At 56.7% G+C, this 57,348-nt stretch carries 54 protein-coding genes and 1 pseudogene (1 of these 55 cut by a window edge); 31 read left to right on the plus strand and 24 right to left on the minus strand.

Annotated elements, in window-relative coordinates:
• Nucleotides 1–169 precede the first annotated feature (169 nt).
• Complete coding sequence (locus AC2FEE_RS13060) at nt 170–877, minus strand: response regulator transcription factor (protein WP_496865762.1); 708 nt, start codon at nt 875–877, stop codon at nt 170–172.
• A 321-nt stretch (nt 878–1,198) separates the two neighbouring features.
• Here AC2FEE_RS13060 and AC2FEE_RS13065 point away from each other — a divergent pair, with 321 nt between their 5' ends.
• Complete coding sequence (locus AC2FEE_RS13065) at nt 1,199–1,825, plus strand: adenylate/guanylate cyclase domain-containing protein (protein ID WP_496865763.1); 627 nt, start codon at nt 1,199–1,201, stop codon at nt 1,823–1,825.
• 133 nt (nt 1,826–1,958) lie between these two features.
• Here the strand turns inward: AC2FEE_RS13065 and AC2FEE_RS13070 are convergent, their stop codons facing one another.
• Entirely contained in the window at nt 1,959–2,726 is a 768-nt protein-coding gene (locus tag AC2FEE_RS13070) for a DUF5765 domain-containing protein (protein WP_496865764.1), read from the minus strand.
• 73 nt (nt 2,727–2,799) lie between these two features.
• On the opposite strand from AC2FEE_RS13070, the gene AC2FEE_RS13075 reads away from it, so the two are divergent.
• Complete coding sequence (locus tag AC2FEE_RS13075; protein WP_496865765.1) at nt 2,800–3,621, plus strand: class I SAM-dependent methyltransferase; 822 nt, start codon at nt 2,800–2,802, stop codon at nt 3,619–3,621.
• 113 nt (nt 3,622–3,734) lie between these two features.
• Nucleotides 3,735–4,772: a fatty acid desaturase gene (locus AC2FEE_RS13080; protein WP_496865766.1), complete on the plus strand. Its 1,038-nt coding sequence runs from the start codon at nt 3,735–3,737 to the stop codon at nt 4,770–4,772.
• A 280-nt stretch (nt 4,773–5,052) separates the two neighbouring features.
• Here AC2FEE_RS13080 and AC2FEE_RS13085 read toward each other — a convergent pair whose 3' ends face one another.
• The 5 genes from AC2FEE_RS13085 to AC2FEE_RS13105 all read right to left on the minus strand — a co-directional run bounded on the left by AC2FEE_RS13085 (nt 5,053) and on the right by AC2FEE_RS13105 (nt 9,607).
• A complete protein-coding gene (locus tag AC2FEE_RS13085) occupies nt 5,053–5,313 on the minus strand; it encodes a DUF6525 family protein (protein WP_496865767.1) in 261 nt (86 codons plus the stop codon).
• Nucleotides 5,310–5,945, minus strand: a complete 636-nt coding sequence (locus AC2FEE_RS13090) for a DUF1826 domain-containing protein (protein ID WP_496865768.1) — start codon at nt 5,943–5,945, stop codon at nt 5,310–5,312. Before AC2FEE_RS13090 ends, AC2FEE_RS13085 begins: the two co-directional genes overlap by 4 nt.
• Nucleotides 5,942–7,156, minus strand: a complete 1,215-nt coding sequence (locus tag AC2FEE_RS13095) for a GTP-binding protein (protein WP_496865769.1) — start codon at nt 7,154–7,156, stop codon at nt 5,942–5,944. Before AC2FEE_RS13095 ends, AC2FEE_RS13090 begins: the two co-directional genes overlap by 4 nt.
• Complete coding sequence (locus AC2FEE_RS13100; protein ID WP_496865770.1) at nt 7,149–8,270, minus strand: CobW family GTP-binding protein; 1,122 nt, start codon at nt 8,268–8,270, stop codon at nt 7,149–7,151. Before AC2FEE_RS13100 ends, AC2FEE_RS13095 begins: the two co-directional genes overlap by 8 nt.
• A gap of 230 nt (nt 8,271–8,500) precedes the next feature.
• On the minus strand, nt 8,501–9,607 hold the full coding sequence (locus tag AC2FEE_RS13105) for a zinc ABC transporter substrate-binding protein (RefSeq protein WP_496865771.1): 1,107 nt from the start codon (nt 9,605–9,607) through the stop codon (nt 8,501–8,503).
• A gap of 56 nt (nt 9,608–9,663) precedes the next feature.
• On the opposite strand from AC2FEE_RS13105, the gene AC2FEE_RS13110 reads away from it, so the two are divergent.
• Genes AC2FEE_RS13110 through AC2FEE_RS13120 form a run of 3 tightly spaced genes read left to right on the plus strand, consistent with a single transcriptional unit; the run spans nt 9,664 to nt 11,716 of the window.
• Nucleotides 9,664–10,176 carry a transcriptional repressor gene (locus AC2FEE_RS13110; RefSeq protein WP_496865841.1) on the plus strand — a complete coding sequence of 171 codons (513 nt, stop codon included), beginning with the start codon at nt 9,664–9,666 and terminating at the stop codon, nt 10,174–10,176.
• A gap of 2 nt (nt 10,177–10,178) precedes the next feature.
• Nucleotides 10,179–10,919, plus strand: a complete 741-nt coding sequence (locus AC2FEE_RS13115; protein ID WP_496865772.1) for a metal ABC transporter ATP-binding protein — start codon at nt 10,179–10,181, stop codon at nt 10,917–10,919.
• On the plus strand, nt 10,919–11,716 hold the full coding sequence (locus AC2FEE_RS13120; RefSeq protein ID WP_496865773.1) for an iron chelate uptake ABC transporter family permease subunit: 798 nt from the start codon (nt 10,919–10,921) through the stop codon (nt 11,714–11,716). The genes AC2FEE_RS13115 and AC2FEE_RS13120 overlap by 1 nt, the downstream gene beginning before the upstream one ends.
• A 350-nt stretch (nt 11,717–12,066) precedes the next feature.
• Here AC2FEE_RS13120 and AC2FEE_RS13125 read toward each other — a convergent pair whose 3' ends face one another.
• A complete protein-coding gene (locus tag AC2FEE_RS13125) occupies nt 12,067–13,143 on the minus strand; it encodes a hypothetical protein (RefSeq protein ID WP_496865774.1) in 1,077 nt (358 codons plus the stop codon).
• A 361-nt stretch (nt 13,144–13,504) separates the two neighbouring features.
• Between AC2FEE_RS13125 and AC2FEE_RS13130 the strand changes: the two genes are divergently transcribed.
• The 6 genes from AC2FEE_RS13130 to AC2FEE_RS13155 all read left to right on the plus strand — a co-directional run bounded on the left by AC2FEE_RS13130 (nt 13,505) and on the right by AC2FEE_RS13155 (nt 20,799).
• The gene (locus AC2FEE_RS13130; protein WP_496865775.1) at nt 13,505–14,734 is read left to right on the plus strand and encodes an alpha/beta hydrolase family protein; all 1,230 of its coding nucleotides are present in this window, start codon (nt 13,505–13,507) and stop codon (nt 14,732–14,734) included.
• Between the two features lie 599 nt (nt 14,735–15,333).
• Complete coding sequence (locus AC2FEE_RS13135; RefSeq protein WP_496865776.1) at nt 15,334–16,005, plus strand: Crp/Fnr family transcriptional regulator; 672 nt, start codon at nt 15,334–15,336, stop codon at nt 16,003–16,005.
• A gap of 103 nt (nt 16,006–16,108) precedes the next feature.
• Nucleotides 16,109–16,321 carry a YgaP family membrane protein gene (locus AC2FEE_RS13140; protein ID WP_496865777.1) on the plus strand — a complete coding sequence of 71 codons (213 nt, stop codon included), beginning with the start codon at nt 16,109–16,111 and terminating at the stop codon, nt 16,319–16,321.
• Between the two features lie 46 nt (nt 16,322–16,367).
• The gene (locus AC2FEE_RS13145; protein WP_496865778.1) at nt 16,368–17,252 is read left to right on the plus strand and encodes an MBL fold metallo-hydrolase; all 885 of its coding nucleotides are present in this window, start codon (nt 16,368–16,370) and stop codon (nt 17,250–17,252) included.
• Nucleotides 17,253–17,273: 21 nt separating this feature from the next.
• A complete protein-coding gene (locus AC2FEE_RS13150) occupies nt 17,274–18,953 on the plus strand; it encodes a bifunctional protein tyrosine phosphatase family protein/NAD(P)/FAD-dependent oxidoreductase (RefSeq protein WP_496865779.1) in 1,680 nt (559 codons plus the stop codon).
• Between the two features lie 85 nt (nt 18,954–19,038).
• Nucleotides 19,039–20,799 (plus strand): SulP family inorganic anion transporter, encoded by a 1,761-nt coding sequence (locus tag AC2FEE_RS13155; RefSeq protein WP_496865780.1) that lies wholly within the window; start codon nt 19,039–19,041, stop codon nt 20,797–20,799.
• Nucleotides 20,800–20,820: 21 nt separating this feature from the next.
• On the opposite strand, the gene AC2FEE_RS13160 is transcribed toward AC2FEE_RS13155, so the two are convergent.
• Nucleotides 20,821–21,435 (minus strand): TetR family transcriptional regulator C-terminal domain-containing protein, encoded by a 615-nt coding sequence (locus tag AC2FEE_RS13160; RefSeq protein ID WP_496865781.1) that lies wholly within the window; start codon nt 21,433–21,435, stop codon nt 20,821–20,823.
• A 144-nt stretch (nt 21,436–21,579) separates the two neighbouring features.
• Here AC2FEE_RS13160 and AC2FEE_RS13165 point away from each other — a divergent pair, with 144 nt between their 5' ends.
• Nucleotides 21,580–21,939 carry a cupin domain-containing protein gene (locus AC2FEE_RS13165; protein WP_496865782.1) on the plus strand — a complete coding sequence of 120 codons (360 nt, stop codon included), beginning with the start codon at nt 21,580–21,582 and terminating at the stop codon, nt 21,937–21,939.
• A gap of 5 nt (nt 21,940–21,944) precedes the next feature.
• On the plus strand, nt 21,945–23,681 hold the full coding sequence (betA, locus tag AC2FEE_RS13170; RefSeq protein WP_496865783.1) for a choline dehydrogenase: 1,737 nt from the start codon (nt 21,945–21,947) through the stop codon (nt 23,679–23,681).
• Nucleotides 23,682–23,770: 89 nt separating this feature from the next.
• Here the strand turns inward: betA and AC2FEE_RS13175 are convergent, their stop codons facing one another.
• From AC2FEE_RS13175 to AC2FEE_RS13185, 3 genes are read right to left on the minus strand one after another with little or no spacing between them, the layout of a single operon-like run.
• Nucleotides 23,771–24,112 (minus strand): hypothetical protein, encoded by a 342-nt coding sequence (locus tag AC2FEE_RS13175; protein WP_496865784.1) that lies wholly within the window; start codon nt 24,110–24,112, stop codon nt 23,771–23,773.
• A 3-nt stretch (nt 24,113–24,115) separates the two neighbouring features.
• Entirely contained in the window at nt 24,116–24,685 is a 570-nt protein-coding gene (locus AC2FEE_RS13180) for a CoA transferase (RefSeq protein WP_496865785.1), read from the minus strand.
• Nucleotides 24,636–25,826, minus strand: a complete 1,191-nt coding sequence (locus tag AC2FEE_RS13185; protein WP_496865786.1) for a CoA transferase — start codon at nt 25,824–25,826, stop codon at nt 24,636–24,638. Before AC2FEE_RS13185 ends, AC2FEE_RS13180 begins: the two co-directional genes overlap by 50 nt.
• Before the next feature lie 110 nt (nt 25,827–25,936).
• Here AC2FEE_RS13185 and AC2FEE_RS13190 point away from each other — a divergent pair, with 110 nt between their 5' ends.
• From AC2FEE_RS13190 to AC2FEE_RS13200, 3 genes are read left to right on the plus strand one after another with little or no spacing between them, the layout of a single operon-like run.
• Nucleotides 25,937–26,539 carry a LysR family transcriptional regulator gene (locus AC2FEE_RS13190; RefSeq protein WP_496865787.1) on the plus strand — a complete coding sequence of 201 codons (603 nt, stop codon included), beginning with the start codon at nt 25,937–25,939 and terminating at the stop codon, nt 26,537–26,539.
• 41 nt (nt 26,540–26,580) lie between these two features.
• Nucleotides 26,581–26,763 (plus strand): hypothetical protein, encoded by a 183-nt coding sequence (locus AC2FEE_RS13195; protein ID WP_496865788.1) that lies wholly within the window; start codon nt 26,581–26,583, stop codon nt 26,761–26,763.
• 33 nt (nt 26,764–26,796) lie between these two features.
• The gene (locus tag AC2FEE_RS13200; RefSeq protein WP_496865842.1) at nt 26,797–27,087 is read left to right on the plus strand and encodes a hypothetical protein; all 291 of its coding nucleotides are present in this window, start codon (nt 26,797–26,799) and stop codon (nt 27,085–27,087) included.
• Nucleotides 27,088–27,436: 349 nt separating this feature from the next.
• Here the strand turns inward: AC2FEE_RS13200 and AC2FEE_RS13205 are convergent, their stop codons facing one another.
• Complete coding sequence (locus AC2FEE_RS13205) at nt 27,437–28,354, minus strand: helix-turn-helix transcriptional regulator (protein ID WP_496865789.1); 918 nt, start codon at nt 28,352–28,354, stop codon at nt 27,437–27,439.
• Between AC2FEE_RS13205 and AC2FEE_RS13210 the strand changes: the two genes are divergently transcribed.
• The 9 genes from AC2FEE_RS13210 to AC2FEE_RS13250 all read left to right on the plus strand — a co-directional run bounded on the left by AC2FEE_RS13210 (nt 28,327) and on the right by AC2FEE_RS13250 (nt 39,604).
• A complete protein-coding gene (locus tag AC2FEE_RS13210) occupies nt 28,327–30,303 on the plus strand; it encodes a CocE/NonD family hydrolase (protein ID WP_496865790.1) in 1,977 nt (658 codons plus the stop codon). The two genes, AC2FEE_RS13205 and AC2FEE_RS13210, sit on opposite strands and share 28 nt — an antisense overlap.
• Nucleotides 30,304–30,324: 21 nt before the next feature.
• Entirely contained in the window at nt 30,325–31,890 is a 1,566-nt protein-coding gene (locus AC2FEE_RS13215) for an ABC transporter substrate-binding protein (RefSeq protein WP_496865791.1), read from the plus strand.
• An 85-nt stretch (nt 31,891–31,975) separates the two neighbouring features.
• Entirely contained in the window at nt 31,976–32,914 is a 939-nt protein-coding gene (locus AC2FEE_RS13220) for an ABC transporter permease (protein ID WP_496865792.1), read from the plus strand.
• 12 nt (nt 32,915–32,926) lie between these two features.
• Nucleotides 32,927–33,784 carry an ABC transporter permease gene (locus AC2FEE_RS13225; RefSeq protein ID WP_496865793.1) on the plus strand — a complete coding sequence of 286 codons (858 nt, stop codon included), beginning with the start codon at nt 32,927–32,929 and terminating at the stop codon, nt 33,782–33,784.
• Nucleotides 33,781–34,761, plus strand: a complete 981-nt coding sequence (locus AC2FEE_RS13230) for an ABC transporter ATP-binding protein (RefSeq protein WP_496865794.1) — start codon at nt 33,781–33,783, stop codon at nt 34,759–34,761. Before AC2FEE_RS13225 ends, AC2FEE_RS13230 begins: the two co-directional genes overlap by 4 nt.
• Entirely contained in the window at nt 34,758–35,681 is a 924-nt protein-coding gene (locus AC2FEE_RS13235) for an oligopeptide/dipeptide ABC transporter ATP-binding protein (protein WP_496865795.1), read from the plus strand. Before AC2FEE_RS13230 ends, AC2FEE_RS13235 begins: the two co-directional genes overlap by 4 nt.
• A gap of 11 nt (nt 35,682–35,692) precedes the next feature.
• A complete protein-coding gene (locus tag AC2FEE_RS13240) occupies nt 35,693–37,339 on the plus strand; it encodes an amidohydrolase (RefSeq protein ID WP_496865796.1) in 1,647 nt (548 codons plus the stop codon).
• Entirely contained in the window at nt 37,339–38,835 is a 1,497-nt protein-coding gene (locus AC2FEE_RS13245; RefSeq protein WP_496865797.1) for a M81 family metallopeptidase, read from the plus strand. The genes AC2FEE_RS13240 and AC2FEE_RS13245 overlap by 1 nt, the downstream gene beginning before the upstream one ends.
• Nucleotides 38,836–39,001: 166 nt before the next feature.
• Nucleotides 39,002–39,604: a class I SAM-dependent DNA methyltransferase gene (locus AC2FEE_RS13250; protein WP_496865798.1), complete on the plus strand. Its 603-nt coding sequence runs from the start codon at nt 39,002–39,004 to the stop codon at nt 39,602–39,604.
• 67 nt (nt 39,605–39,671) lie between these two features.
• Here AC2FEE_RS13250 and AC2FEE_RS13255 read toward each other — a convergent pair whose 3' ends face one another.
• From AC2FEE_RS13255 to xdhA, 6 genes are all read right to left on the minus strand, one after another.
• Nucleotides 39,672–40,184 carry a class I SAM-dependent methyltransferase gene (locus tag AC2FEE_RS13255; protein ID WP_496865799.1) on the minus strand — a complete coding sequence of 171 codons (513 nt, stop codon included), beginning with the start codon at nt 40,182–40,184 and terminating at the stop codon, nt 39,672–39,674.
• 440 nt (nt 40,185–40,624) lie between these two features.
• A complete protein-coding gene (gene guaD / locus AC2FEE_RS13260) occupies nt 40,625–41,989 on the minus strand; it encodes a guanine deaminase (protein WP_496865800.1) in 1,365 nt (454 codons plus the stop codon).
• 62 nt (nt 41,990–42,051) lie between these two features.
• A complete protein-coding gene (locus AC2FEE_RS13265; RefSeq protein ID WP_496865801.1) occupies nt 42,052–43,653 on the minus strand; it encodes a xanthine/uracil/vitamin C permease in 1,602 nt (533 codons plus the stop codon).
• Nucleotides 43,654–43,696: 43 nt separating this feature from the next.
• Nucleotides 43,697–44,575, minus strand: a complete 879-nt coding sequence (gene xdhC / locus AC2FEE_RS13270) for a xanthine dehydrogenase accessory protein XdhC (protein WP_496865802.1) — start codon at nt 44,573–44,575, stop codon at nt 43,697–43,699.
• Between the two features lie 3 nt (nt 44,576–44,578).
• Nucleotides 44,579–46,897, minus strand: coding sequence for a xanthine dehydrogenase molybdopterin binding subunit (gene xdhB, locus AC2FEE_RS13275; protein ID WP_496865803.1), 2,319 nt, complete (start codon nt 46,895–46,897; stop codon nt 44,579–44,581).
• Nucleotides 46,898–46,911: 14 nt separating this feature from the next.
• A complete protein-coding gene (xdhA, locus tag AC2FEE_RS13280; protein WP_496865804.1) occupies nt 46,912–48,375 on the minus strand; it encodes a xanthine dehydrogenase small subunit in 1,464 nt (487 codons plus the stop codon).
• Between the two features lie 156 nt (nt 48,376–48,531).
• Between xdhA and AC2FEE_RS13285 the strand changes: the two genes are divergently transcribed.
• Nucleotides 48,532–49,440 carry a LysR family transcriptional regulator gene (locus AC2FEE_RS13285; RefSeq protein ID WP_496865805.1) on the plus strand — a complete coding sequence of 303 codons (909 nt, stop codon included), beginning with the start codon at nt 48,532–48,534 and terminating at the stop codon, nt 49,438–49,440.
• A gap of 59 nt (nt 49,441–49,499) precedes the next feature.
• On the opposite strand, the gene AC2FEE_RS13290 is transcribed toward AC2FEE_RS13285, so the two are convergent.
• A complete protein-coding gene (locus AC2FEE_RS13290) occupies nt 49,500–50,732 on the minus strand; it encodes a urate hydroxylase PuuD (protein WP_496865806.1) in 1,233 nt (410 codons plus the stop codon).
• Between the two features lie 101 nt (nt 50,733–50,833).
• On the opposite strand from AC2FEE_RS13290, the gene AC2FEE_RS13295 reads away from it, so the two are divergent.
• The gene (locus AC2FEE_RS13295; RefSeq protein ID WP_496865807.1) at nt 50,834–51,754 is read left to right on the plus strand and encodes a LysR family transcriptional regulator; all 921 of its coding nucleotides are present in this window, start codon (nt 50,834–50,836) and stop codon (nt 51,752–51,754) included.
• A gap of 5 nt (nt 51,755–51,759) precedes the next feature.
• On the opposite strand, the gene uraH is transcribed toward AC2FEE_RS13295, so the two are convergent.
• Entirely contained in the window at nt 51,760–52,113 is a 354-nt protein-coding gene (uraH, locus tag AC2FEE_RS13300) for a hydroxyisourate hydrolase (RefSeq protein ID WP_496865808.1), read from the minus strand.
• 147 nt (nt 52,114–52,260) lie between these two features.
• Between uraH and puuE the strand changes: the two genes are divergently transcribed.
• From puuE to AC2FEE_RS13315, 3 genes are read left to right on the plus strand one after another with little or no spacing between them, the layout of a single operon-like run.
• The gene (gene puuE / locus AC2FEE_RS13305) at nt 52,261–53,673 is read left to right on the plus strand and encodes an allantoinase PuuE (RefSeq protein ID WP_496865809.1); all 1,413 of its coding nucleotides are present in this window, start codon (nt 52,261–52,263) and stop codon (nt 53,671–53,673) included.
• The gene (locus tag AC2FEE_RS13310; protein ID WP_496865810.1) at nt 53,670–54,155 is read left to right on the plus strand and encodes an ureidoglycolate lyase; all 486 of its coding nucleotides are present in this window, start codon (nt 53,670–53,672) and stop codon (nt 54,153–54,155) included. Before puuE ends, AC2FEE_RS13310 begins: the two co-directional genes overlap by 4 nt.
• Before the next feature lie 54 nt (nt 54,156–54,209).
• Nucleotides 54,210–55,634 carry a uracil-xanthine permease family protein gene (locus AC2FEE_RS13315; protein WP_496865811.1) on the plus strand — a complete coding sequence of 475 codons (1,425 nt, stop codon included), beginning with the start codon at nt 54,210–54,212 and terminating at the stop codon, nt 55,632–55,634.
• A 141-nt stretch (nt 55,635–55,775) separates the two neighbouring features.
• On the opposite strand, the gene AC2FEE_RS13320 is transcribed toward AC2FEE_RS13315, so the two are convergent.
• The 3 genes and pseudogenes from AC2FEE_RS13320 to bhcD all read right to left on the minus strand — a co-directional run.
• Nucleotides 55,776–56,072 carry a phosphate acyltransferase gene (locus tag AC2FEE_RS13320; protein ID WP_496865812.1) on the minus strand — a complete coding sequence of 99 codons (297 nt, stop codon included), beginning with the start codon at nt 56,070–56,072 and terminating at the stop codon, nt 55,776–55,778.
• Between the two features lie 89 nt (nt 56,073–56,161).
• Nucleotides 56,162–56,569, minus strand: a pseudogene (locus tag AC2FEE_RS13325) (NADP-dependent malic enzyme); the annotation flags it as partial.
• A 274-nt stretch (nt 56,570–56,843) separates the two neighbouring features.
• Nucleotides 56,844–57,348 carry the 3' portion of an iminosuccinate reductase BhcD gene (bhcD, locus tag AC2FEE_RS13330; RefSeq protein WP_496865813.1) on the minus strand. The gene runs 461 nt beyond the window's last position, so 505 of the gene's 966 nt are visible here — the last part of the coding sequence; its start codon lies off the right edge, out of view; the stop codon is at nt 56,844–56,846.

Consider the following 57,348-nt stretch of genomic DNA (forward strand, 5'->3'; position numbering starts at 1 on the left):
TCCAGAAAGGCGAAAACGACGTAGAAAGATGCCCCGAACAACAAAGCCGTTCGGAATTGACCGCGCGTGGATTCGAAATACCACTCGCGGTATTTGCCCTCGACAGTCCTATCAACGAAGTTTTGGGTAAGCGCGTTGATAGGCTCGTCATATATGTATGCGCGCGGCGTCAAGTTCTCACCAGCCCCAGCCGATAGCCGACACCATGGACAGTTGAGATGATTTTGGGTCCATCACACCCGCTCGAAAGCTTTTTCCGAATTTTCGCTACCAATGCGTCGATTGTGCGCTCACCGGCATCATGATCGGGCGACAGAGCAACAGCGTCCAATAGGACGGCGCGGGACAAGACGCGTCCGTTTGCATTGACAATCGCCATCAACACATCGAATTCGGCGCGGGTGAACGGAGTCGTTTCCAGCTGTTCGTTCCACACTTGCCGGGTGTCTAGGTCAATTTCCACTTCGCCAAGGCGCACCCGGGTTTCCCGGCGAGGTGTCGACGCATGGGCATTCGTCCGCCGCAGAACCGCGTTGATACGCGACAAAAGCTCATCAGGATCAAAAGGCTTGGTGAGGTAATCGTCGCCCCCAATGTCCAGCCCGCTGATCTTGTCACTGGCGCTGTCTCTGGAGGAGACAAAAATGATAGGCGGCTGCGCCGATTTCGCCCGCATCGAACGCGCCAGCACCAAGCCGTCTTCGTCCGGCAGCCCCAGATCAAGCAGCGCAATATCTACAGTTTTTGAGGCAAGGATCGTGCGGGCATCAGCGACATTAGACGCCTGCAGGACGCTGAAATGAGGCTTGAGAAGCGCAGACGTCAAAGCGAGCAGTGACGGATCATCTTCTACCAACAGTACATTCAGCTTTTTCAAGGTTCAGTCCTCAACACTATGTTTCGATACGCGATTTCACATGGATGGATGTCGCGGCCCGCTGTGCTCTAACCTCTTTTTGGAGTATGTATCCGGTGAGGCACAAGCCTAGCGTGCGCTAAACCAGCCGCTGTTAACATCTCATTAACATTTGCGTCGCGGCTTGTTGACAATATGCAAGTAGCCTGCTGTGCAAATACCTTATTTTGTGGTGCACAAATGCTGAATACTTCTTTTTCAATTATTGAGCCTGTTGATTACCCTGAGATGCCCGAGCCGTTGAGTCCTTGGAAGAACCTTGGTTCTTTGGGTGTGATAGATATGAACCGAGACAATCCGTCGGTTGTAAAAAGGTTTCCGACCCAGCCGGGCAAGACCCAGTCAGATCAAGGCAACCTGATTGACCAGACTTTTGAAGAGAACATTTCGCTTTGCTCTGGAGAAAGCGAAAACGACAGTCTCCTGATCACGATCATGATGACCGACGTAGTGAATTCGACCGAAATTATTGCACGCCTTGGCGATGCGAAATGGCGGGACATCATGGACTGCCTTGATGCGGCCGCAATCCGGACCGTTGCCCAGCACGACGGTTCGTTAATCAAACTGATGGGGGATGGGTTGCTCGCGGCATTCCCGCGACCCAGTGCTGCGATGGCCTGTGCCCGGGAGTTTCAGGCCGCGGCAAGTAAGTCTGGCCTCAAGATTCGCACCGGGATTCACGCGGGCGAATGCTTGCGAACCGTGAACGACGTGACCGGAATCGCGATTGCTATTACGGCCCGTGTTCTCAGCCTCACACCGGGCGGACATGTCTGGGTTTCCAGCACCGTACGTGATCTGGTTCTTGGATCAGGTCTGGAATTCACCAAGATGGGGTCAAAACCGCTGAAGGGGCTGTCGGAAGAATGGGTTCTTTATCAACTGGTTGAGGAAGATACGGCATAAGGCCGCGTCGGTTTGGGTTTTCGACTCTCAAAAGCTCAAGGGGGGGTCTGAGTGTTCGGCGCAGAACGCGTTCAGATCGCAAGCATAATGAGGGGAGAAATGGTGATGCGCGGGTGAACGGGTTGTTCGGTTTCTAGAGTGTTCTTTTGTATCTACCGTTCACCCTGCGCAGCACATCCCATAACGGCCAGGATTTCACGAACAGGAATTCCCGTAGCGGCGTGAAGACAATTACCATCACAATTCCAAGCGAGAACAGACACCAAATGGCGGGAATTTCCGTTGGGCTGGATGCTGTTGCCCAGGCCAGCGTCGGTCCGATCAACAGCTGAAAACCTGCTACTTTCCACGCCCCCAACAAGGCCGGAAGTATGAACATCACGGTGAAGTAAACCGGGAAATTCAGATCGTATTGCCGCCCGAATATTGTGGCGGGCAGGCGTTCTCCAAGGTCGTTCAGCGGCAAGTGCCAGCCGATATGCCAGCTTTCCTTTTTCACGCACAGGTGGTCGCTGCACAAAAGTCGGCCGGGTCTGCACGCGCCGGCCCATTCGAAGGGATAGATTTGTATCAACAGATACGCTCCGGTCAGTGCGCCGATGCCCAGAACAACCGGCGTGATCATTCGGCGCACGTCGCTGGGGATGAAATAAAGCGCCAGGATACAGGTAAACAATGGCTGGAACGCTATGTGTACATAAGCCAGCAGTGTAGCGACCTGGTTCTGGGGCAGGGCACATTGGCCTTCCACCGAATAGGAATACCCCTGTAGCACCTCTATCGCGGTAAAATACACCAGCGGAGACCAGAGCAAGGCGCTGTCGCCCTGACGTATTGCCTTTACTGTGGCGACGACCCCCACGGCTGCGATCGTATAAGAAGCTGGCCCACTCCAACACATTGTTCTATCAATTTCCGAAACTTACCATGTCGGGATCAGTATGCATTCGTTGAACCGCCGAGAAAGGCCTTTTTTGATCGATGAGGTTCTGGACGATTTCGCAAGGTTCGATTTTCCGTTGAAAGAAATCTGGCTTAGCGCCGCTCGGTTTCATTTCCAAAACCTCGACCCTGAGATTGCAGCCCTGCCGCCGGGCGCGCGTGCGCTTGAAGTCGGTTGCGGCGCCGGAATACTGCTTACGTTACTGGGGCAAAGGCACCCAAACGTCAGCCTGGAAGGGATCGAACCTTTTGCCGAAGGTTTTGAGGCAATGGAAGGTGTACTGCAACATGCCCAGGGATTGGGTGCCAGGATACACCGTTCGGCCTACGAGGATTATGACGCCTCACAAGCGTATGATCTGGTCTATCTGGTCAACGTGCTGGAGCATCTTCCGGACTGGAGGCACTTTTTGGATAGGTTGCCGCGACTCCTGAAACCAAAAGGGCGCTGCGTCGTGCTGTGCCCTAACTATGGGTTCCCTTACGAGCCGCATTTCAACATCCCTGTAATCGGCTCAAAGGCGACCACCGGGCGACTGTTCCGACGGCGCATTGACTGGGTCGAAGATACCTATGGGGTTCATGGTCTGTGGAACAGTCTGAACTTTGTCCGGTTGTCCGAGATCAAGCGGCATCTGTCAGGGCTACCGCTGAACTTGCGTGTGCGGCACGAGATAACGGACCGGATGATCGACCGGTTCAACACCGATCCTGTGTTCCAGAAGCACATCGGAGTGTTCAACAAGGTTGGGCGCACAGCAAAGGCACTTGGCCTAACGCAAGTGTTTCGCCTCGGGCCTGTTGAAAACATTCAGCCTTACATGTTTCTGGAGTTTTCCCGCGGATCCCAGTGATATAAAGTCCTGTCCGCGCGATCACCGCACCAAGACAGGTTTTGTTACCAGGCAATCGATGGGTGGCCCGACACTTGCTAAGATCAGGTTGTTGATGGCACAGTGCTTCCAAATTGGCAGATTTTACGCAGCGATTAAGTATGAACTCGATCAAAGTTCCGCGCGAGTTTGCACAAGCAGACGATTGGTCGGCCTGCAAAGCCTTGGCGATCAGTGTGATTATTGTCGCGCTTGGGTTGGGTGTTCCCGTCGTCTTTGCCGGATCCTGGTTGGCGCTGATTGGTGGCGCGCTTCTCTTCGGAGCAGGTATTCTGAGGCTTTACTCGATCCAGCATGATTGTGGGCACTATAGCTATTTCTCGGATCGAAAACTGAACGATCTTCTCGGCAACTGCCTGTCGATTTTTTCGGGAATTGCGCACAGTGTCCTGAGGTACAATCACAATTTACACCACTTGCACCTCGGTGATCTGGAGCACCGTGATGTCCACGAGGTTTTTGTAATGACACGGCGCGAATATGAGGCCGCGCCCGTTTCCCAAAAACTGTTCTATCGCATCTACAGGCATCCGATCACATTGTTCCTTCTTGGGCCGCTGCTGGTCTACTTTGTTCAGTACCGCTGGCCCAGAAATACGCTGAAAGTCAGTGTTCGGGATGTGTTGCTTCAGAATATCGCAATGTTTGGATTTTGGTTCCTGGTGATTTCATTCTTGGGGTGGTGGGCGTTTTTTGCCCTGATCCTGGGGAGTGTCTTTGCGGGCAGTTTTGGCATTTTCGTCGTCTACGTTGGTCACAATTTCGAAGAAACCTATTGGCGGGATTCAGGTGAAAAAAACGCTCATGCCGCGGCTTTGAATGGTGCAAGTTCACTCCGGCTGGGAGTTCTTGTTGATTTTGTACTCTTGAATTTTGGGTTTCACGATCTGCATCACTACAATGCAAAGATCCCGTGCTATCGCCTGAAGGAATGCAATGACGCAATAGCCGATGAATGGAACAGCGCGGCCATAGGGCTGAAGGACTCTGTGGATTGTTTGCGGTGGCGACTATGGGATGAAGATGCGAACAGAATGATACCGTTTCCACAGTCTTTCCGACACGACATCCACTTGGGATTGGTCAATTCACAGGGATCACGCCAGAGGTAATCTCAGCAAAATTGTTTGGTGCCCATCAAGTCCAGGGTGCAAATCATTTGCAACAACCCACTGGGCATAAAGATCCTGCAGGCATCGCCGACCCGTGCGCCTGTTTTGGCAGTGATAAAATCCGCCTACCGGTCAGTGTTGATACATGTATCACCTGGGCATGGCCAAGACCACTTTAGCACAGCAGGATCCATCAAGCACATACTGACCATCGCTGCACCATTTGCCCGATCCGCCTGTGGGTAAATTGGCGATAGGCCCCATCATCATCCGGTGGTGATCACATGGCTGTCGCTTTTACCGTGTCTTTTGCTAAGAGCACAGACTCAAGGCGTCTCAACTCCTCCAGCGCATGCCTTTGGTCACCCGTCCGAGCCAGTGCATTGTTGTAGGCTCGAAGAACTGAGCGTGGACGCCAGGGCAGGGAGGCTTGCGCCACCCACGCGCGTAAAACTGGGGGAAGGCGGTCGAATTCGCGCATCGGGTCCTCTCGGCGACGCCGTTTCCGGAGGTTTGTCTGACCAAGATTGCGGCCCATCATTCGGCCTCGTCGATGTCAAAAACCGGATCCAGTACAAGAATCAGACGCGTTTCGCCCGTACCCGCGATCGGTGGCGAGCGATGCACCAGGCCGACGGGTGGATTCTGCGGCCAGAGTGTGCCGCGCATGACCATCGGCGCGCCGGTCGGGACAGTGAAAACCCGCTTTGGGTCTGCGCCATCTGTCGAAATTCCGTATTGTGTGCCTGTGCCCCGATAGGTGCAGATCAGGCGGGCATAGATTGCGTCGATGTGGAACTTCCGGCAGGCGTTGGTGGTGATCGTGTCCAGACGTAGGCGCAATAAAGGCGCGCGCATCATCTTGGCGAAATGTGCGGCTAAATCGGCGATATCGTTCTGGAACCAGCTGCGCTCAGCCGTGTCTTCCATACCCGCGATGTCGCATAAATGCTGTGCGGCATTTGGTATTGCCTCCGGACGCAGGATGAGCCGCGCGCTGGGAAGTTTTGATGGGTCGAGCGCGTCGACCCATGCCTGAAACCCGATACCAGGCTGACGCCGCCAGATTGTCGCGGCGCATCCCGGCATTTCGATTTTTGCCAGTCCTTCGGGGGTGTCGGCAACACCGACACCCACCGCCGCATCTTTCAATTCTGTTCGGACAGAGTTCACGCGGCATCCTCCACCCGGCGCCACAGCGGGAACGGATCGGGCAGATCAGTTGGCAGATTGTCCGGCCCGGGTGCGACGACCTCTGACAGCAAACAGGCGTCGAGCCGGGATTTCAGCACCGGCCAGCCGATACCCGCTCCGATGAAGACGATCTCTTGCCGCCGGTCGCCCCATGGCTGGGTCCAATGCTGTTTGATGTAGTCCAGCACCGACGGGTGGTCGGGCCACTGGCTATCCGGCACGGACGCCCACCAGGTGCCGATCGGTTGAACGCTCGAAAGGGCGCCCGCGAGGGAAAACTCAGCCACCCATTCAGGCCGCGTCGCAATCCAGAAATGGCCCTTTGCTCGGATCACACCGGGCAAGTCTCCGTTGAGCAGGGTCAGAATTTTCTCGGGCTCAAACGGCTGTCGTGCGCGGTAGACATAGGACGAAACACCGTATTCCTCGGTTTCCGGAACATGGTCGGCGAAACCGTAGAGCTCTTTGGCCCACATTGGGTGCTGATGAGCCACTTCGAAATCGAACAAGCCGGTGTCCAGAATGGTGTCGCTGTCGACGTCGGAATGGTTTGTCTCCAAGATAACTGCGTCCGCATTCAGGCTACGGATAATCTTTCGCGCGGCATCGGTACGTTCCGGCCCGGCATCGTCGATCTTGTTGAGAATGACCACGTCTGCAAATTCGATCTGATCCGTCAGTAGATGCACCAGAGTGCGCTCATCGTCTTCGCCCATTGTTTCGCCGCGGTCATGCAGGAATTCATGGCTGGAGAAGTCCTTGAGCAGGTTCACGGCATCAACGACCGTAACCATGGTGTCAAGGCGGGCGACATCGGAGAGGCTGTTGCCATCCTCGTCCCGGAAATCAAAGGTTGCAGCAACGGGCAGGGGTTCCGAGATACCCGTGGACTCGATCAGCAGGTAGTCGAACCGGCCTTCAGCCGCCAGCCGACGTACTTCATCCAGCAGGTCATCGCGCAGGGTGCAGCAGATGCAGCCGTTCGACATCTCGACCAACGTTTCATCGGTGCGGCTCAACTTGGTTTCGGCGCGCACCAGGTCAGCGTCGATATTCACTTCGGACATATCGTTGACGATCACGGCAACACGTCGGCCTTCACGGTTGTTCAGCACACGGTTCAGCAGGGTGGTTTTTCCGGCCCCGAGGAAGCCGGACAGGACGGTGACGGGAAGACGGGTATCAGTCATGGCTCAGAAGTTCTTCCTTCGTTGCGGTGTTGGGTTGATGGGCGCGCAACATGTCGAGGCTGCGCTTCAGTTCGGGACGGCTGAGATCACGGGCAATGACCACGATGCGCGAGCGGCGGTCATCCCCGATCCAGTTTTTCAGCGGAACAGGCGGGTCGAAGATGTGCTGTACGCCGTGAAATACGAATGGCACCTCGATGCCTTCGAGGAATACAATTCCTTTGACGCGCAGAATGTCAGGGCCCTTCAGCGCAACCAGGGTGTCCAGCCAGTAGTCAAAAACCGAGTCCTTGATCGGTACATCCAGAATGATCGAGGCGGAACTGATCCGGGGATGATGATGTGTCGGTGCAAAAGTCACCGGTTTGGGCTTGGACAGCCCGGACAGGTTAGCAAACGGGCCTGGCTTGGCGGAAGCGGTCGGCGTCGCCCATAGGATTGCGTCTTCCTGAGCTACACCCTTGCGCAAGCCACTCAACCTCCAGAGTTTATTTGGATCGAACTGGCCAGCGACGGGGCACTCGATCCGGGCTGTGGGGTTGAGCGCATTCAATCGCTTGGCAAAGGCATCCGCTGCCGCCTTGGAAACAAGATCGGTTTTGCTGAGCAGGATCAGATCGGCCATTGCAACTTGTGAGACCGCTTCGAACTGCGCATCCAGAGTCTCGGGGCCATTGGCTGCATCTACGACGGTCACCAAGCCATCCATGCGGGTTCTGCGCCCCAGTTCGGGATCAATCAGTAGCGTCTGCAGGATGGGGCCGGGGTCAGCAAGACCCGTCGTTTCGATTACAATTCGTTCAAACTTAAGCAGCCCGTCGTCCCGCCGCTCGATTAAATCTGCGATGGTTCCGGCCAGATCCCCCCGAATGGAACAGCACAGACAGCCGGATTGCATCAGGATGACCTCATCCTCAACGGATTCGATCAAATCATGGTCCAGCCCGGCCTCGCCGAATTCATTCACGATGACCGCGATTTTCCCGGTAGATGACTCTGACAGTACCGCGTTCAAGAGCGTTGTCTTCCCCGCACCCAGAAAGCCCGTCAGAACAGTGACAGGTAACCGTCTGTCTTTTGTTAGGTCTGCGTCTTGTGCGTCCTGGGAAATCACCATTCTCTCCTATTTTCATTATGTGATATCATAACAAAAAGAAAAAAAACAACACAAGCTGTCCAATGCACTGTCACAACGCGGGCTAAAACATGCAGGTGGAAACGAAACCTAATGCGCCTTGGGAATTGATGCAGGGGCGCAGTCGGTTGGAGTATGGCATCCGGTTCGTCGCGTGCAGTAGGAGGTGGTTGGCCCGGCCGAAATCGCAACTTCAGCCGGGCTGCGGTTTAGAGGCACTCGGCCAGTGTATGCGCCATGTTGCGGATAACTTGCGGATAGAGTTCCGCGCCGGGCTCAAGATCAGAACCAAGTGGGTCCATTACCCCGGTGTTGGCTTCGATGCCAGACAGAACGGTTGCAACGATTCCGGGGTTGAACTGCGGTTCGGTCATGACGCAGTCGATACCCTCTTCGCGGATACGGTCCTGAATTTCGGCAATACGCGCCGGGCTTGGGTCGGATGCGTCGCTGAGGGAAATCGCGCCCGAGGCCGGGAAGTTGAATGCATCTTCGAAATACTGGTAGGCGTCATGGAACACGATGAAGCTGCCGCCACGGACCGGCTCCAGAGTCTCTACCACTTCGGCAGAGAGTGCCGCCATTTCTTCGCGTGCAGCCGCGGCATTTGCAAAATACGCACCCGCGTTGTCCGGATCAGCTGCCGATAGTTGCGCCGCAATCACGTTCAGCCATGTTTCTGCGTTTGCCGGAGACAACCAGGCATGGGGGTCATGGTCGCCATGTGCGTGATCGTGGTGATCATCGTGCCCTTCGTTTTCAGCATGATCTTCGTGATCATGGTCATCATGGTCATCATGGTCATCATGGTCATGATCGTCGTGCTTGGCGTGATCCTCGTGATCATGCTCGGCATCATGACCGTGATCATCGTGGTCGTTGTGATCATGTTCATCTTCGTCCGCATGCTCACTATCTTCGGCATGCTCGTCGCCGCGGTCATGATCATGCGCCTCGAACAAGACGTTTTCGCGGAAATCCAGGCGAACCGTGCCGTCCGAGTCAAGCAACGATGTGACGGTTGCGCCATCTGCGAGGGTCCCGACCGCGTCTTGCAGCCAAGGTGTCAGGTCTTCGCCGATCCAGAACACCAGATCTGCCTCTTGCAGTGCGGCGGCTTCCGATGGGCGCAGGTTGTATTCGTGGGGCGAGCCACCCGCCTGGATGATCAGGTCAGGTGTTCCAACACCGTCCATTACGCGGGCGACCAGCGAATGGACCGGCGCGATATCGACGGCTACGTTCGGAACATCCGCCATGGCCGTTCCACCCATAAGTGCAGCCGAGATCGATACTGGGAGAAGCTTTCTGGACATCAGACCCTCTGTGTGATTTTATAACGTTACGAGCCGCATACATGATATGGAATAACATGACAAGTGACGCGCAACCCATGCCAGTCGACAAGATGGCCCCGGTCGGGTTTCAGGAACATGATCACGAGCATTGCGTTGAGACCGCGCTGGCCACAGCGGAAGCCCACTGCAAACAGGAAGGGCTGCGTCTGACCCCGGTGCGACACAAGGTTCTGGAGATGTTGCTGCAAGAGCATAGGGCGCTTGGGGCCTATGCCATCCTTGACCGATTGCGCGACGCGGGTTTTGGATCTCAGCCTCCGGTGGCTTACCGGGCCCTCGACTTTCTTGTTCAAAACGGATTTGTGCACAAGATCGAACGTTTGAACGCATTTGTCGCCTGCTCAAATCCTGGCGCAGCCCATTCTCCGGCCTTCATGATCTGCAGAAAATGCGATGCCGTGGCTGAGGCTCAGTCGACCCCGGCCAAGGGCGTTTTGGGGGCGGCAGCGCGTGCAGCGGGTTTCGAGATTGAACGAACGGTTGTAGAAGCCGAGGGGCTTTGCCCAGACTGCACCGAAAAGGCGTAGAAATGACACTTATTACCGTTGAGAATCTCAGCGTGCGCTATGGTGCAAATACCATTCTACGCCATGTGGACATGGCAATAGAACCTGGAGAGATCGTAACCATTGTCGGGCCAAATGGCTCGGGCAAAACCAGCCTGTTGCGGGCTATCATCGGTGCAACCAAGCCATTCGTGGGGACCGTTTCCCGCAAGCCTGGTCTGAAGATCGGCTATGTCCCGCAAAAACTGCATATCGATCCGACCCTGCCGATCTCAGTTGAACGTTTCATGGGCCTGACCCACCGTGTTTCACGCAAAAGCTGCGCCGAGGCGCTTGAGTCGGCTGGTGTGCCTGATCTTTTGCAACGTCAGATGTCGCAATTGTCCGGCGGGCAATTTCAGAGGGTTTTGCTGGCCCGTGCTCTGATCAATCGGCCGGATATCCTGCTCTTGGACGAAGCGACCCAGGGGCTCGACCAGCCGGGTTCAGCTGCGTTTTATCGCCAGATCGAAGATGTGCGGCGCGAAACCGGCTGTGCCATTCTCATGATAAGCCACGAATTGCATGTGGTCATGAGTGCCTCGGACCGGGTGATCTGTCTGAACGGGCACGTCTGTTGCGAAGGGTCGCCCGCCGTTGTCGCTTCAGCCCCGGAATACCGTGCGCTGTTCGGAACCGGTACCGGTGGTGCGCTGGCTCTTTATCGTCATGATCATGACCACGATCACGACAGCTGTGACCACTCTCAGGAAGCTGCGGAATAATGCTTGATGATTTTATGACCCGCGCGACACTTGCGGGTGTTGGCGTTGCCCTTGCCGCAGCCCCGCTTGGGTGTTTCGTCGTCTGGCGCCGGATGGCGTATTTCGGAGACGCAACGGCCCACGCGGCAATCCTTGGTGTCGCCCTTTCGCTGACCTTTCAAATGTCGATCTTCACCGGGGCACTGGCTGTTGCAATGGTCATGGCGCTGACCGTCACCCTGTTGGCCGGTCGTGGCTATGCGATGGACACGCTATTGGGGGTCTTGGCCCATTCCGCGCTGGCTTTTGGCCTTGTGGCGGTTTCGTTTCTGTCGGGCGTTCGCATTGACCTGATGGCATATCTCTTCGGCGATATTCTTGCGGTTTCACGCGCTGACCTTGTGGTGATCTGGGGCGGTGCTGCGCTTGTCGTAGCGCTGATTGCGTGGAGGTGGTCTCAACTGTTGACCGCAACATTAAACGAGGAATTGGCCTATGCCAGCGGGTTTGACCCCAAACGCGAGCAGTTGATCCTGACGCTTTCTCTGGCTGTAACCGTGGCCGTGGCGATCAAGGTGGTGGGAGTTTTGCTGATCGCGGCGATGTTGATCATTCCGGCTGCTGCGGCGCGCAGCCTTGCAAAGTCCCCGGAAACCATGGCTATGATTGCCGCCGTGATCGGCGCGTTTTCCGCTGTTGCGGGGCTGAGGGCTGCTTATGTGTTCGATACACCTGCGGGCCCGTCTATTGTCTGTGTCGCCGCGATCTTGTTTGGTTGCTTTAGTCTGGTTGGTTGGCAGACACGGCGCCAAATTTAAGCCGCCTGGACAGAAGAGCACTCGGCGTGGACCGCTTCTTGAGGTCGAGGAGCATGTTGGGTGTCGATATGACGACTGTCATGTCCCGACACCACTCTGACATCAAAGAAGGGGATCAAGCGCTGCGACGCAACCCAACGGAGCCAACCAAGCTGTGTTCCGGATCGGATTGCAAATTGGATGCGGCTGTAGACGCTGACACTGTTCAAGGCGTCAACCACAGCTGTCAGCTATATAAGCTTCGGGCAGGGGGCGGCAGGTGCTGGGTGTATGGCAACCCGTTGCCTTTGTCCGATTGCTGATGCCAGTTTCAGTCCCGGCAAGCTGTCAGAAAAGCTTAAAGTGCGAATTCACTTTCGTGGCGCAAGCTTGGTTTGGATAGCGAACCGCGTTATCGGATCGGTGTCTTCCTGTTCCAATAACGCTTCGAGTTGATCGTCCAATCGCGTCTCACCCCAGTCACGTGAAGCAATCACGATATCCAGCGCCAACTCGCTGTGGTTTTTCAATACTCGCGAGAAAATCCGGATGATCTGCTCTTGAAGCATTGGTGACGCGGTACCGCCATCCGCCAGCGCACGAACAAGAGCGCGCCGATATTCCAGATTTCGGTTCCCGGTACCAAACGCATCGGCGGCGGCGTCTACCGCCTTCGGCCCATCAACTTCTATCCCCGCCAGTGTCCATTCGTATAAATAGCTGCTGTCTGTGCGCAAGGCGCGGGGGTAACGTGAGCGAACAAACGCGACAGCCTGGGGATCGTGTGTTTGCAAGCCCAAAAGGCGAATGGAAACTGGGACAAATCCGATGCGATTGATATCGCGCAACTCTTGCAGCAGTTGATCTATCGGAACCTTTATTCGTAACGATCGAACAAGCTCATACGGAGCACGATCGATTTCAATCAACGCGGAATCCCGCAATATCCTGTCTTCGTGAGAGATATACGCGGCAAAAAACGCGATCCGTTCGGCTGGGCCGACACTGCCCGGCTGCCAGCCCTCTTCTGCAGATATCAGAGTTTTTAGAAAACGTGCTCTCTCCGGGGTAAACATGAAAATCCGGCGCCATTTTCGGGACAGGCTGCGCCCCGCGTCATCTTTCTCCGCCGCCCCGTATGTCAACAGGAAAGCTTTTTGCGGGTCAGCCCGAAAGGCGGCCCGTGTTGTGCTGTCGATCAGAAAGGGAATCTCGGGCAATCTTGCGAGGTCCTGTGCCGTTCCTTTAAGTATTTCTTTTGGAACAAACGTAAACGGGTTGTCCGGTCCTGGTCCGGCCAACACAATGGCATCAGCAGAAAGCAAGTGATCGGCAAGGGATGCTTCGGGCATCGTTATGCACACCGAACACGCGTCAGCGGGTCGGGTAGCAACAACGTTCGCGGCTAAGGCACCAATGACCAGAAGGAGTATTCTTGCAAAGCGCATCAATCCACCCCGGTAGGATCGTCGAATATCGTCAAGCCTGCAGATCGGGTTTGCGATCGGGCATGTCTGACTGGGTCAGCCGGATGATCGCAGACCCATGTCCTTTTTCATATCCCTAATGCATCAGGTCCAGCACAGCGTCGGTGATCCGGTAAACACATCGTTTCCAGCCAGGCTGCAAGCCAGGCCCGCAACACTCAATTGGTCCAGCACCCCGCGCGCTTTGCCGCGTACTGAACCAAGGTGATCCGACCCAGTTACACCATATGGACGACAAGCAATCCACTGCGGTACCGGCAGGTGCAGCCGCGTTTTGAAACCAGCTCTGGATCGCCCATGCTGCGCGGCGTAGGATTTAGAGATGTTGAATTTTCTTGGGCGAGTTTTCGTTGTTTCAACCTTGCTCACCGAAATGTCGGGCGCGCAGGAAACTATGTTCGTGGGCGATGTTCCACTGCCCGACGATGCGGTTTCTTACGAGCGGGTGGATGTGCCGTTCTCGGGGACGTGGGTCGGGAAGTTTGACAATCGAAAGAAGCACATATTCATTGTTGAAAACCTTGGACATGACGGCCGTGCGGATGTCATTTATGCGGTGGGGAATGACCTGAAAAACCGGGGCCGTTGGTTCAGGCGCAAAGCAAGGATCGAAGGCGGTACGTTGGTCTTTGCCGATGACGGTTTTCCCGCTCGCTATTGGCTTTCGGCTTCGGGGCGTTTGCGCGGTGTATTCGCGGACAACAAGGGTTTCGCAGTCCTCGAGCGTCAAAACCTGTCGGAACTGCTGGCCTCTCCGGCGAATGACTGGTTTTCGATTGGTGAGCTTGAATTTCTTCAGACAGGGTTGGTTGAAGACGGCAATAACATCCGGCTCGCCGTTGTCGTTTATCGCCCGACAGGAGAAGGGCCGTTCCCACTTGCGATTGTCCATCATGGGTCAACCGGTCGGGGCACGGACCCGAATGACTTTGGGCGGATCTGGTCATATGACTGGTTTGCGGATGTTCTGAATGCGGATGGCTGGTTGGTTGCGTACCCACAAAGACGCGGCCGGGGCGGTTCCGATGGATTGTATGATGAAGGCTTCGCCGAAGACAGATCGCTAGGGTATTCCCGAGATTCTGCCCTGTCCCTTCCGGGGGCCGAAAGGGCACTGGCCGACGCAAACGCTGCATTGTTGGCGCTGCGTCAAAGGCCGGATGTAGAAACAAGCAAAGCCTTGCTGGCCGGCATGTCGCGCGGGGGTGTGGTTGCGATCATGCAAGCCGGACATGCCCCGCAGGATTTTGCGGGTGTGATCAACTTTGTCGGGGGCTGGGTGAATGAAATACATGGTGATCCGTCGATCAACCCAACCTTGTTCAGGCGAATCGGATCTTTCGGCGGTCCGGTCCTGTCGATCTATGGTGAGCAAGACTCGCATTACAGCGTTGAACACTTTAGTGCAAATCTAGCTGAAATGGAGGTGCTTGGCGCCGATAGCCAGCTCCATTTGGTCAAGCTTCCGGGCTACGGAGACGGACATTGGGCTCTATACGTGCCGACCCTGTGGGAAGAGGTCGTTGCCAAGTTTCTCGAAAAACTTGAGTGACTTGCGTAGATCTTGTCGCAAACTTCTAGGAAGTATGGAAACTGGCTGAAATTTACTGAGTTCAGGCGGCTAACTTTATGAACTGTTTGAATGGGCATTATCCAACTCCAAACTGTCCCTTTCGGACCGCGCGTACAATTTCAGTCCCAACTATTTTACAGAGGCGGACTCAAACAATTTGAGTCCGAACATCGGGCGAATTCGGGCGCAGATGCGGGTCGTGGGCACGAAATCCGCTAAATCCGGCTGGCGTTTCGGCGGTGCTTTTGGCGATCAGGTTTGTCTGGCTTGACGAAATCCTGGGTTTTCTGTTCGGGGATCCTCAACTGCAGCACTCGGTTCCACTCAAAGGGTGTCCGAGGGCACCCCGAACCCGAAAAAGAAAACGAGAATTCGTAGTCGCGAACGAAATCAGGGCCGCGCCATAATGCCGGCTTACCGGAATCCCTGTATCTCTGCTATCGGCACAAGACTAAGGACCTTTTCGATTCATCAGGGATTTGCCTGAATGGTTTACATTGGGCTGCAGATACGCTTTCACCTTAACGAATGCGTATTATTGTGGAACGTCCCAAGCCACCATAGATGAGCAGGAAGACATGGATCACGCATGGATCGACAAATTCAAAGGCCTGAGCCGTTTGCCTGAAGACATTCGGGCAGAGCTTGTCGCAGGCAGTCAGGTCGTTTCCTTGCCAGCGGGCACTCAGGTCTTTGCGCCGGGCCAGACGGCGGACAACCTATTGCTGTTGCTGGACGGCACCGTACGGGTGCAGCAGAAATCGGATACCGGCCGAGAGGTCTTTTTGTACCGGGTTCATGCCGGTGAAAGCTGTGTTTTGACCACCGCCTGCATGCTGGCGTTCGAGGACTATTCGGCCGACGGGATTGCCGAAACGGACATTACTGCCGTGGCCATCCCGCGAAATACCTTTGACGGCCTGGTCGCAAAATCTACGGTTTTCCGCGAGTTTGTCTTCACCGCCTATTCCCGGCGGATCACCGATCTGTTCACACTGATCGACGACATCGTTTTTCAGCGCATGGATGTACGTCTGGCCGCGCGATTGCTGGAGCTTGCGGACGGAAACAACGTTGTGCACGCAACCCATGCCATTCTGGGCACTGAACTGGGAACCGCGCGCGAAGTGGTCTCTCGTACCTTGTCTGAATTCCAGCGCCGCGGCTGGGTCGAGCAGGCCCGCGGCGAGGTCCGCCTGACCGAACGAGAAGGCTTGGAGCATATGGTGAAAGCGGCCAGTGCCGCCTGAACCCTTCTGAATTGCGAAATCTCACGGCTTTGGTGATCAAGTCACCAAAGCTCAGCTTCTGTCTGTGCGATTGAACGTCCATCGATTCTCGATGGAGTGAGACATGACCACAAATATGGGAAAAATTGATCGCGCCCTGCGCATCGTGATTGCCGCAGCCCTGGCCTATGCAGCCTTGGGAACAACCATGCTTGGCACCGGCGCCCTGTTCTGGCTGGCGTTGATCATCGCAGCGGTTTTCACGGTGACGACCTTCGTGGGGAACTGCCCGCTCTACCGCATCATCGGCCTGAAAACCTGCAGTGACTGCGGATAACTGAAGCGGTGGCCACACCCTGAATACGACCCGGAGGAGACAACACATGACGACCTATCCCGTGAACATGGCCGTAAAACCTGACGTTGTTGCGTTTTTTGACGCAGCTACGAATACCATCAGCTATATCGTCAAAGACCCGAGCTCGAACGCCTGCGCCATCGTCGACAGCGTTATGGATATCGATTATGCGGCGGGCCGCATCACCTTTGACCATGCGGATGAACTGATCCGTGTGATATCCGAAAAAGGGCTAAAGCTGGAGTGGATCATCGAAACCCATGTTCACGCCGATCACCTCTCTGCGGCGCCATACATTCAGGAGAAATTGGGGGGCAAGATCGGGGTCGGCGCCAAGATTACCGTGGTGCAGGATACGTTCGGAAAGGTTTTCAACGAAGGCACCGAGTTTCAGCGTGACGGGTCGCAGTTCGATGCCCTGTTCGAGGATGGCGACACCTACATGATCGGCACCATGCAGGCCTTTACCATGTACACGCCCGGTCACACGCCGGCCTGCATGGTTCATGTGATGGGCAATGCAGCTTTTGTCGGCGACACGTTGTTCATGCCCGACGGTGGGTCGGCCCGGGCTGATTTTCCGGGTGGAGATGCAGGCGTTCTATACGACTCGATCCAGAAGGTTCTGGCCCTGCCCGATGAGACCCGGCTGTTCATGTGCCACGATTACGGGCCGAACGGGCGCGATATCGCTTGGGAAACCAGCGTGGCCGAAGAAAAGGCTCACAACATCCATGTCGGCGGCGGCAGGACGAAGGAGGAGTTCGTCAGGTTCCGCACCGAACGGGACGCCACGCTTGCCATGCCCAACCTCATCATCCCATCCCTGCAGGTCAACATGCGGGCCGGAGAGGTGCCCACCGACCCGGACGGGAACCCGATGCTCAAAGTGCCGGTCAACGGTCTGTAAGTCGCAAAAGGGAGGAGAGCCATGGAACTTCGTACCATATCGCCAAAGTTCACGGTCAGCCCGCAGATTACGGTTGATGACGTCCAGACCATTGCGGCACAGGGGTTCCGCGCGATCATCTGCAACCGGCCGGATGGCGAAGGCGCAGATCAGCCCTCGTTCAAGGAAATTGCCGCCTCAGCCGAGGCTGCGGGGATTGAGGCCCGCTATGTTCCCGTGCAGTCCGGCATGGTGAAAGACCAGGACGTTTCGGCGTTTGGCGAGGCGTTGGAGGATTTGCAACGCCCGGTGCTGGCCTATTGCCGAACCGGAACGCGCTCGGCCACGCTGTGGTCGTTTCACGAGGCCAAGAAACGGCCGATGTCTGAGATACTGATGGCCACCAAGGCGGCCGGCTATGACATGAACGGCGTGGCCCGCCGTATTGCCAATGGTGGCAAAACCCCTACCGATACAGGGGATGCGCATTTCCAGGTGGTGATTGTCGGTGCGGGTGCGGGCGGCATTTCGGTCGCTGCCAGCCTGAAGTCGCGGCAACCCGATCTGGACATCGCGGTGATCGACCCCGCCGATATTCACTATTATCAGCCCGGCTGGACCATGGTGGGCGGCGGCATCTTCGACGCCCAGACAACGGCGAAAACCATGGGCAGCCTGATCCCGAAAGGGGTCCACTGGATCAAGGCCGCTGTCGCCGCGTTCGAGCCGCAGAACAACGCCGTCGTTCTGGACGGGTGCCGGGTGGTGACATACGACCGTCTTGTCGTGTGCCCCGGGCTGAAGCTGGATTGGGGCAAGGTCGAGGGACTGGAAGAGACTCTGGGCCGCAATGGCGTGACGTCGAACTACCGCTATGACCTTGCGCCTTACACTTGGCAACTGGTGCAGGAGATGAAGGAGGGCAGGGCGCTCTTTACCCAGCCGCCGATGCCGATCAAATGCGCGGGCGCGCCGCAAAAGGCCATGTACCTATCGGGAGATGCCTGGTTTCGGCGCGGTGTGCTGAAAGATATCGACATCCAGTTCATGAACGCGGGCGGCGTGCTTTTCGGGGTCAAGGACTATGTCCCGGCGCTGGAACGTTACGTCGAGAAATACGGTGCCACGCTGAACTTCTTCCACAATCTGGTTTCGATCGACGGACAAGCAAAAAAGGCGGTTTTCGAAGTGGTCAAACCGGACAGTGACCCAGGCAGGATCGAGGTCGAGTTTGACATGATCCATGTTTGCCCGCCCCAGACCGCCCCTGATTTCGTGCGTGTCTCACCACTGGCGGATGCCGCTGGCTGGGTCGATGTGGATCAGTCGACGCTGCGCCACAAGAGCTATGACAATATCTGGTCGCTTGGCGACGTTATGAATGCGCCCAATGCAAAAACCGCCGCTGCGGCCCGCAAACAGGCTCCGACCGTTGCTGGCAACATCGTGGCCGATATTGCCGGACGCTCGGCGGTGGCGCAGTATGACGGCTATGGGTCCTGTCCGCTGACAGTTGAGCGCGGCAAGATCGTGCTGGCCGAATTCGGTTATGGCGGCGCGCTGATGCCAAGTTTTCCGCGTTTCCTGATCGACGGCACACAGCCGAGCCGCATGGCATGGTTCCTGAAGGAAAGCCTGCTGCCACCGATTTACTGGAAGGCCATGCTGCGCGGCAAGGAATGGATGGCACGGCCCGAGAAGCTGAGGGTCTCTCCAGAGTAGGGATTGAAACTGCCTGCGTTTTTGAGCGCAAGGACATGCGGGCGGTGTCGGTAGCACTGCCCGCTTAAAACGCCGGAAAGATTAGATGATCAAACACCTCCGCCACTATGCCCCTGTTCTGGACTGGGGCCGAACCTATACGCGCGGTGCCTTTTCGAACGACCTTACTGCGGCATTGATTGTGACGATCATGCTGATCCCGCAATCGCTGGCCTATGCTTTGCTGGCCGGGTTGCCTCCCGAGGCAGGGATTTACGCATCTATCGTGCCAATCGTGCTGTATTCGATTTTTGGCACCAGTCGGGCGCTGGCCGTTGGGCCCGTGGCGGTGGTTTCACTTTTGACGGCAACAGCCATCGGGCAGGTGGCCGAACAGGGCACGGCGGGATATGCTGTTGCGGCGCTGACGCTGGCCTTTTTGTCCGGCGGATTCCTTGTGCTGATGGGCGTTCTGCGCCTTGGTTTTCTAGCCAATTTCCTCAGCCATCCGGTAATTGCCGGGTTCATTACGGCATCGGGCATTCTGATCGCGACCAGCCAGGTCAAGCATATACTGGGGGTCAGTGCACATGGACACACGCTGCCGGAAATGTTGGGTTCGATCTTTCGCCACCTGCCCGAGGTCAATTGGGTGACCTTGGTAATCGGAGTTTTGGCGACCGGTTTTCTGTTTTGGGTCCGAAAAAACCTCAGACCGTTTCTGAATCGTCTGGGTGTACCCCCGGTGCTGGCCGATGTTCTGACCAAAGCCGGGCCGGTCGCAGCCGTGGTCGCTACGACTTTCGCCGTCTGGGGGCTCGACTTGGCCGCCGAAGGCGTGCAAATCGTCGGGAGCGTCCCCCAAAGCCTGCCGCCCCTGACCTTGCCGGGGTTTTCCACTGAGCTGATCAGGGCGCTTGCTGTCCCCGCCATCCTGATTTCGATCATAGGTTTTGTCGAAAGCGTCTCTGTCGCGCAAACTCTGGCGGCCAAAAAACGTCAGCACATAGACCCGGATCAGGAATTGATTGGTCTGGGCGCCGCAAATCTGGGCGCCGCCTTTACCGGGGGGTATCCGGTCACCGGTGGTTTCGCCAGATCGGTTGTCAACTTCGATGCCGGTGCGGAAACGCCAGCGGCGGGCGCTTTCACTGCCATCGGTCTGGCCATCGCCGCGGTTGCGTTGACACCTTTGGTCTTCTTCCTGCCCAAGGCAACGCTGGCGGCGACCATCATCGTCGCGGTTCTCAGCCTTGTGGACCTAACCATCCTGAAGAAGACATGGAGTTATTCCCGGGCTGACTTTATCGCCGTTGCGGCAACTATCCTCCTTACACTGGGTTTGGGGGTCGAAGTTGGTGTGGCGTCCGGTGTGGCGATCTCGGTTCTACTGCACCTCTACAAGACCTCACGCCCGCATGTGGCCGAGGTTGGGCTTGTCCCCGGTACCCAGCATTTCCGGAATATCCTGCGTCATGAGGTAGAGACCGTGCCCGCACTGGTGACGCTTCGCGTTGATGAAAGCCTGTATTTCGTGAACGCGCGTTTTCTGGAGACGTTGATTCAGAGCCGCGTGACCGAAGGGAGCGCGGTTCGAAACGTGGTGCTGATGTTCTCAGCGGTGAACGAGGTGGACTTTTCAGCCCTGGAAAGCCTTGAGGCGATAAACCACCGGCTGACTGACATGGGGGTAGGTCTGCATCTGTCCGAAGTCAAAGGTCCGGTCATGGACAGGTTGAGTCGAACGCATTTTCCCAAGATGCTGAATGGTCAGGTTTTCCTTTCGCAGTATGATGCCTGGAAAAGCCTTTCTCACAGCGATACATGCATCGGTGAACCGTCAAGGTTGTCCTCGGTGGGCGGGTAATTCCCGACGCCGGTTCATCCCTCAATTTACGCGCGCCGGGTCCGGACCGTTTGTTTGGTGTGCTGAAAGAGCCTGTTCCGTTAAAGTGGCCACCAGATTCTGCGCGGCATTCAGATCGACGGGCTCGACGCGGGTTGCGTGTTGCAGCCACACTCCGTCAATCAATGCGACGATCATGCGCGCAACGTGCCCAGCCTCAATTTCGGTATAGAGCGGTGCGATTGCTAAACGAACAACGTCAAGGTTCCGCTGTTGATAGCGCAGCAGTTCCTGATGGCAATCGGCGTCCGACCCGGCAAGGCAATACAGCGTCAGCCAGACCGACGACAGCCGTTTGTTCGATTGCTCGGGCGCCAGCGCCATGCGCACCAACGACAGAACCTTTTCCCGGGGCTGGGTTTCCTGTGCTGCGATCAGATCCAACTGTTCCCCGTAGGACGCCACCGCATGGCGGATTGCCGCAAGCAGCAGCCCCTGTTTGGTGTCGTAATAGTGGCAGACCAATCCGGCTGAGACACCTGCCTGACGCGCCACATCCCTGATCTTCAGCGAACAGAACCCCTGATCATTCAGCACATCCATGGTGGCCTCGATGATCTGGAGCTTGCGGGTTTCAATGTCTGACAAACGTGACACGGGTTGAAATCTCCTGACTTCGGGCACTTTTAGACGGCACTTGGGGCGAAAGCCAGAGGCATCATTGAACAGCGATTCAATATTTTTGTTGAACCGCTGTTCAATCATTGTTAGCCGTTCTGAAACTTGAACCCGGAGGCCTAGATGATCCGCGCCATCAACCTGACCGATGCCGAGGCACATGCTCTGACGGCTGACCCTCGCCAGATGATAATGAGCGCGCCCGAGGTTTCCTCGCCGCAGGAATGGGAAAACCTAGTAATCGATCGTGCGTCGGACGAGGTGCGCGTTGGTACCTGGAAGTGTGAGCCTTACACGGATCAGATCGTTGACTATGCTTATGATGAGTTCATGTACATGATCGCGGGAACGGTCGAGTTGATCTACCCAGACGGCAGCTCTGACAGGTTTGGACCCGGTCAGGCATTCCTGTTGCCCAAGGGGTTCACGGGCACGTGGAAACAGCCCGAAACAGTTGTCAAATTCATGGCAATGATCCGCTGAGCCGAATGGAGCACTACGACTATATCATCGTCGGGGCAGGGTCTGCGGGCTGTGTGCTGGCGAACCGGTTGGGCGAAGATACAGGCAAGCGCATTCTGGTGATCGAGGCCGGCGGCGGCGATAAGGCTATGATCGTGCGGATGCCGTCGGCCTTGTCGATCCCGATGAACACCAAACGGTTCAATTGGGGGTTTGTGACTGAACCCGAGCCGCATTTAGACGGGCGCGTCATGAACCTGCCGCGCGGCAAGGGGCTGGGGGGATCAAGCTCGATCAATGGCATGTGCTATGTGCGTGGTAACCCGTTGGATTATGAGCTTTGGGCGGATCACGGTGCGACGGGATGGAACTGGGCCAACGTGTTGCCCTATTTCAAGCGAATGGAAAGCGCATTGGACCAGGGTGCGTATCGGGGGAGAGATGGGCCGATTAAGGTGACCCGGGGGGCCGAAACCAACCCGCTCTATTTGGCATTTATCGAGGCGGGTGTTCAGGCCGGATACGCCCGCAGTGCCAACATGAACGACCTTCAGCATGAGGGCTTTGGCCCGATGGAAATGAACGTGGGCGGGGGTGAGCGTTGCAGTGCCGCCGTCGCCTATCTGCGCCCGGCCATGTCGCGGGGCAATGTTCGGGTCGTGACTCATGCCTACACAACGCGCATACTGATGGAAGGGCGCAAGGCGGTCGGCGTCGAATATGACCACAAGGGAAAGCTTGTTCAGGCGCGGGGATCAGAGGTGATCCTGTCGGCAGGCTCGATCATGTCGCCGGTTATCCTGCAGCGCTCGGGCATTGGGCCGGGAGGCGCGCTGCAACAAGCTGGCATCGCCGTTGTCCATGACCTGCCCGGCGTTGGCGGCAACCTGATGGATCATCTGGAGTTGTACGTGCAGCAGGAATGCACGCAGCCTGTGTCGCTCTACCCGCATATGAGCCTTTGGGGAAAAACCCGGATCGGCTTGCGCTGGCTGCTGCGTCGCGATGGCTTGGGGGCCACCAACCATTTCGAGGCCGGGGCTCACATCCGCAGTCGTACCGGTATCCTTTACCCGGACATTCAGTTCCATTTCCTGCCGCTGGCCATTTCCTATGACGGGAAATCGCTGGCCGAGGGCCACGGGTATCAGGTGCATGTGGGCACGAAACGATCGAAAAGCCGGGGTCGGGTGCGGCTGAATGCATCGGACCCGCTAGGCGCCCCCCGCGTCCGGTTCAACTATATGAGCCACGAAAACGACTGGCAGGAAATGCGTGCTTGCGTCCACCTGACGCGCGAGATTTTCCGGCAACCCGCTCTGGCTCCATTCGCCGGGCGGGAGTTGGCTCCGGGACCGGATTGCGCCAGCAACGACCAGATCGATCAGTTCATCAAAGACAAGGTCGAAAGCGCCTATCATCCCTGCGGCACCTGCCGGATGGGTGGAGACTCTCAATCCGTCATCGATCCGGGCACGATGCGTGTACACGGTATAGAGGGATTGCGCGTTGTGGACGCCTCAGTCATGCCACAGGCCACGGCCGGAGACCTCAACGTGCCGACACTGATGTTGGCCGAACGCGCCGCTGATCTGATCAGAAGCACCAGCTTGCCTGCCGCCGATCCGGCGCCGGTGATGGTGGATGCCAACTGGCAGAGCAATCAGCGGTCGCAGACGATTGATATGGACCTGAGCGGCAGGAATACCCGTGCGCTGTTTGTCGAAGAACGAAACCATGTAGGTGGCACAACATATCCATAACAGATTGCCGAGAACGGGCAGTTGAGGAAGCCAGGCATTGCCTTCTGATGGGCAAGCAACTCAGCGTGGACTCGCTGCTTTAGGCCAGATTACTCGAGCAGGTATTTTTCCGACCAGCTTGTGCCTGCGGCACCGGTAGCGATTGGGTCGTCGGTCTGCTGCCCCCAATAATCCAGTCGCGCCAGAATGGCCCGCGTGTGCTGCCCAAATTTCGGCATGGGCCCCGGAATATTGATCCGTCCGGACTTTGGCCGCACCGCATTCGGGGCGACCAGATCGGGGACACGGGCAAGGGCGGCTTGCCGTTCGGTCGGGGCGGCGAAGAACATCCACTGATCCGCCGCTTCATAGCTATGGTAGAACGGACCCCAACCCAGCGCCTCGCGGCCAGAAGGTTCGTCAAAGGGCGCACGGCCGTCATAGTCATACACGAACTATGCCTGAATGAGGTTGCCGGCCGCCGCCAGAGACGCCCTTGCCACGCCGCCCTTTCCGGTTTCGCGCAGCCGCAACAGCGCACCTCCTAGTGCCACGCAGGCGCAGAAACCGGTCAGAACGTCGATGGTTCCGAAATGCGCGTGTTCTTCGGGAGTATCCATGCCGCCACCAAAGCGCACCATGACACCAGTGGCCGCTTGCGCCAGATCGTCATAACCCAGATGGTCGGATTTTGGTCCCCGCATCGGCCCGCCGAACGCATCCAGCTGAACCAGGATGAGGCGTGGGTTGATCGCGTTAAGCTGTTCGGGTGTAAGCCCCAACTTGTCGCGCTGTTCATCCGTGCCATTCATCGTGATCAGGTCGGCGGTGGCAATGAGCTTGGTCAGAACTTCTTGGCCTTCGTCACTGCGCAGGTTCAGCAGGATGCTTTCCTTGCCCCGTTGCGCATGAATGCCAAAGACAACTGTATTCCAGGGGTCGACCGAGGACTCAACCGGCTGCACCAGCGTTACTTCAGCCCCATAGCGCCAGAGTCGAGCCGATGGTTGGGCCTGCAATGACATTGGTGAGGTCCAGAACCTTCAGACCTTCCAGCCAACCGCCACTGCCTGTGGTACCGCTGGCGCGCGGGGCCTCGGCCAGCCATTCCTTGCTGAACCGCTGTGCCGTGGCCGGGGCTTTGGCGGTGCCGAACAGCTCTTCCCACTCCTGCGCGGGGCGGGTCAGGAACGCTTCTTTCATCGCCGAGGATACCCGCGCCCGATCAGAGGCCCCGACCGGGTAGTTGCGCACCGACCATTCCGCAGGCCAGTCCTTGGTGTCCAGATACGCCGAGAAATCGGGCAGCTCATCTGCCAGATCCTTGTGACCCAGCGTCTCCAACACCCGGCGCGGATGCGAGGCAACGGAGCCCGAGACGACATAGAACCCCCGTCCGTCGGCGCAGGTATACGTGCGATAGAACGGGTCGAGGAATTCGGACAGCTCATCGAACTTTAGGTTCATCGGCGGACCTTCGGATGTCCGCCGGTCCAGTTCGACTTCGCGCGGGGATTTGTATCGCTCTGGGTAACCCTCGATCTGTTCACAATTGTAGATCAGACCTTCCAGCAGAGCGGCGGCCAGTGGGACTTCGATATGATCCCCACAGTTGTGCTCCCGTGCATTCAGGGCGAACAGAACAGCCATGGCTCCAAAGCTTGCGCCATAGGCCGAAGCCAGAGAAAGCGGCGTGAAGGACGGGTTGATGCCCATCAACCGTCGGTTCAAGCCCATATCGGTGAATTGTCCGGTGTAGGCGGCGATCACGGCCTCCCACGCGGGCAATGCGGCCAGTTCCGCATCGGTAGACGCAAATCCGGGCATGGAAAGGTAAATCAGTTGATCATTTGCGGCCCGAAGAACATCCGGCCCCAACCTAAGACGTTCCATGACCCTCGGCCGGAAGTTCTCGATCACCACATCGGCGCGTTTGGCCAATTCGATCGCGGCTCCCCGCCCCTGAACAGATTTCAGATTCAGTGTCAGCGCTTTCTTGCCGCGTGAAATCATCCGAAAGGCCGGATCGACAAAGGCGGAGCCATTTGGCGGATCGATCCGGATGACCTCGGCCCCCATGTCGGCAAGCATCATGCCGACAAGAGGGGCGGCCAGGTATTGATCGAAATCAAGGACACGAATATGGGGCAGGGGACGATGGGTCATGAGAGCTTTACACAGACTTTCGTCAGGGGCATGCAAATCCAGCACAGAGAAACGGCAAGCTATAAAAAAGTACATTGGCCAAAACATGATGCACCGAATAGCGAATTGTTATGGAGAGAGTGATACGCCCTATCTCTGGTTCGCTGAACGCTTTGCTGGTTCTTGAGGTCGCGGTGCGCCATGCCAGCCTGTCTCGCGCCGCCGAGGAACTGGGGCTGAGCCAACCCGCTTTTTCGCGACATATTTCAACGCTGGAAAGCCGACTGGGACGGGCGCTGTTTGAACGCAACAATAACCAGATCGATCCCTTAGTCGCCGCTGTGCGGCTGGCTGATGCCGTGGCTTTGGGTTTCGGTCATCTGGATCAGGTTTGGGCCGAAATTTCGGCGCCGCCCGACCGGCAGGAGGTGACGCTGGCCTGTTCTTTCGGTTTTGCCGACCAATGGTTGATGCCGCGGTTCTCGGACCTTCGCGAGTATCTTGCCGGATCAAAAGTCCGAGTGGTGACCACTGACCAGTTGGGCGAAATCGACCTGAGTCGCTTGGACGCAGCCGTGGTCTGGGACACTGACGGAATGCCGGACCGGCCGTTCATTCCGCTGATCAAATCCGAAGTGTTCGCCATCTGCAGCCCCGAATTCCTCGCGTCTCACCCTGAAGTAAAGGACGATATCTCTCAGTTGCCGCCGTCATTATTCCTGCACTCGATGTGAGGGAGTCCGGCTTTCTGACTTGGCCTGGGTGGTTTGAGCGGATGAGCCTTCAGGCACCGCCATTCGAGCGGAAACCCGAATTCGACGCTTATCCTTTCCTGTTGCAATCTGTTCGGCGTGGTGAAGGGGTGGGCCTGGACTGGCATGGTCTTGTCGATCAGGCGCTTGCAAAGGGTGAAATTCTTCGGCTCGGGCCGATCATTTCCGATCGATACTATTCCTAACACCAGCCCGTGTGAGGTCAGACAGGGCTGCAGATATTGGCCGATCTGGGCCTGTCGCAAATCACGCCAAGTCTTCAGGCTCGCGCGTCGGCGGCAGGCTGTTGCGTGGGCGCGTGCGGACGGCTTCGGTTCGCCCGTGCGTTGGGCGAAGATGTCATCGCCCTGATACGGCGTATGTTCACGTTGCACGGAATCAATCACGCGCGCGACATGGAGATCAGGGGACAGCGGGTACCGGCGGTGCGACCCCGACGATCACGGATTTCCACTCAGGGCAGTATCGTGAAAGCACGGTGGTTGATCTCGATGAGATTTAGTGGCTGAAAGAGAACACCGGCCCACCTGCCGGTGGCCGCGGCTGTGTCGGCATCCGTCTGGCCACAACGCAGGAAAAGGAGGATCGGCTCAACCATTTGGCGGATTTTCGGATAACGTGGGCTTTCGTATGGAGGCCTTCGGACCGGGGCGGATCGTGACGATCTAACTCCAGGATGCGTATTTTCCAAAGGACGTAATCTTACACGCAATGATACTTACCTGCGCTACTCAGTAGCGCACCGGGACTTGAAAGAAGTCCTAGCCCGTCATGGTGTAACCAACTAAGCTCAGCAGGTTTCGAGCCATAACTACACTTCAGAGAAGTTAGCGACAGAGCTAATACTCCATATGATGTTCAAGCTTCGGTCAGGTGCTTCCTGACTGTTGGATCGATCTTATTGCTTTGGATTGGATAGATACCGCAAGCGGCAATAGCCTCGCGCGCCGTTACACGCTCGTGCAAGCGTTTCCAGATGGTTTTAGCAGCGTAAGGATGCGGGTATGGTCGCCATGCGACGCCCATGGTCATTCCTCGCAGATACTTCAACTGCTGACGGTGTGCGGAGTACAGTATGGTATTGGCTACACTGCCCTCACGCGCAAGCTCGTGCTCGGTTACGAAAATCCTGTTTCCACGCATCGTCACCAGGCCAACGTAACGCGAGATCTGGTGTGTGCTTTTGTCTGATGAAGTGGCAATTTCACGGGATCGAATTGTGAACAGCCCATCCACATCCTGAATACGGATCAACGAACAAAAAATCTTTCCTTCCCAAGATGGGGTGCAGAAAAATGAATGATAGAACCCCACGTAACGCCTGAGGTTTTTCTGTTGACCTCGAAAAGGATCCAGAAACGCGTCTGTGGGAGTTTTACCGATTTGTGGCAGGACACCCTTCAGCATTCGTTCAAAGCTAGCGGTTTCAGCGAACATCTCAGCTTCAGTCAGGTCGAAATGACGCGCTATCCGACGCATGTTGTGGGCCGAAGGCAGGCTGGAGCCATTCAGGTAGCGATTGAACTGCTGCCTATTGACGCCGATATCACGGCAAATCTGTGAAATATTGCCGTGTTCTGCGCACAACGACTTTAGGTTGGCGGAAAAATACTTTGACACAAGAGAAACCTTTCGCGTTTTGACGCTATTTCGCGACAAATAGCACAAATTCGCACAAGATCGCACAATTTGTTTTCCATGAAAACTGGGTTCTTCTTCGGCATCAACACGCAACCGCAAGCCGCCAGATGCCAATTCAAAACGTCGAAAACACATGGATCACACTCTCGGATGGGCGGAGGCTCGCCGCGCGTCTCTGGTTGCCCGAAACGGGTCCTGCCCCAGCCATTCTGGAATACCTGCCTTACCGCAAACGCGACGGCACAGCGCCTAGAGATGAAACGACACACACAGTTTTTGCTGAGGCAGAGTATGCCTGCGTGCGGGTCGACATAGCCGGCACGGGAGATAGCGAAGGACAATTCGACGATGAATACTCTGAGCAGGAATTGCGCGATGGTGAGGAAGTCATAGCCTGGATCGCCGCTCAGGATTGGTGCGACGGCCATGTCGGAATGATCGGAATATCGTGGGGCGGTTTTAACGGCTTGCAACTGGCGTTTCGCCGACCACCAGCTTTGAAGGCTGTGATCACTGTTGCATCGACCGTGGATCGCTATTCGGATGACATCCATTTTATGGGTGGGTGCCTGCTGAGTGACAACATGAATTGGGGCAGTCAGATGTTTGCTTATCTAACGCGCCCCGCTGATCCAGACCTTCGAGCAGACTGGTGCGCGGATTGGCTGGCTCGACTACAAAACGTCCCATTTTCTGCCGTGGATTGGTTGCGTCACCAGGCGCGTGATTCATACTGGAAACACGGCTCTGTCTGCGAGGATTGGTCTGCGATTCAAGCCCCTGTCCTGGCCATCACGGGTTGGGCAGATGCCTACGTCAATGCGCCGCCGGCTTTGGTCGCCAACCTGACAGTGCCGACCAAAGCCGTCATCGGACCGTGGGAACACCGTTATCCTCATATCTCGAAACTTGATCCTGCGGATTTTCATTCCGAAGTCATCGGCTGGTTTGATCGCTGGCTGAAAGGGCAAGAGAACGGTGCAGAAGATTTACCCGCGTACCGGACTTACATGCAGGAACACTTTTATCCGACGCCGCAATATGGCCCTCGGAATGGTCGTTGGATTGCAGAAGCGAGCTGGCCGTCGCCTCATGCCTCTGAACATGTCTGGCATTTGTCTCCAGGCGGGTTTTCTCGGGAGCCGGCTACTGGCACGGTCGCTGTCACGTCACCCAGTCATGTCGGTGCGGAAGGCGGGTATTTCTGTGCGGGCATGCGGATCGACAATGAACTTGCCGGGGATCAGGCAAGGGATGATACCTTGTCGGTGTGTTTTGACAGCGCGCCGCTGCAAGCCGCGTTAGAGCTACTGGGCCGCGCAAAGCTGAAGTTTCAGTTTTCGGTGGATCAGCCTGTTGCCCAGCTTGTTGCGCGTCTCTGCGATGTGTCGCCCGATGGAGTTTCACAGCGCATCAGCTATCGGCCGTTGAACCTATGCCACTATCGCAGCCACGAAACGCCCGAAACATTACAACCGGGTGAAGTCTATGAGGCCGAGATTGCCCTGAACGAGTGCGCGCACCATTTGCGCGAGGGCCACGTGTTGCGGCTGGCGCTGTCGACTTCGTACTGGCCGATCGTTTGGCCAGCGCCGCATTCGGCAGAGGTGACTTTGTACTTGCGGGATTGCACCCTCCATTTGCCAGTGCGTGACGTCACGCACGAGGTTCAAGCCTCGGAACCCGGCCCCGCGCAGGATTATCCGGTTCTTTCCGCTGAGCAATTGCGTTCACCTGCGGCGCAGTCCGAACATTCTGTATCTGATGACGGCCGGGTGATCCTGGAGACGTTTGATGACTATGGTAAATCGCGCGACCCGTCCCACGATCTGATCGTCGGCAGCGATGTACGCATGCATTACGGCATTCACCCCGATGATCCGGCGAGCGCGCGTTTCGAGACCGCTTGGAACTTTACCTTTGAACGAGCGGATTGGCAGGTCGCCATTTCGACCGAATGCCGCATGAGCTGCGATACGCAGAATTTCTACCTCTACCGAATACTGCGCGCCACCGAAGGCGCAGATGAAATCGAAGTTCTGACGAAGGAATGGTCCGAAACCCTTCCGCGCGGGCTTCTCTGACATAATCCAAGGGAGGATATTATGAAAATCGAATGGACAAAGGCCAATGTAGGTCGGCGGGGGTTCCTGAAAGGGGCAACCGCGCTTGGGGCCGCTACGGCGCTTCCGATGGGGTGGGCGAACCGCGCCATTGCGGCGGACGACGGAGTGCTGCGGGTGCGGGCCTATGGCGATGCACAGAACATGGACCCGGCACATTCCGTTGGTGTTGTCGAGGAAGAGGTTCATGCCTCGATCTACAACAAGCTGATCCAGTACAAACCGGGTGAGGAGTGGGGCTGGCAATTGGATGCCGCCACGATGATCGAGCAAGTTGATCCGACCCATATCAAGTTCGCGTTGCGTGACGATATCGGGTTCACCAACGGTTTTGGCGCCATGACCGCCGAAGACGTCAAGTTCAGCATGGAACGTATCGTGGACGACGCGACCGATAGTCCGAACAAGCCCGACCTGGGACCGTTCAGCCATGTGGACGTGACCGGTGAGCGCGAAGGCACGATTGTACTGAACAAGCCGTTCGCACCGATCTGGTCTATCGCCCTGCCTTACATTACCGGCAACATTGTCTCAAAAGCGGCGGTCGAAGCCGCCGGTGGCCGGATCGGTGCTGATCCGGTGGCAGAGTCCGGCCCGTATCTGCGGGACAGCTGGTCGCCCAAGGAAAAGACGGTTCTCAAGCGCAACCCTGACTGGAAAGGGGATGCCCCCACTTGGGATACCGTCGAGATCTATCCAATTGATGATGAAAATACCGCCGAGATTGCGTTCGAGGCCGGTGAACTGGACGTTACCCGTGTGTCTCTGGGTTCGGTCGAGCGGTATCGCGCCGAGGTTCCCAATGGTGGATCTCTGGTTGAGAAACCTTCGCTCTATTATGTTTGGATGGGAATGAACGTCGAGCACCCGAAGCTGCAAAACCAAAAACTGCGGCAGGCGATTCAGCACGCGGTGGACGTACCCAGTATTCTGGAAGCGGCCTATTTTGGTGCTGCCGAACCATCAACCGGTATCATCGCACCAGGCCTTGCCGGACATCGGCCTTCTTCGCTTGTGCCACCCGAGGCGAATTTTGAGAAAGCGGCGCAGTTGCTTGCGGAATCCGGTGAAACCAATGTTACGCTGACCCTCGATACGTTGAACAAGACGACGTTCACGACAACCGCACAGATCATTCAGGCGACGCTGGCACAGATTGGGATCACGGTTGAGGTAAACGTTCTGGAATCCGGGGCGTTCTGGGCCTCTGGTGACAATGAAAACCTGCAGCTTGTTCTGAACCGTTTCTCGATGACCCCGGACCCGTATTATGCCACTTCGTGGTTCACGCCCGAGCAGATCGGAAAATGGAACTGGGAGCGCTTTAACAGCCCGGAATTCAATGAGATTCATGAAAATGCGGCTGCTGAAACGGATATCGCAAAACGGGCCGAAATGTATCAGCGTGCGCAGGATCTGATGGAAGAAAGCGGGGCCTATCGCTTCATCACGCACGAGGCAACGCCGGTCATTCACAGCGCCCGGGTCATTCCTGCACTGCGGCCAGATGGCCTGTCGTTGCTTCGTTATTTCGGCAAGGCGACCTGACCTCCCCAGTCGACCGGGTACGGCGGGCGCGTGATGCTCGCCGTGCCAAATCGAACGCCATCAAGCCATAAGGAGCCAGTTGGCCATGCTGAATTTCGCAACCCGTCGCTTCGGGCTGTCGCTGCTCATCCTGTTCGTGGCGGTCACCGTCATGTTCCTGATGATCCGCGCCGTGCCTGGCGATCCGGTCCAGATCATGCTGGGCCCGCGTGCCACGCCCGAACTTCAGGCCCAACTCACGGCGGCTCTGGGGCTTGATCAACCGATCTGGAAACAGCTTTTGATCTTCTACGGGAACCTTCTGCAGGGTGACCTGGGAACCGATGTCTTTTCGGGCCGGTCCGTGACGGACATCGTGTTCCAGCAATTGCCATACACTTTGGAACTGATTTTTGCGTCGATCCTGTGGTCTGCAAGCCTGGGCATCGTACTTGGTGCCTATGCGGCGGCGCATCCAAACACGCTGATCGACCGGATCGCCGCCGCAATATCTGTCAGCTTCGTGGCTGCCCCCGCCTTTGTTGTGGCGCTTTTGGCACTTTTGGTTTTCGCGGTGCATCTGCAGTGGTTTCCCGCCATCGGTGCAGGAGAGGGGTTCTGGGACCGTCTCGACCATCTGGTTCTGCCCGCCTTTGCCATCGGGTTGAGCTGGGTCGGTTATATTGCCCGGCTGGTACGCGCTTCGATGCTCGAGGTGATGGGTGAAAGCCATGTACGCACGGCGCGCGCCTTTGGCATCGCCGAGCGACGCGTGGTCATGGTCTATGCGCTGCGCATCGCCATTCTGCCGGTCGTTACCGTGATCGGCGTCGGAATGGGCTTTCTTCTCAGCTCGGCCGTTTTTGCCGAAATCGTTTTTGCGCGACCGGGGTTGGGTAAACTGGTGATCGATAGCATTACCACCCGCAACTACCCGATTGTCATGGGCTCTGTCCTCATATCAACGGCGCTGTTCGTGGTGTCGACCGCATTGGCAGATCTGATCAATGCGTTGCTCGATCCACGTGCACGCACGGCGCATTGAGGAGGGAGAACCATGGAAAAATCTCGTTCCGAACTGGGTCAGATCATAGTTGGGGTCGCCCGCGACCCGCTTGGTCTCATGGGCCTCATAATCGTCGGCATTATCGTGTTCTGCGCCATCTTCGCCTATTGGATTGTGCCTTATGACCCGATTGCAATGGATATCAAATCCCGTATGCAAGGGCCGTCGGCCGCGCACCTGTTGGGTACTGACCAACTTGGCCGCGACACGTTTTCGCGTGTGATCGCCGGGGGGCAAGTTGCGCTCAAGGTGGCATTGCCGGCCGTGTTCGGCGCAATGGCGATTGGCCTGACGCTGGGCATGATCGCCGGGTATGGGCCGAAATGGCTCGACAACCTTCTGATGCTGTTTTTTGATACCATTCGATCCTTTCCGACAGTGATGTTCGCGCTGGCCGTTGTTGCCTTGGTCGGACCCAGCCTGCAGACGGTGGTGTTCGTGGTCATGGCAACCTCGATCCCGACTTATGGGCGCGTGGCGCGAACCCAGACACTGACGCTGCGCAATTCCGAATTCATTCTGGCCGAGCGGTCGATGGGGGCCAGTATGGCGCGCATCCTGGGTGTGCATATGCTGCCCAACATCATCGGCGTTCTGGCGGTGTTGGCGGCCATGGATATCCCCACAGTCATCGCACTTGAAGCTGGCCTGTCCTTTCTGGGTCTGGGCGTCAAGCCCCCAACCCCCAGCTGGGGCGCCTTGCTCAAGGATGGCTATTCTCTGATCCGCCAGACTCCGTGGCTGGTGGTGGGCGGTGGCCTGCCGATCATTCTGGCAACACTGGGATTCACCTTCCTGGGCGAAAGCCTGCGCGACGTGGTTGACCCGAAACTGAGGAAACAGCGATGACCAACACACTTCTGGAAATCGACCACCTCAGCGTCGATTATGAAACAGGCCGGGGCGACCTCAAGGCCCTGAGAGACATCACATTCGACGTCAGCAAAGGTGAGATCGTCGGCATTGTCGGGGAATCCGGTTGCGGCAAATCCACCCTGATCTCATCCATCCTGCGCCTGACCGCGCCCAATACGCGGTTCCGCGAGGGGGAGATCCGGTTCAAAGGGCAGGATCTGTTGCAGGCATCGGAACGGCATATGCGCGACCTGCGCGGGGCGGACATTTCGATTGTCTTCCAAGACCCGATGCAAACACACAATCCGGTTCTCACGATCGGGCAGCAGATGCTGGACATTCAGCACCGCTCCAAACAGCCAAAGGCGGACAAGCTGGCCCATGCGGCCAAGATGCTGGGCGCTGTTGGCATTCCCGATCCCGAAGCGCGGCTAAAGCAGTATCCGCATGAATTCTCGGGCGGAATGCGCCAGCGGATCGCCATCGCCATGGCATTGATGTCCGAACCTGACCTTTTGATCGCGGATGAGCCGACCACGGCGCTGGATGCAACGCTTGAGGTGCAGATCATCGAACGCCTGCAAGAGCTGCAGCGCGAGTTTCACTGTGCCATCCTGTTTATTTCACACCATCTGGGTGTGATTGCGGAGCTCTGTGATCGGGTGGTGGTGATGTATGCCGGTGCGGTGGTCGAAAGTGGGGACGTGCGAGAGATTTTCCACAATCCCAAACATCCCTACACACGCCGCCTGATCGAATGCGATCCCGGCCACATCAAGGAACGCGCACGCGTATTGCCAACCATCCCCGGAGAAGTGCCCGATCTGGCCAATCTGCCAGGGGGTTGCATTTTCCGGGATCGTTGTGATCAGGCGATGGCGCGTTGTGCCAGCGAGGTGCCTCCCCTGGATCAACTGAAGCAAGGCCACCACGCCGCGTGCTGGCTGAATCATGAGGAGGCCACAACATGAGCTTGCTGAACGTTGTGGACCTGCACACCAGCTACGGGCCGGTCAATGTGCTGGCGGGTGTCAGCTTTACCGTGCAACCCGGCGAGACCTACGCGCTTGTCGGCGAAAGCGGATCCGGCAAAACGACCGTGATACGCGCCATTGCGGGTCTTGCGCCCGCGCAGGACGGCTCGGTCACTTTTGAGGGTCAGGAAATTCGCGGCGCGCCGGAACGTGTCATGCGCCCGCTGCGCAAGGACATGGCGATGATGTTTCAGGACCCGGTCGGCAGCCTGTCACCGCGCCTGACCATCCGCAGTCTGATCACCGAGCCTTACCGGATTCAGGGCATGAAGGATCGCGATCTGGATGCCGAGGCTAAGCGCCTTTTGGAAATGGTGAACTTGCCCACGCATTTTGCCGACCGCTATCCTTATCAGCTGTCTGGCGGCCAGGCCAGGCGAGTGGGTGTGGCGCGCGCGTTGGCGTTGGAACCCAAGCTGATCCTTGCGGATGAGCCGACTGCGGGGCTCGATGTGTCTGTGCAGGGTGAGTTGCTGAACCTGCTCAACGATCTGCGCGAACGGCTGGGTCTGGCGATGGTGATCATCACCCATAACCTCAGCGTCGTGCGCCACGTGGCCGACAGAATGGGCATCATGTATCTGGGCCGGTTGGTCGAGGAAGGTCCGACCGAGACGATCTTCAACACCCCGCGCCATCCCTATACCCGCTGCCTGCTGAGTGCCAACCCAGAGCCTGACCCGGATGCGCGATTGGAACGGATCGCCCTGAAAGGTGAACCCCCCAGCTTGCTCAAACGCCCCACTGGATGTGAATTCCGTGAACGCTGTCCTTTTGCAAAAGACATTTGCACCCAGACCCCGGAATGGGAAGTGGACGGCGGCCATGGGCTGCGTTGTCTGGCGCCGTTATCGTAGTAGGAAGCCCAATGCCAAGCACACTCTATTTCAACGGCACCATCCTGACGATGGATGAGCAGAACTCCTCGCCTGAGGCCGTTCTGACAGAAGGCAACCGAATTCAGGCTGCGGGCACCGAGACTGACCTACGCGCTCAAATGGCTGCGGACACTCAGGAGCATGACCTGCAGGGTCGTACTCTGATGCCCGCGTTCATCGACCCGCATGGGCACTTCCCCGATCCGGGGTTCATACGGCTGTTTCGAGTTGATCTGTCATCGCCGCCGCTCGGGGATTGCAGGACCATGGCGCAGGCGATGGACAGGCTGCGCGAAAAGGCCAGCGCCACGCCCGAGGGGGAATGGGTCATGGGCGTGTTGTTTGACAATACGTCCATTCTCGAAACCCGTATGCCCACGCGTGCGGAGCTGGACGGCGTGTCCCAGCGTCATCCGGTCTGGGTCATCCATGCGTCGGGGCACAATGGCGTGGCAAATTCCCTTGCGCTGGAACGGCGCGGTGTAAATCGCCAAACACCCGACCCGGAAGGTGGTCGATTTGGTCGTGACCCCGAAACCGGCGCTCTGACCGGATTGATCGAAGGGCTATCGGCCATGGGAGACATGGGTGACACCGATTTCTTGATCGACCGCGAAAAGTTCTGGCAGGGTTTTAGTACTTGCCGTGACGAATACCTGTCCCATGGGGTCACATACGCCCAAAATGCCTGGGCATCGCAAACCATGTTGGATCACTTCGCCAGCCTGCCCGCGGATCAGGACCCGGGAATTGACATAGAGCTTTTACCCGTTGGAAGTCTGGAACCTGAATTATCTTCGCATTGGATCGGTACAAATTGGCCGGGCAACCCGCATTTCACTCTGGGGCCACGCAAACTGTTTACTGATGGGGCTTTTCAATTGCAGACGGCGTATCTGTCGGCCCCGTATTTCAAGCCAACTAATCCGGATCACCCGTATGGAATGATTTATACCTCGCAAGAGCATTTGGATGCAGACCTCATCAAGCTCCATAGCCAAGGTTTGCAGGTTCATTGCCACTGCAACGGTGATGCGGGTGCGGAGATGTTCATCGACGCGGTTGAACGAGCACTCCATGCGCATCCGCGCACAGATCATCGTCATACCATTATCCATGGCCAGGCCCTGCGGGATGACCAGTTAGAGCGCATGGCTCAGCTTGGAATTACCGTCAGTTTCTTTCCCGCTCATATCTATTTTTGGGGGGATCGCCACTACGACACCTTCCTGGGGCCTGAGCGGTCCGAGCGTATATCCCCGGCAGCGTCAGCTGAAAGGAATGGGGTACGATATACGATCCATAACGACGCCTCGGTCACGCCAACGCGTCCGATCCACTTGGCCCATTGTGCGGTGAACCGTAAAACCGTCTCAAGCCGCGTCCTCGGCGAGGATCAGAAGATCAGCGTTCTATCAGCATTGCGTGCCCAGACCATCGACGCCGCATGGCAGGTATTCAAGGAAGATCAGCGCGGATCTATCGAACCGGGGAAGGTTGCTGACTTCGTAGTCCTTTCGCGCAATCCGCTGCACGCGCCGGAGCGCCTGAAAGATACACGGGTGCTGGAAACAATTCGTAACGGCCTAAGTGTATTTTCCGCCACATGGACTGACCAAGAAGTCGAGCACACGTAATGACAATCAAGCGTATTGTGATCGCAGGGTTTCAGCATGAAACCAACTGTTTTGGTGTGACAAAAGCCGGTCTGCACGAGTTTGAAATGGCGGATTCCTGGCCCGGAATGCTGCGCGGTTCACAGGTTATCTTGGAAACCGAAGGCATGAACCTTCCCATCGCCGGGTTTGTCGCAGCAGCAAAGGCAGCGCCATTTGATGTCATTCCCATACTGTGGTGCTCTGCCGAGCCGTCCGCTCATGTAACCGAGCATGCATTTGAAACGATTTGCGGGATGCTATTGGACGGAATTCGGGACGCAGGCCAAATTGATGGCGTCTACCTGGATCTCCATGGCGCGATGGTCACCGAAAGCCTTGCGGACGGTGAAGGAGAGCTTTTGCGTCGCGTTCGTGAAGCAGTGGGCCCCGGGGTTCCAGTGGTCGCAAGTTTAGACCTGCATGCCAACATATCCGCTGAGATGGTCGAACATGCGGATTATCTTGCGATCTTTAGAACCTATCCTCATTTGGATATGGCTGAAACGGGCGCACGATGCGTTCCTGTTCTGCAGCGCTTGTTAGTGGGCGAAAAACTATACAAGTCATTTCTGCCGGTGCCTTATCTCATACCACTGCATGCGCAACATACAGGTTCCGCGCCGTTCGACGAAATCTATCAGTTGCCTGTAGGATTTGAGCAGCAAGAAGTTCTGGCCGAAATCGCTCTTGGTTTCACCGCGGCTGACTTCCCCGACACCGGCCCGTCTTGCGTTGTCTACGCGGCCACAGCCGAGAAAGCCACCGCTGCCGCGGAAGAAATCGTCAACTTGTTTTTGTCCCGGGAAGCTGATCTTGATTGTTCGATGTTGTCGCTGGAAGAAGCTGTTTCGACATGCCGCCAGAGGCGCGAAAATCCGGTTGTTCTCGCGGATGTTCAGGACAATGCAGGTGCGGGCGGGACGTCTGATACCACAGGGTTGCTGGCAGCACTGATTGCAGGTGAGACAAAGAATGCGCTGATGGGTCTGTTTCACGATCCGGAAAGTGCAAAACAAGCCCATGCAGCAGGAGCAGGTGCACGGGTTAAGTTGGCAATAGGCGCAAAATCCAAGTTGGCTGGTCAGGTTCCGGTAACAGCAGAGTTTGAAGTCTTGGCATTGGGTAATGGCACTTGCCGATATACCGGAGAAATGTACGGCGGTGGTGTAGCCACGCTCGGCAAGACAGCCGCCCTACGTTTGGTTGGGCGAGAAGCTGACATTGACGTTGTTGTCACAAGTGTACGCAACCAGTGTCTGGACCGCGCACATTTTACTCATATCGGGCTAAACCCAGAGAACTATGCGGTAATCTGCGTTAAAAGCACCACACATTTCCGAGCAGATTTCGAGCCAATTGCAGGAGATATTTTTGCAGTTTCCTCTCCAGGTGCATTTCTTTGCGATCTGAAAAAAATCCCTTACGCCTGTATCACCAGAAGGTTGCCAAACACGCGCAGCGCTTCCTGTAGCTAAAACAAAATGGAGGTGTGTTTTCACGTTTACCGTGCTTAATTTCTGTATAGCTTTACCCCCAAATGCAGCAGAGGCGGCAGTAAGTTTCGCCCATGCGCCGGCACAACAGCTGCGGTCACTCTTCTTGTTGAAGTCAACAGGCAATCTATAAGGAAACGCAAGCAACATGACTGACGACTGGAACGACTATGCCGATGGTTGGGACGAAAATACCGACGTCAGAAGCTATGCGAGTCGCGCTTTCGCCTCGCTCGACGCGTACCTGGATCTTTGTGGGAATAACTGGCGATCAAAGCGCGTGCTGGATTTTGGATGCGGCACCGGATTGCTGGCGGAGAAAATTGCACCACATGTGCAGGAAGTTGTCGCGGTCGATACCTCGGAAAACATGATTGCTGTTTTGAAGGCAAAGAACCTGAGCAATGTCAGGGCGGTTCACGAAGATATTCTGACTGGGAATGTTCAGGAGCGAGAGACCGGGTTTTCCGGTTTCGATTTGATCTGCGCCTCTTCCGTTTGCGCCTTTCTTCCAGATTACAGTGGGGCCGTGGCAGTACTGGCGGGTTTGCTTAACAAGGGTGGTCAGTTCGTGCAGTGGGATTGGCAAGCGTCCGGTGATGAAGGCTTTGGGTTAACACCGCATCAAATAAGGCACGCGCTTGAGGCGGCGCGGCTAGGGTCCATTCGAGTCGAGCGGGTATTCGAATTCAAATCCGATGAGCAAACAATGCCTGTTCTGATTGGCGCGGGGATTCGCACTACGGAATGATTTGAGCTTTGATGAGTGAGCGACCTTCGTGCCCGTTTTGAAGACCATTGGCAAACGCATAGTGCGATCAAGACTTGCGGACGAACAGGTATCCCCTGTTGGAAAACTCCGTGCTCCAGATTGACCAATGCGCCTGGATCACCTCCTTGAACCCGTTGATGTTGGATGCCTCATCGGCAATCAGGAACCAGCCACCATCATCGACATGATCGAGTAACCGTTTCAATACAGTCAGTCGCGACGGGTTGGAGAGCATGTGCAGTGTTCGGTCGGCGAGAACCACATCAAACTTGCCTTTCGGTTCAAATATAGTGATGTCGGCTACAATGCCCTCAACAGCCAGCTCTTCTGAATGTGCCGCGCTGATAAGATCGTGGATGCCGTTCGGGGAGATATCCACGCCAACAACATGGTGAGCGCGTCGAGCGATAAACAACGCGTCTCTGCCTTGTCCGCACCCAATGTCGAGAACGCGAGCTTCCGTACGATCGAACTGATCAAAGAATTCGACGATTAATTGCGTAGGTTCACCGAGGGCGTTTGGTTTATTGGAGTATAGTTTGTCGTAGTTGTAAGCCATGAATCAGCGGATAGTAGATTCAGCCGCAGAACACTAAGTGAAATTTTTCGTGATCGGCGGCTGTACCCTTTGACGGTGTAGAAAGCCGTGGTTCGGGCGGTTCTGCTTTGGGCTGCGAAGCTCAAAAGCGAGTGTTCGCCATTCTCTGTCCTCCGTTTCCCAAACGTAACAGTGGTCCATTTCAGATGGGGCGTTCCACCGTCGATCAAACCTATTTCTCCGCGCCAGCCCTTTGGCGATTTAGAGAGAACCAAAAACTGCGTCTTCCTTGAATACCTCCTCGCGACAAACAATCATTTCGTTTACGCCAATCTCGACCGTGCCACCTGGCCTGCCTTGCTTTGGCCACGCAGGGGCGCCGCTCAGCAGGGCCTGACCGCAACCTAATTACCAGAATGAAACAGGAACGGCTCTACATCCAAATGGCCCGGATTAGGGGTCTAGCGAGCGGGCGTCTTCGGTCTCTCAGAAAGCTCCCGACACGACAGACTCACGTCAGACCGCGAAGAAACCGTTGATTTACATGGCGCTCCTGAAACATAAACCTCCTCGATAGCGCGATCATCCCCCATCATCTGCAAAACGAACAGTTCCTCTGCAAGGCTGCCCACACGATCCATACGCAGGGTCATGGCCGGTGTGCTGCGCGCATTCAGAACGACAACGTCTGCTTCAGTTCCAGGGTCGAGATTTCCGATCTTGTCTTCCAGTCCAAGAACACAGGCATTGCCGCGCGTCGCCCAATGAAATGCCTGAAGGGGATGCAGTGCCGACCCCTGCAATTGAAGGATCTTGTAACCCTCGTTGAGGGTCTGGAGCATCGAATAACTGGTGCCCGCACCAACATCCGTCGCGATGCCGTTTGAAATACCGCGTGCGCTCAGACCGGCGTGGTCAAAGAGGCCGCTGCCGAGAAACAGGTTCGAGGTTGGGCAGAACACCGGATGCGCTCCGGTTTCCGCAAGGGCTTCGATCTCACGTGCTTCAAGGTGGATAGAGTGGCCCAGCAGCGTCTTTTGGCCGAGAAGGCCATAAGACTGGTAGACGTCCAGATAGTCGCGCGCCTGCGGATAAAGTTGCTTGGTATAGGCAATCTCATCTTTGTTCTCAGACAGGTGGGTCTGGATGTGGCAGTCCGGATGCTCCTGAGCCAGGACTTGCGCCATCGCCATTTGTTCAGGCGTCGACGTGATGGCAAATCGAGGTGTGATGACATAGCCGTTCCGGCCCTTGCCATGCCAGTCCGCGATCAGGGCCTTGGTGTCATCGTATCCGGTTTGCGGTGTGTCCCGCAGCCCGTCGGGCGCATTGCGGTCCATAAGGACCTTGCCGCCGAGCATACGCATGTTTCGTCTGGTCGCCTCTGTGAAGAACGCGTCAGCCGACGTCTTGTGGACCGAGCAATAGGCAACCGCAGTCGTGGTGCCGTGGGTGACGAGCTGATCAAAGAACGCCCGCGCCATGTTTGCGCTGTGTTCGTCCGAGGCGAAGCGGGTTTCTTCCGGGAAGGTGTAGTTGTTGAGCCAGTCCAAAAGCTGCGCCCCCCACGAGGCGATCACCTGCACCTGTGGGAAGTGAATATGCGTGTCGATAAATCCGGCCATCATCAGATTGGGACGATGGTCTGTCACCGGCGTGCTCCCGGCCATTGCGCTCACCTCGGCGAAAGTTCCGGTTTCCTGGATGATCCCGTCACGGATCAGCAGTGCGCCGTCTTCGAGATAGGTGTACGCGTCGGAATCTTTGCCGTTCTGCGGTTCGCGGTGAAAGGTCAGCAGACGACCGCGGAGCAATCTCTGAGTCATGAAAGGTCTCGTTTATACGGTAGGGAAATGGTGGGGCAGGCTTGTGACTGCCCCACTGTGGATCAGGCTTGTTGTGCAGGCGAGTCGTCGTCGATGAGATCCGGTTCATCCGGTACGATCACACGATGCTCCAGATCCTCTTTGGGAGCCAGCATCGGGTAAATGTAGAGGAATGCGCCGACAATCAGGTAACCGATTGTGATCCCGTCGAACTGAGGCATCTGCAGCGTGAAGGAGTGAATGATCCCAAAGGAAGACATCAACCCGCCAGCTACGGCAAACGCCCCTGCCATCCGAAAACGGCCATCGATCACATCTGCCACAATGGCACCCCAGATCAGACCCGTGAGGATCGCGCCCTGACTCAGCGCAAGGTGACCTTCGTAATGGGCACCCTCCATCAGAAGAGCCGCGGTCAGGCCTTCGTCACCGAGAGACGGCAAACCTTCGACTCCGGTGCTGCGCAGTGCATTCATAAGCGAACCCCATTTGACCATCAGGAAGGCCGAGATATGGGGTAGGATCGCAAATGAAACCGCCGCCATGTGCATCGGCTTCACAGCCCATGCGGTATTGGTGATCAGGCTTACCGAGACAAAGACCAGCACCGGTGCTGCGGCGGCAATCGGGATCAGGCCCGCAAGGAAGGACAAGAAGCCGAGGAAGGCAGCTGCAGCGATCACAACAGCCACACCAACAATGTATCCTGCATGCGCATCAAGTCGCTTATAGGCCGGATGGCCGATGTAGACTGTTGTCGGGAAGGGCGAGCCAAAGAGCGCACCCAGCATGGTGCCAGCGCCATCTGTCACCTGGCACAATCCAACCGGGTAATGATCACCTGCCGCTTCAGCCGACTCCACGTTGTTCATCGTTTCGATGAAGTTGTAGATCTGTACAGGGATCAGCACCAAGAACAGTTCGGGGTTCGCGAACAGGTACTGCACGCCGGCGATCAGGTCTCCGAAATAGGGGATCGGGGGGTAGAAACCGATACCGCTCGCGTCGATTTTGGATTCACCAAGGACAAGGGCAATTACAGTACCGGCGGCAATCGCTACAAGACCGGCGGGGATGTTGCCCGGAAGGCGGAAACGACCGATCAGGCCCCAAAGGATAAACAGCAGCGAAGTGAATCCGATGATTGGATTCTCGAACACTTCGGCCAGCGGCACAGAGCCAATGAAGACCAAAGCAATACCGCAAAGCGTGCCAAGCATCCCGGCGCGCGGGGTTATCCGCTTGAGATAAGGTCCGACCACCGCGCCCAGAGCGGCCACGATACCGCCCATGAATCCGGCACCAATACCCACTTGCCACGCCAGCATTGGATCATCGGTCGCCCAATAGATGGGTCCGATCACGCCAAACAAGTAGACGAACATGACCGGCGTCGAGATGCCGTAGGGCAGGGCCGTGACATCCTTACCCTGTTTGTTTGCCGACCATTTCGCGAGGTAGGTGTAAACAGCGACACCAGCCAAAATCGCGACGGCAGCACCGGGAACGATGCGGCCAAAGACGATTTCCGCAGGCATCTGGAAAACGAATTGGCAGACCCCTGACAGGATCAGCAAATTTACAAGGTTGTCGGTAAACAGCGCCCAGAAAGCGCTGAAGTCACTGCGGCTAAACAGCTTGTAGTCGTAGGTCCTCCCGTCCATGACGGTCTCCTCCTCTGATGTGACCGGAATGGCCTGACAGATGTCAGGCCGATCTCCCTTTCCGGTCGCGATGGTGGCCCGCGAGGGGCGCTTGGTTTGCCCCGGTCGGGGCGGTCGCGGCAGTTTCAGAGGTCAATTCAGCCATCACTTCAGCCACCACGAAGGCAGCAATGATGCTGGGCCGCTTGTCGCGGCTACCGCTTGCCCCGATGGGACATTTCAAGTGTTCGATAGACTGTCCGTCACAGTGTTTGTGCGCCCAGTTTCTGAGTTTCACCCGCTTGGTGGCTGATCCGATCATCCCCACGTAAGCGGCGTCCTGGCGTTCAAGTGCTGCAGATGTCAGCAGGAAATCCAGCCCATGATCATGGGTTAGAACGATAAAGGCACTGCCCGCTGGCGCACCCCAGATGTCGGTTTCGGGGAGTGCGTTGACCCGGGTTTCAACATTCGCCGTGCAAAGCTCGATTTCCTCGGGTCGGGTGTCGACAAGGATGCAGCGCACCGGCAGATGCTGCAGCTGATTGGCCAACGCACGTCCAACGTGACCTGCACCCATGACATAAACATGTGGCAAAGCTTCTTCGCGTTGGGCCGCGCGTTCTGTTGCAGCCCATTTGTCCGACGCACGCATGCGGGTCAGTTGCAATTCAACGCGACCACCGCAGCATTGCCCAATCTCAGGGCCAAGGGGCACATCCAGATCCTGTTGCAGCGCACCATCCCGTAGCATGTCGCGCGCGGCGTTGATGGCCATGAACTCCAACTGCCCGCCGCCAATGGTTCCCCACAGCGCCCCGGATGCCACGAACATCTCTGTCCCTTCGTTGCGCGGCGAGGACCCACGTACGCTGGTCAGTGCAACGCGGATCACGCTGTGCTGCGTGGACAGAAATTCGCTCAGGGAGCCAGGGGCAGTCATGGCTCAGGCCCCCGCTTGCAGCCGCGAAACGGCCATCAGGACACGCTCGGGCGTAGCAGGCGCGTCAAGGCGCGGGCATTCGCGGTAGTCGGCAACAGAGGCCACGGCCATCGACAAAGCCTCAAGCACCGAAATGCCCAGCATGAACGGCGGCTCGCCAACGGCCTTGGACCGTTTGATGGTCAACTCGCGGTTTTCCGACCAATCGGCAAGGTTCACGTTGAAGATGCGCGGACGGTCTGACGCGAGCGGGATTTTGTAGGTCGAAGGCGCATGGGTGCGCAGGCGGCCAGCATCATCCCACCAAAGCTCTTCGGTGGTCAGCCATCCCATGCCCTGAATAAAGGCGCCCTCGACCTGTCCCTTGTCGAGCACAGGGTTCAGCGAGCGTCCAACGTCGTGCAAAAGATCAGTCCGCTCGACCCGGTATTCACCGGTCAGGGTGTCAATCGTCACCTCCGAACACGACGCACCGTAAGAGTAGTAGTAGAACGGACGGCCTTGCCCCTTGGCTCGATCCCAGTGGATTTTGGGGGTCTTGTAGAATCCGGCTGCCGACAATTGCACACGTGCCAGATAGGCTTGTTTGATGAATGCGTCGAAGGGCAGAATGTCGTTGCCAACATGCACCTGATTGGCGTGGAAAGCCACTTCCTCAGGGGCAACATTCCAAGTCTCGGCGGCGAATTTCACCAGACGCGCTTTGATCTGCTCGACCGCGTTCAACGCGGCCATGCCGTTCAGATCGGTCCCGCTGGAGGCCGCAGTGGCCGAGGTGTTGGGAACCTTTTCGGTGGTCGTTTTGGTGATCTTGATCCGGTCGAAATCGACTTGGAACGCCTCGGCCACGACCTGCGCAACCTTGGTATTGAGGCCTTGCCCCATTTCGGTGCCACCATGGTTCAGGTGGATCGAACCGTCATTATAGACATGCACCAGCGCGCCCGCCTGATTGTACCAGGTCGCGGTGAAGGAAATACCGAACTTGACGGGTGTCAGCGCGATGCCTTTTTTCAGGATCGGTGACGTCTTGTTGAATTCGATAATATCCTGACGGCGCTTGCGGTAATCCGAGGTCTCTTCCAACTCTCCGATCAACCGATCAAGGATGCAGTCTTCGACTACTTGGTGGTACGGCGTCACGTTACGATCTTCAGTGCCGTAGAAATTGGCCTTGCGTACATCCAGCGGGTCTTGCCCCGTGGCATAGGCAATCTCTTCGATCATTCGCTCTGCCGCGATCACACCCTGCGGGCCGCCAAATCCACGAAACGCGGTATTCGACACCGTGTTGGTTTTCATTGGGCGGCTGTTTAGGCGGACATTCGGATAGAAATAAGCGTTGTCTGCATGGAAAAGCGCCCGGTCGGTCACCGGGCCCGACAGGTCCGCGGAAAACCCGCAACGCGCGGCAAAGCTGCCTTCGACTGCCTGAATGCGGCCATCGTCTTCAAAGGCGACATCATAGTCGATCACGAAGTCATGGCGTTTGCCGGTCGCCGTCATATCCTGATCCCGGTCGGGGCGGATTTTCACGGCGCGGTTCCACTTTTTGGCTGCCATGGCTGCGACCGCGCAGAACAGGTTCATCTGGCTTTCCTTGCCGCCGAACCCGCCCCCCATGCGGCGCACATTGACTACGACGGCGTTGGACGGCACCCCGAGAACATGCGCCACCATATGCTGTGCCTCGGACGGGTGCTGGGTCGAACAATGCACGACCACATCGTCGTCTTCGCCCGGTATGGCAAAGGCGATATGACCTTCGAGGTACATATGGTCCTGACCGCCAACGCTCATGCGGCCTTTGATCCGGTTCGGAGCAGCTTCCTGCGCCGGGGCGACGTCGCCGCGTTCCAGCTTGAGGGGGGCTGTGACATGCGGGTATCCGGCCTCCTGCGCGGCAATCGGGTCCAGCGCATGGGGCAGGGTTTCATAGTTGATCTTTGCCAGTTCAGCGGCCCGGCGCGCGATGTCGCGGGATTCCGCAACCACGGCAAACAAAGGCTGCCCGTGGAACTGAATGGCATCGGTCGGGAAAACCGGTTCGTCGTTCAGATGGGTCGGGCTGATGTCATTGGCCCCCGGCACGTCGTTTGCGGTCAATACGCCGACAACGCCGGGCGTGGCCAGAACGTCAGTGAAATCGATGCCCAAAAGCTTGGCATGCGCTACGTCAGAGACGCCGAGATACGCGTGCAACGTGCCTTCGGGCTGGGCAATATCGTCGGTATAATCGGCCCGCCCGGTGACATGCTTGATCGCACTGTCATGTTTGACGTTGGTGTGGGCCGCCCCGGTGATGGAAACGTTATCCTTCATTTTTTGTCTCCTTATCAGGCGCAAGCCAGTTGAACGGGGGTGTCGGTTTGGGCGTCGTTTTCAAGGAAGAATCGGCGCAGTAGGTTTTGGGCGGATAGCATTCTGTAGTCAGACGATGCGCGCCAATCGGTGAGAGGGCTGAAATCCTCAGCCAGCGCTACGGCGGCGGCTTCAAAGCTTTCGCGCGCCCAGGGTTGACCGTTCAGCGCCGCTTCGGCAGCGGCAGCACGCTTGGGTGTGGCGGCCATGCCGCCGAAAGCGATACGCGCATTGCTGATGGTGCCATCTGTAACCGTCATGTGGATGCCAGCCGCCACGGACGAGATATCCTCGTCGCGACGCTTGGAAATCTTGTAGGCCGCGTTCAGATCGTTCGGTCCAGGAAGGGGTACACGGATGCTTGCGACAAACTCATCGGGTTGGCGGTCTTGCTTTCCGTAGTCGATGAAGAATTCAGCGAGAGGCAGCGTCCGGCTTTCGGAACCGCGCCGCAGCGTGATTTCTGCGCCAAGCGCGATCAGAACCGGAGGTGTGTCCCCGATCGGGGAGCCATTGGCGATGTTGCCGCCGACGGTTCCCATATTCCGCACCTGCCACCCTGCGATGCGATCCCAGTAGGAGGACAGGTGTGGCAGGTGTTCAGACAGAAGTTCCTGGCAATCGGTGTAGCTGGCGCCAGCACCGATCAGGAGGAGAGAACCCTGTCTTTCGACTGTTTTCAGGCCTTCGAGATGACCGGTGAAGATGGCAGGCCCGATGTTACGCAGGAATTTAGTGACCCAAAGGCCCACATCTGTCGCCCCCGCCACGATTGTTGCTTTGGGGTAGGTCTGCAGACACGCAGCAAGATCATCAACGCTGGACGGGAGAATGCTCAAGTTGTCTTCGGGCCCGGACACAACGCGCCGCCCGTCTTTGAGGGCGGCCAAGCGTGCGGTCATGGTTTCACGTTCGGTGTTCAGGTGGTCGGAGGCAGGCGTGCCATAGCGGCTGACTGCAACCGCAGCGCGGATAATTGGTTCATACCCGGTGCAGCGGCACAGGTTGCCTTGCAATGCGGTTTCGACCTGCGTCTCGGTCGGCTCAGGCGTTTGCATCCAAAGCGCATAAAGCGCCATGACGAAACCCGGCGTGCAGAACCCGCACTGGCTGCCATGATGCTCGATCATCGCCTGCTGAACCGGGTGCAGACGACCGTCAGGGCCGGACAGGTGTTCAACCGTCACGACATGACAGCCATCGACCGAAGCAAGAAACCGGATGCAGGCATTCACGGGAACATAGGCCAGACCGTCGCGTCCCAGCCGTCCGACAAGTACGGTGCATGCGCCACAGTCTCCTTCGGCGCAGCCCTCTTTGGTGCCAGTCAGCCGACGCTCCAACCGCAGGAAATCCAGCAGCGTCTGGTCTGCGGATACGTTTGGAACGGACACATCCTTGCCATTGAGGACAAATTGGATGTCGGTGCGATGCGTCATGATATTCTCCCTCTGACCCTGCCTTTCAGGTGGGTGGTTGGGGAAAGCATAAAGTTAACGATTGAGTCTTAAAATCGCCAGAAACGGCAAATACTTTCAACATATCGTTGAAAAAGAAAATGCCATGACGCAGTCTTTCCATATCGGGAGGATCCAATGTCGTACATCGAAAGCCTGCGAGTTTTTGTCAGAGTGATGGAGCTGGGCAGCATCACGTCCGGCGGGCGTGACCTGCGGTTGACCCCTGCCGTGGCCAGCAAACGGTTGAAAGAGCTTGAGAACCATTTGGGTGTGCGGCTGTTCAACAGAACAACCCGGTCTATGACGCCAACCGAGGTCGGATCGGTATTTTACGACGAGGCCAAGGCCGTTTTGTTGGCGATTGATCACGCCGAGGCGCGTGTCGCCAGCTTTTCAGACGCCCCCCGAGGTGCCATTCGCATCACCGCGCCGCTGGGTGTCGGGCGCAGAATAGTGGCGCCGCTTGTGCCGGAATTCTCGGATCGCTACCCGGAAACAGAGATTCGCATGCGCCTGTCCGACCGCAAGGTGGACATATTGGCCGACGGTTTGGACATCGCGTTTTTTATCGGTGAACCGGGCGATTCCACCATGAAACTGCGAAAATTTGCGGATTGTGATCGCGTTCTTTGTGCATCGCCGGAATACCTGTTGAGTTTTGGCGTGCCCAAGACGCCGGATGACCTGTTGCACATGCCCCACAATTGCCTGTTGTTGCGGTACCCCAGATCACCTGAATACTACTGGACGCTCAACACCGACATGGGGCCGCGCAAGCTGGAAGTCCGCGGCAAATACGATGCGGATGATGGTGACGTGCTGACCGACTGGGCCTTAGCCGGTAAGGGAATCGTCAACAAACCGCGCTTTGACGTGCGGGAGTATCTCGAGGATGGGCGATTGGTCGAGGTCCTGCCAAAGTCGCCCCCGGTGCCGACGATTTTCGGGTGCCTTTACCCGCATAAAAAGCTTCAGGACCCTAAGGTGCGCCTGTTCGTCGAACACATCGCGCAGCACAGTAAACGCTTTTTCGTGCCGGGCTGAGAAACAAAAAACTGGGCCTGAAAGCCCAGCTTGCCTGTCACCGCTTTTGTCTGCTGGCGTTATTGATCCCTGACCTCATTTACCCATGCGACGATTGTCTGACGCGCTTCTTCGTCCATCTGAACCGCCGATGGCGGTGGCATTGCATGGCTGATCCCGGCCTGCAGATAGATCTGGTCGGCCTGTCGAGCAACGTCACCGGGCGTTTCAAGGTAAACCTTCTTCGGGGCCCATTTCATAGTGCCATAAACCGGCTCGCGCGCATGGCACATTGAACAGTTGCCCAGCACAGTATCGTAGGCTTCTTCGAAACCGGCGGCGGACGCGTATTTCTGTTCATAGGGCGTCAGCTCGCGCGCTTCGGCGTCTTCCCATGTCTCGGTGGGTCTTACCGAAGACAACCATGCGATCACGATCATAAGCAGGACCGTGACAGCCCAGGTCCAGTGCGGGCCTTTTCCGGTTGAGTGCATCGTGTTGAAGTAATGCCGGATGGTCACGCCTGTCAGGAAGATCAGGCTGGCGATGATCCACGAATACTGGGTGCCGAAGGCCAGTGGGTAGTGGTTCGACAGCATCAGGAACACGACCGGCAGGGTCAGATAGTTGTTATGCGTGGAACGCACCTTGGCTATCTTGCCGTATTTCGCGTCAGGCGTCCGACCGGCCTTGAGGTCTTCGACCACGATCCGCTGGTTCGGCATGATCTGAAAGAACACGTTGGCGGTCATGATCGTCGCGGTGAACGCACCAAGATGCAAAAGTGCAGCACGACCGGTGAATATCTGGTTGTAGCCCCATGACATGATCACAAGGATCACGAACAACAGCAGCATCAGTACGGTCGGGTGATCGCTTAGCTTCGATTTGCACATCTGATCGTAAAGCAGCCAACCTATGGTCAGTGAGCCGCCAGAGATCAGGATACCCTGCCACAGGGCGAGGTCCACTTTGGTTGGATCGAGCAGGAACAACTCGCCTCCGACCCAGTAGATGATCATCAGCAAAGCCGCGCCCGAAAGCCATGTCGTGTAGCTTTGCCATTTGTGCCAGGTCAGATGTTCAGGCATCCGTGCAGGTGCAACCAGGTATTTGACGGTGTGATAGAAACCGCCCCCGTGCACCTCCCATTCTTCGCCGTAGGCCCCTTCTGGCAGGGCAGGGTTCGGCTTCAGCATGAGATCGAGTGCGATAAAATAGAACGACGCACCAATCCACGCCATCGCGGTGATCACATGCAGCCAGCGGACAGAAAAGGCGATCCACTCCCACATTACGGCCAAGTCGTACATGGCTTTGCTCCTAAGATTCTAAGTTCCCGGGCACTCTATGCGATAGAGTTTTCCTCTGGTATTGCTACGAAAGACCAAGCAGTATCAAAAAATGCAAAAAAATGTCCTACTTTGATAACATCCGCACTTTTGTCCGTGTCTACGAATTGGGCAGCATGTCTGCCGCAGGCCGCGATTTGCGCGTCTCGCCTGCGGTCACGTCTGCGAGAATTTCCCAGCTGGAAGAACACCTTGGCGTAAGATTGTTTCAACGCACCACGCGCAGTCTTGCCCCGACAGAACAGGGGAAATCCTTCTATCGCGGTGCGACAGATATTCTTGAAGCTGTCCAGAATGCTGAAGCCCAAATCGTCAATATCACTGAGAATCTGAAGGGTTCATTATATGTTGCCGCGCCTTTAGGGGTTGGCCGACGTTTGATAGCCCCGCAAGTGCCAAAATTCCTTGCAGAGTACCCTGAAGTGAATGTTCGATTGCGCCTGACAGATCGAAAGGTCGACCTGACGACCGAAGGTCTCGATCTTGCCTTTTTTCTAGGCCAACCCGAAGACAGCAACTTGCGAATTCGCAAGATTGCCGATGTCGAAAGGGTTCTTTGTGCATCCCCCAAATACATAAAAAGACGTGGAATGCCTGAAAGCGGAGACGACATTATCGCCGATGCGCACGAATGTTTAAGTCTGCGCTTTCCAGGTGCGACAGAGTTTCAATGGCTTCTAAAAACTCAATCGGGACCCAAGCGATTTCGCGTTTCCGGGCGTTATGAGTCGGACGATGGCGACGTCCTAACGGACTGGGCGCTTGCTGGTCATGGCATTGCGATGAAACCAATATTTGAGATTGCTCAGCATCTGAAAGCCGGAACTTTGGTTCCGGTGGCAAAGGAAACGCCACCCGAACCGATTCAGATGGCATGTTTATTTACGCACCGCCGAATGCAGGACCCCAAAACGCGCCTCTTTATGGAGTTCATAATCGAGCGCATAGGATCAACGATTGCGACGACTAATACGTCTTCTTAGGTTGCTTAGCTGCCCCGATATGTCGAGAATCCGAAAGGCGACAGAAGCAACGGGACATGGTAATGCGAGTGTTCTGACATCCCGAAACGGATTGGGATCACGTCCAAGAAACGCGGAGTCTCGGGCGGCGTGCCCGAGGAATCGAGGTATTCTCCGGCATAAAAAACCAATTCGTATTCGCCTGTTGAAAACTCAGCCGAGGGCAAAATCTGCTCATCGGTGCGGCCATCATCATTTGTGACCAGAGTTTTCAGCAATATGCGGTCCGCGTCGTCAATTCGGAACAACTCGATTTTCAAACCCTCGGCAGGGCACCCTCGAGCCGTATCCAGTACGTGCGTTGTAAGATAACCGGTCATTTGCACTTCTCCTCAATCTTGGGTGTTACTATTCCGATTACTTCGCGAGAAGCAAAGGTAGTCTGCCCGAAGGCTCCTTCGCATTCTTTTTGAAAAACATCTCCGATTATTCGGGTTATTCATCACCTCAAGAAGAAGGAAAGTGATGTGACGCGTTATCCAAGAGACATGACCGGCTATGGTGGCCAAGTGCCAGCGGCGAACTGGCCAAACGGGGCGAAGATCGCGGTTCAGATCGTACTGAACTACGAAGAAGGCGGCGAAAACAATATCTTGCACGGCGATGCCGCCTCCGAGGCGTTCTTGTCCGAAGTCACGAGTGCCGCTCCATGGCCGGGGCAACGGCATTGGAACATGGAATCCATCTACGAATACGGCAGCCGGGCCGGATTCTGGCGGGTGCATCAACTTTTACAGGACGTACCCGTCACCGTGTACGGCGTCGCCACCGCCCTGGCGCGCGCGCCACAACAAGTGGCGGCGATGAGGCGCGCCGGATGGGAAATCGCAAGCCATGGTCTGAAATGGATTGAGCACAAAGACATGAGCGCCGAAGAAGAGCGTGCCCAGATCCGTGAAGCGATCCGCCTTCACACCGAAGTGACGGGCCAGTCGCCGCGTGGCTGGTATACGGGGCGCTGCTCGATGAACACTGTCGATCTGGCCGCCGAGGAGGGCGACTTTGCCTACATCGCGGACAGCTATGCCGACGATTTGCCCTATTGGACAAAGGCCGGTGGCAAGGATCAATTGATCATGCCCTATACACTGGATTGCAACGACATGCGTTTTGCGATTCAGGCGGGGTTCACCAATGGCGATCAGTTCGAAAGCTATCTGAAGGACAGCTTCGATATGTTGTATGCCGAGGGCGAAGCCGGAGCGCCGAAGATGCTATCAATCGGTCTGCACTGCCGGTTGATTGGCCGTCCGGGCCGCGCGGTGGCACTGAAACGCGCGCTTGAGCATTTCATGAAACACGACGGCGTCTGGTTCGCAACGCGCGAGCAGATTGCTGATCACTGGGCAAAGGAACACCCGCCGATGCAACGTCTCACTCCGTCGGAAATGGACCAGCCTACCTTTGTTGCCGAATTCGGCGGAATATTCGAACACAGCCCGTGGATTGCCGAAGGCGCGTATGATCTGGAGCTTGGGCCAACCCACGATAATGCTGCCGGTGTTCACAACGCGTTGGCACGTGTTTTCCGCACGGCTTCTGCTGAACAACGCCTCGGCGTCCTGACCGCCCACCCGGATCTGGCAGGTAAGCTTGCCGCGGCTGGTCGCCTGACAAAAGAAAGCACCGCTGAACAGGCCGGGGCCGGTCTGGATTTGCTGACAGATGAAGAACGCGCAACGTTTACCGCGTTGAACGAGACTTACACATCCAAATTCGGATTCCCTTTCATCATCGCGGTCAAGGACAACACGAAAGCTAGTATTCTGGAAGCTTTTCACCGCCGTATCGACAGCGACCGTGATACCGAATTTGCAGAGGCTTGCCGCCAAGTCGAACGGATCGCCGAGCTGCGCCTGATTGAGAAGTTCGGGGCATGACGGTCGCTTTGAAGCTGCGGCCATTGACGCCCCAGGCCTTTGCGCCGTTTGGTGATGTCATCGAAGTTGCCGGTGACGTGGACAAATACATCAATCAGGGCAAATGCGCGCGGTATCACGACCGCGCCCTGCTGGATTTCAATGATGGCCGCGCGGGCATCAGCGTGTTTCAATCCGAAGCGTTCAACCTGCCGATCAAACTGGAAATGGTCGAACGTCACCCCGATGGCAGTCAGGCGTTTCTGCCATTCTCGGACAAGCCCTTTGTTGTGGTCGTGGCCCCTGACGAAGACGGGACGCCGGGACAGCCCCTTGCGTTCATAACGACGCCGGGGCAAGGCGTGAACTACCACCGCAATACGTGGCATGGGGTGCTGACCCCACTCCACGCGCCCGGTCTATTTGCGGTGGTCGACCGAATTGGAACCGGGCCCAACCTTGAAGAACACTGGTTCAAGGAGCCCTTCACAATCACGGAATGAGAAGCGTTGCCGGAAGAGGAGCCGGCCAACGTGTCTTTAGGGAGGAAAGACAAAATGTCAGATGCATCCATCGGAACGCCGGAACAGCTCCGCGATCCGAATTACTCACCGCCACTTATAAAAGCGGTACCACTGGGAATTCAGCACGTGCTTGCGATGTTCGTATCCAACGTCACGCCAGCCATTATCGTCTGCGGCGCGGCCGGGTTTGGGTTCGGTTCGAATAGCCCAGACTTTCCACAAATGATCTACATGATCCAGATGTCGATGTTCTTTGCAGGCGTAGCAACTTTGTTCCAATCCATTGGCGTTGGCCCGGTTGGTGCCCGGTTGCCGATTGTTCAGGGAACGTCGTTTGCCTTCATCCCAATCATGATCCCACTGGTGGTCGGAAAGGGTGTAGATGCCATCGCCGTCTTGATGGGCGGCGTGGTCGTCGGCGGTCTGTTCCATGCTTTCCTTGGGCTGTTCATTGGCCGTCTTCGATTTGCGCTTCCACCCTTGGTCACGGGCCTTGTGGTGACCATGATCGGTTTGGCGCTTGTAAAGGTTGGGGTTCAGTATGCCGCCGGTGGAGTGCCTGCCATTGGCACCGAGGAATATGGTTCGGGCCTTAATTGGTTCATGGCTGGCACCGTAATCGTGGTGACGCTCGGACTGAAGTTTTTTACGCGAGGTATGCTTTCCGTGTCAGCGGTTTTGATTGGCTTGTTGGTCGGTTACGCAGTGGCATTTGTACTTGGCCAGGTAAACTTGGGTAATGTTGGTAGCGCCGCACCGTTCGCTCTGCCGAACCCACTGCATTTCGGTCTCGAATTCTCGGCGGCGGCAATCATCGGGTTCTGTGCGATGTCCTTTGTTTCGGCCGTTGAAACGGTAGGGGACGTGTCCGGCATCACCAAAGGCGGCGCCGGACGTGAGGCAACCGACAAGGAGATTCAGGGCGCAACCTATGCCGATGGTATCGGCACCGCGATTTCAGGTTTCTTTGGTGCATTGCCGAACACCTCGTTCAGTCAGAATGTCGGTTTGATTGCTATGACAGGGGTCATGAGCCGTATGGTGGTCACCATCGGGGCTCTTTTCCTGATTGTATGCGGGCTTATTCCCAAAATTGGTGCGATTATCTCGTCGATCCCGATCGAAGTTCTGGGCGGCGGTGTGATCGTGATGTTCGGCATGGTGGTCGCGGCGGGTGTTTCGATGCTGTCGGACGTGAACTGGAACCGGCGCAATATGGTGATCTTTGCGATTTCTCTGAGCCTTGGTTTGGGTTTGCAGCTGGAGCCAGGCGCGCTTCAGTATCTGCCCGGCACACTCAAGGTTCTGGCCACTTCGGGTATCCTGCCGGCTGCGGTCATCGCAATTATACTGAACTTGGTTCTTCCCGAAGAGCTTTCGGACGAAGCGACCGAAGAAGTTTCAGGCGGTATGGCGGGCCACGGTCTGGGGTCAATTGGCCATGACGATCACGTCTGATGAGGTGAAGTTGACGCTCTGAGCGTCACTGCAACAAAAAAGCGGCGCGCCAGGTCTCGCCGCTTTTTTGTCGGGATACCCAACCGCCGAGGCAAGGCTACCAGCCTGACCGATGAGTTCGAAACTGGTCAGGCCATTGTTCTAGCCGAGGGTCGGCACGTCCGTGCCCGCAAACGCTGCAGTATTGACCAATCCACGCGGTGTTACGCCTAGCGCGACAATGTGGGCGCGATTTTTCATCCCCAATAGGATCGGGCCAAGCTCAAGACCTTCTGGTGAGATTTTCAAGAGGTTGTGGGCAGCCCCTGTCGAATCCGTATTGGCATATACCAGAACAATTGCGCGCCCGGTCAAGCAATTGCCCGGCAACAACCTCTCGCGCCGTTCCTGATCGAGCGCCGCATCCGTGTGCATTTCGCCTTTGTAGGCTTTGCCCAATTCCGCAGAAACGGTTTAGCGGGCCAAAGTTGGAATCGCATCGACGCAGGCCAGTTCCAACGCATCGTTGCGCTCCTTGCCTCTGCAATCAACGCTCTTTGAAAGATGAAGGGAAAACACAGTACATTGTTGACCTGATTGGGAAAATCCGAGCGGCCTGTTGCGATCGCGGTGTCGGGCGACGCTGCCCGCGCCTCTTCCGGCATGATTTTCGCGATTTCTTTGAAACAGACCCAAACCGTTACGCACGGTCATGTTCTCCAGAGAAACACTTGTATTATCAGCCCCGTAAGGGTCGCGACACCGGCCGCACCCGCGCCAAGCGTAACAATCCGAATGTCTTCTGGCCTATTTCCAGCAATGCGCTAAGCATGCCGAGCAGCGGCGGCAACTACGATTGCGGTGCCGTGCCGGGCGTCGTGAAACACCGGTATGCGCATACGCTCATGGCAGAGCCGTTCCACGGTGAAGCAATCTGGCGCCTTGATGTCTTCCAGCTTAGGCAACGCTTGATACTCCTGCGCAGCTTATCGTCAGGAAGCCATTTCAGCCTTGTCCAAAGCCATGCCAGATTCCACTTGTCGTAGTTGTTTTGTGGAGACGCCGGACCGGTTGTCACAGAGGACAATTGTGAAACACTCAAGCCGTATCATTCCACCAATGTCGAATGGCGGAAATGGCAAGGTGGTTCGGGGCTTCAGGTATTCGCCAGACTGGGATTCACAAAGCGAGGGCAGCCTGTCAGCAAAGACAGGCTGTACCCGGGTATCTTTAGAAATCGACCTCGATCGCGATCCCTTTCTGAACGGCGAGATCGACCACTGACGCCGCGACGGCAAGGTCCTGAAGACCTACCCCGGTACCATCGAACAGTGTGATCTGATCATCGGATGTCCGACCAGGATTTGTGCCGTTGATGACCGCACCAAGTTGGGCAACGTCGCTTTCTTCGATCAGACCTTGGGCAACGGCGTGCTGTGCTTCACCGATGGTGACGGATTGCGCGACCTCGTCCGTGAAGACCTTCGCTTTGGCCAGCAGCGCCGCTTCCACTTCTTGTTTGCCCTTTGTGTCCGTTCCCATGCATGCAACGTGAGTTCCTGGGCTGACATGATTTGCCATCAGCGACGGAGCAAATGCCGAGGTGATTGAGATGATCACATCCGCCTCTGTCATGCCGTCCAGCTTGACGGCTTCAAAGGGAACACCGGCTTCGTTGGCGACTTTTTCGATATTCGGCAGCATCTCGGGGTGGTAGTTCCAGCCAATGACCTTT

The organism is Ruegeria sp. YTSC199 (assembly GCF_059609725.1).

Coding starts and splice junctions, on each gene's coding strand:
- AC2FEE_RS13065 (WP_496865763.1), top strand. CDS start 1,199: ATGAACCGAGACAATCCGTCGGTTGTAAAAAGGTTTCCGACCCAGCCG.
- AC2FEE_RS13140 (WP_496865777.1), top strand. CDS start 16,109: ATGACCACAAATATGGGAAAAATTGATCGCGCCCTGCGCATCGTGATT.
- AC2FEE_RS13315 (WP_496865811.1), top strand. CDS start 54,210: ATGTCAGATGCATCCATCGGAACGCCGGAACAGCTCCGCGATCCGAAT.
- xdhC (WP_496865802.1), bottom strand. CDS start 44,575: ATGACTGCCCCTGGCTCCCTGAGCGAATTTCTGTCCACGCAGCACAGC.
- AC2FEE_RS13145 (WP_496865778.1), top strand. CDS start 16,368: ATGACGACCTATCCCGTGAACATGGCCGTAAAACCTGACGTTGTTGCG.
- AC2FEE_RS13180 (WP_496865785.1), bottom strand. CDS start 24,685: ATGTCATTGCAGGCCCAACCATCGGCTCGACTCTGGCGCTATGGGGCT.
- AC2FEE_RS13265 (WP_496865801.1), bottom strand. CDS start 43,653: ATGGACGGGAGGACCTACGACTACAAGCTGTTTAGCCGCAGTGACTTC.
- AC2FEE_RS13310 (WP_496865810.1), top strand. CDS start 53,670: ATGACGGTCGCTTTGAAGCTGCGGCCATTGACGCCCCAGGCCTTTGCG.
- AC2FEE_RS13235 (WP_496865795.1), top strand. CDS start 34,758: ATGAGCTTGCTGAACGTTGTGGACCTGCACACCAGCTACGGGCCGGTC.
- AC2FEE_RS13190 (WP_496865787.1), top strand. CDS start 25,937: ATGGAGAGAGTGATACGCCCTATCTCTGGTTCGCTGAACGCTTTGCTG.
- AC2FEE_RS13115 (WP_496865772.1), top strand. CDS start 10,179: ATGACACTTATTACCGTTGAGAATCTCAGCGTGCGCTATGGTGCAAAT.
- AC2FEE_RS13240 (WP_496865796.1), top strand. CDS start 35,693: ATGCCAAGCACACTCTATTTCAACGGCACCATCCTGACGATGGATGAG.
- AC2FEE_RS13110 (WP_496865841.1), top strand. CDS start 9,664: ATGACAAGTGACGCGCAACCCATGCCAGTCGACAAGATGGCCCCGGTC.
- xdhB (WP_496865803.1), bottom strand. CDS start 46,897: ATGAAGGATAACGTTTCCATCACCGGGGCGGCCCACACCAACGTCAAA.
- AC2FEE_RS13095 (WP_496865769.1), bottom strand. CDS start 7,156: ATGACTGATACCCGTCTTCCCGTCACCGTCCTGTCCGGCTTCCTCGGG.
- AC2FEE_RS13105 (WP_496865771.1), bottom strand. CDS start 9,607: ATGTCCAGAAAGCTTCTCCCAGTATCGATCTCGGCTGCACTTATGGGT.
- AC2FEE_RS13135 (WP_496865776.1), top strand. CDS start 15,334: ATGGATCACGCATGGATCGACAAATTCAAAGGCCTGAGCCGTTTGCCT.
- uraH (WP_496865808.1), bottom strand. CDS start 52,113: ATGACCGGTTATCTTACAACGCACGTACTGGATACGGCTCGAGGGTGC.
- AC2FEE_RS13165 (WP_496865782.1), top strand. CDS start 21,580: ATGATCCGCGCCATCAACCTGACCGATGCCGAGGCACATGCTCTGACG.
- AC2FEE_RS13205 (WP_496865789.1), bottom strand. CDS start 28,354: ATGTGTTTTCGACGTTTTGAATTGGCATCTGGCGGCTTGCGGTTGCGT.
- AC2FEE_RS13250 (WP_496865798.1), top strand. CDS start 39,002: ATGACTGACGACTGGAACGACTATGCCGATGGTTGGGACGAAAATACC.
- AC2FEE_RS13220 (WP_496865792.1), top strand. CDS start 31,976: ATGCTGAATTTCGCAACCCGTCGCTTCGGGCTGTCGCTGCTCATCCTG.
- AC2FEE_RS13290 (WP_496865806.1), bottom strand. CDS start 50,732: ATGTACGACTTGGCCGTAATGTGGGAGTGGATCGCCTTTTCTGTCCGC.
- AC2FEE_RS13130 (WP_496865775.1), top strand. CDS start 13,505: ATGTTGAATTTTCTTGGGCGAGTTTTCGTTGTTTCAACCTTGCTCACC.
- AC2FEE_RS13285 (WP_496865805.1), top strand. CDS start 48,532: ATGTCGTACATCGAAAGCCTGCGAGTTTTTGTCAGAGTGATGGAGCTG.
- AC2FEE_RS13185 (WP_496865786.1), bottom strand. CDS start 25,826: ATGACCCATCGTCCCCTGCCCCATATTCGTGTCCTTGATTTCGATCAA.
- AC2FEE_RS13070 (WP_496865764.1), bottom strand. CDS start 2,726: ATGTGTTGGAGTGGGCCAGCTTCTTATACGATCGCAGCCGTGGGGGTC.
- betA (WP_496865783.1), top strand. CDS start 21,945: ATGGAGCACTACGACTATATCATCGTCGGGGCAGGGTCTGCGGGCTGT.
- AC2FEE_RS13230 (WP_496865794.1), top strand. CDS start 33,781: ATGACCAACACACTTCTGGAAATCGACCACCTCAGCGTCGATTATGAA.
- AC2FEE_RS13215 (WP_496865791.1), top strand. CDS start 30,325: ATGAAAATCGAATGGACAAAGGCCAATGTAGGTCGGCGGGGGTTCCTG.
- AC2FEE_RS13225 (WP_496865793.1), top strand. CDS start 32,927: ATGGAAAAATCTCGTTCCGAACTGGGTCAGATCATAGTTGGGGTCGCC.
- AC2FEE_RS13245 (WP_496865797.1), top strand. CDS start 37,339: ATGACAATCAAGCGTATTGTGATCGCAGGGTTTCAGCATGAAACCAAC.
- guaD (WP_496865800.1), bottom strand. CDS start 41,989: ATGACTCAGAGATTGCTCCGCGGTCGTCTGCTGACCTTTCACCGCGAA.
- AC2FEE_RS13210 (WP_496865790.1), top strand. CDS start 28,327: ATGCCAATTCAAAACGTCGAAAACACATGGATCACACTCTCGGATGGG.
- AC2FEE_RS13295 (WP_496865807.1), top strand. CDS start 50,834: ATGTCCTACTTTGATAACATCCGCACTTTTGTCCGTGTCTACGAATTG.
- AC2FEE_RS13085 (WP_496865767.1), bottom strand. CDS start 5,313: ATGATGGGCCGCAATCTTGGTCAGACAAACCTCCGGAAACGGCGTCGC.
- AC2FEE_RS13120 (WP_496865773.1), top strand. CDS start 10,919: ATGCTTGATGATTTTATGACCCGCGCGACACTTGCGGGTGTTGGCGTT.
- AC2FEE_RS13155 (WP_496865780.1), top strand. CDS start 19,039: ATGATCAAACACCTCCGCCACTATGCCCCTGTTCTGGACTGGGGCCGA.
- AC2FEE_RS13195 (WP_496865788.1), top strand. CDS start 26,581: ATGAGCCTTCAGGCACCGCCATTCGAGCGGAAACCCGAATTCGACGCT.
- AC2FEE_RS13255 (WP_496865799.1), bottom strand. CDS start 40,184: ATGGCTTACAACTACGACAAACTATACTCCAATAAACCAAACGCCCTC.
- AC2FEE_RS13150 (WP_496865779.1), top strand. CDS start 17,274: ATGGAACTTCGTACCATATCGCCAAAGTTCACGGTCAGCCCGCAGATT.
- xdhA (WP_496865804.1), bottom strand. CDS start 48,375: ATGACGCATCGCACCGACATCCAATTTGTCCTCAATGGCAAGGATGTG.
- AC2FEE_RS13125 (WP_496865774.1), bottom strand. CDS start 13,143: ATGCGCTTTGCAAGAATACTCCTTCTGGTCATTGGTGCCTTAGCCGCG.